Source organism: Embleya sp. NPDC025285, from assembly GCF_055558835.1.
In genome coordinates, this window is record NZ_JBVHLU010000084.1 from 1 (window position 1) to 48,055 (window position 48,055).

Below are 48,055 nucleotides of genomic sequence, written 5' to 3' on the forward strand. Positions count from 1 at the left end.
CCGCCTCGGCACCTCGGCCACATCGGGCCAACGCACCGGGTCGATCCGAGTCGGGGCAACCTCGATCACACTCAACGCAGACTCCCTCCAGTCCTCATCGAGCATTCGTAGCCGCGTCCACGACGGATGGGTGCCCAGCCGACCGACGCACAACGACCCCACCACCCGGCAACGTCCCGACCAATCCTGCGGTCCGCCGAAACAGCCCGGTGTGGTCGCGATGCCGGCCATTCCTCCGGCGGGCGAAGGCCTCGTATCCGGGACCCGAGCCTCGGACGTGAGGCCGCGTCGATCTACCCCACGACGCGCTCGGCGACACCGCCGCCCCTGCACGCCCGCCTGGAACGTGGCGGGTCACGTTGCGCGAACAGGCTTCATACGCATAGGAGTTCTGAAAAGCGGGGAGCCACGACCACTCCAGGGTCCGTGCGACGGCTCTCCGCGAGACGGCGCAGCGGGCACAGCCGGGCCCACCCGACCGGCAGCACGGCCGCGTCGCCCGCGATCGCGGACACGGTGGTGTACGTCGGCGCCACCGACGGCACCGTGCACGCGCTGGACGCCGCCACGGGCACCAAACGCTGGACGTACCCGACCGGCAGCACGTCCTTCCCGCCCGCGACAGCGGACGGGATGGTCTACCTCGGGGCCCGCGATGGCACGCCCTACGCGCTGGACGCCGCCACCGGCACCGGGCCGTGACCGGAACCGTGCTCGCGGCAAAGCTCGGCCGCCGGCGGGGATGCCTCGATACGAGCGCGGCCCGCTATCGGTCCTGTCGCGACCGCCAAAGGTACCCGCCGTCGGTGCCGTGGTCGCGGGCGGCGCCGAGCAGGGCGCTCAGGCCGACGCAGTCGCCGAAGGTCACTCCGGACAGGTCCACGCCGACTGCTGGTGGCCGGCGAGGGCGTGGGTGAGCGCGGCGCGCAGTTGCGGGGCGGTGGCCAGGTCCGGTTCGCCGGTCACGGCCACCTCGCACGCGCTGCCCTGCGCCTGCGTGTGGACGTGGAACACGGTGTCCATCGGCACCCCCGGAAGGGCTGGGGAGGTTTTCGGCTCCCCCCGGCATGACCCCGCGGCCCCTGTCGGCGGTCCCGGTCCGTCGGAACCGGCCCTGGACCGCCGGCAGGGGACTCCACGCCCCGGACGCTGCCCCGCCCTACCGGGGGGGACGACGCCGGATTCGTGCGGACGGGCACCCGGAAGAGGGCACCGCCGTGCGCCGTAACCCGAGGCCGCCGCGGTCCCATCTGCGGCCCTCGGTCGTTCGGATCCGACGGACTTCGGGGGGCCGAGGTGAGCGAGCTTCGGGTGGGAACGCCGCGCCGGAACCGCTCGTCGGTCACCGCGGCGCCGCCACCGGATCGCGGTGTGTGTCCGGCGCGGATCACGTGGATGTGGCGGCTTCCCAGATGGCGGCGGCGATTTCGGGGTGGGCGAGGTCCGAGTGGGCGCCTTGGACCGAGAACCGCCGCCCGGAGATCACGGCATCACCCACCAGGTCGTACCGATTGGCCGACCGGATGCCGTAGTGCAGGCGGCCCGGCCCTACCACCTCGGAGGTGACGCGGTCCACGCCCGCGAGACCGTATGTCCCCACGGCGCCGTAGCGCGGCAAACGACCGGCGAGCCGATTGTCGCGGCCGACGGTGGCGGCCATACGGAAGTACCACTTGAGGGCACGGTCGTGGCGTGACCGCGTGGTGACGAGAGGCCCGGTCACCAGATCGCGGGTGATGAGAGGGTTGAAGAATCCGGACCGTTCGGTGTCGGGGATCCGGGGGGCGAAGGCCCACAGGGAGAGTGCTCCCTGCAACAGGATGAGTGAGTGTACGGATGCTGCGGGTGTGTTTTCGTCACCCTGAATCGCGCCCGCGCACACGATGGCGCCGAAACTGTGACCGACGAGATGGAATCTGGCTTGTGACGGGGCGGCGGCGCGCAGCTCTTGGAGCAGTCGGTGTCCGCCGCTGCGGCCCACCTGCCAGGCCCGTCGCTTCATCGTCCAGAAACTGGTGACCCACAGGGGCGCGAGGATCGAGCGCAATCGCCCGGCCTCGGCGCCGTCGTCTCGCGTCTCGCGGAAGTCGGCGACGATCCGTCGGGGTTCGAAGGATGCGCGATCGTCGCCCGGTGCCGCTCCGACGTGCCCCAGGGCGAGACCGGATCTCGCGTCCAAGGTCCGCAACCGTTGTTCGTCGGCTTCGGACAGTTCGGCATCCGGCTTGGCGTTCGCTTCGGCAAGCAGTGGTCGCAGTTCCTCCTCGGCGGCGGGATCACCAATCAGGTCGGTGTAGAACGCGACCTCCTGCTCAAAGGAGATCGCACCCGCAGGATGCTCCCACGGCACGCTCGGCCAGCGGATTCCCACGACCACGGGACGGAAGTCGGGACGGCGTTCGCGGAGCGCGGCCTGGGGCCCGGCGAGATGGTCGCGCATCGTGCGTATCCACTCGCTGTACATCGCGGTGGCAGTGGGGGAGTCGGTCTGCCATCCATGGCTGAGTACGAAGATGTCGGTCACCGGGCGACGGGTGTCGCCGATGGTGTCGAGCAGTCGCGCGACCACGCCTTGTTCATCGCGCCGGTTGCCGTCGCGGTCCAGTGCCACCATCGTCAAACGGCCTGTGGGGTCGGCTGTCGGTCCGGTCATCGCCGTGCTCCTGTTCTCCTCGGTCATCCGAGTCCGTACAACTCGAACGCCGCCACGGTGTCGAGTCTCACCATCCGTCCCTCGACAGGGGTGTTCCCCCGCCCGAGGAAGTGCCGTCGGGCCGCGTTGACGGCCCGCGCCCGCAGGAGCGGCCCCGCGTCGTGGTCGCCGCGCAAGTCCAGGTAGCGGGCGACGACTTCATTGGCGAACGCGATGGCGTGTGGCGCGACCACCGGTCGGCGGCAGGCGAGGACGCCGCGCGCGCGATGCACGGCGAGCCGGACGCACAGCCCTTCGACGTCCTGGTCCTCGGATTGGTCCAGGACGCCGACCGAACAGCTCACGAGCACCAGGAGATCGACCCCCCGCCAGTCGACGCCGGTGCCGTTCCACAGGCCGTCGGCCAGTTCGATGGCCGCTTCCCGGGCCATCGGTCAATCTCATGGTCATGACCGAAGACGCTACCGACCACCACCGACGCCCCGAGAGCCGCTCCGATCCACCGCAACCCCACCGACACCCACCGAAAGATCGTCACCGCATCTCCCGGTCACGACTTGCCAAGTCCGTCCGGCCCGCGCGGCGTCGGCCCTGGGGGTTGGTCCGGGAAGCGCCCCGGGGTCGATGTGCCGGCTCCGGCCCCGTTGGGGAAGACAGCTCCGCCGAAGCCCCGGGTCGCAGGTCCGGCTGTGTCGGGTTTCGTTCCGATATCTGTGACTGCATCCGTGCGGCGGGCAAGAAGCCCGCCCCAAGTCCGGCCTCGCCAACACGCTGCGCCGCCGCAGCCGGTTCGATCCGCGGGCCGTCGTCGACTGCGGCAGCCAAGCCGAAACCGCGCGTGTATGCGCGACGGCTCCGGGCATCAGACGGGCCAATTCCGTACGTACCTCGGCCGCGCTCGCCGGACGGGCTCCGGCGTCGAAGGCCATGAGCCGTCCGACCAGCCGGTGAAGCCCCGCAGGCAGATCCGGGACAACCTGCTCCAGCGGCACGACCGGCGTGGCCAGGCGCTGCTCCCACGTCTGCAGCGACTTGTCCGTGAACGGGCTGCGTCCCGCGAGCATTTCGTACATGACGACGCCGAGTGAGTAGAGGTCGCTTTGCGGCGCTTCATGGTGCGCAGCCGGTTCAGTGCCGTCCGGGTCGTGATCCTCACCAGGTACGCCCGTTGGTTGCTCACTCGGCCCAAATCCACCTTGACCCACCGCAGCCAGGTCTCCTGGAGGACGTCCTCGCCGTCGGCGGCCGATCCCAGCATCTCGTAGCGACGGTGAAGAGCAGGTTGCGGTGGGTCACGAAGGCGTCGGTCGCCGGGTCGGTGACGTGGTCGGTCATAGCTCGGGCCCCTATCGGGGTCACGCTGACGTCGTCGCGCCGCGTCAGGCCCGACACCGTCGCCCGCCTCCTCGAGGACGAGCCGACAGCCTGCGTCAACACATGGACGTCGTCGACCTGTCGGCCGACGAGCCCCGTCCCGGGGGCACCTTCGAGTACGGCTGTCCCGACCTGCGGCGCATGCAGGTGGGCCGCCACCCGGTGATGCACGAGATCACCGACACCACACTGACCATCGTCGTCATCCACATCGGCCGCCTCGGCTGAACAACCCGCCGGCAACCACCGGGACCGGTGCGCGAGACCCGGGGGCCGGCGCCGTCGTCGAACCGGCGGAGCCTTCACCCCGTCCACGCCGCTCGAAACGCCACGCGGCGACGCGGAGCTGGGCCCACCCGGTTTCCCGTGATCCGCCGGCGCAAAGCCGGTTCCGGCGTGCCCAACGCGTACGACACGTCCGAGAAGTGCTGCATCAGCCTCTACGCCCACGCGTACGCCCCGGACCGCATCCGCGTTTGGCTGACGGCTCGCTACGATCCCGGGACCGGCCCGGCCCGGCCGAGCCCTGGCCCCCGCGCGAGGGGCACTTGGAGATCCGGCTCATGCCGCACGGTGGGCTGGTCCATCGAAATCTCGAGCCGGGCAACATCATCATGGCCGAGGGCGGTCCGCGTGTCCTGGACCTCGGGGTCGCCCGGGCGGTCGCGCCGACCCGGCTCACCTCCACCGGAGCGGCCTTCGGCAGGGGACGCGCGCCGTCGCCGGGCTGCGGCCGCCGAACGGCAGGCGCTTGCCGCGGTCAACCGGGCATGACGTCGTAGCCCACCAGGCCCGGTCGGCTGCGGCTGTCGATCGCGATCACGAGGGTTCCGGCGGCCACCACCCGCTCGGCCGAGCCGATGACGAATTCCTGCGGGAGTGTGCCGGTCGCGGCCACCGATCCGTCACGGAGTCGACGCTCCTGCACCCGAACGTCCGGCCGGTCGAAAGCGGTCGATGTGCGCTCGATCGTGAATACGGACCCGTCGCGGATCGCCAACACCGCAAATTCCTCTCGGGTGACCAGCGGAAGGTGCCAGCGGACCGTCCCGGAAGCGGCATCCAAGGCCACGATCTCGGTCGCCTCCATGCCGCCGCTCGTGTCGCGCTTGTCGGCCGTTGTGACATAGGTGTCCGCGTCGCCGAAACCCAGCGTGGAAATTGTGCCGAACGGCTGCTTCAAAGGCAGTTCGCGGGTTTTGCCGCCATCGGGCCGCACGAAGACGACACCGTCGGGCTCCGTCTCGTAGGCGAATGTCTCCGCCTTCAGGGTGGAATTCGCCGCGGGCAGGTCGATCCGGCCGCGGACCCTGCCGGTGGCCGGGTCGATGTCGAGTACCCGGTAGGCGAGCGTCAGACGGGGATCCTCACATCGCTCGCGAACGCGCAACGCGGATCGGGAGAGGGTGACGTCCAGCCGTTCGCAGCCCGCCTCGCGCCACGGGAGTCGCCAGCGTTCGACGCCGCCCGAACGATCGAAGCCGCGGATGCCGTCCTCTGCCGCGACGGTGGCCACATCACCGTGCATGGCCGCCAGATTGGGGCCATCCGGTCGGCCGACCGTGTGGTGCCACAACAGGCGACCTGTCGCCATCTCGTAGGCGGCCGCCTCCTCGCACGTGGTCGGGCTCTCGAACGGCTTGCCGAACACGATCACGCCAACCCCGTCGCTGGTGGCCGTATTTCCGTCCGACGCGTGGCACGGGACCAGATCGGGTGCCGGCGGTGCGGCGATCCACAACTGCCGTCCGGTCCTCGCCTCGTACCCGCGCACTCCCGCGGCATCGATCCGCACGATCACGTTGTCGTCGCTCCACACTCCCCACAAACGCGTGTCCACGCTCTTGTCGACGTTGTACGCGGTCCAGACCCGGCGCCGGTCGCCCGCCGCAATCACTCCCTCGACGCGCGCACCGGACGGCTTGCCCGCTTGGGCACCCGTGCGCGGCTGCGACCGCTCCTCGTTGTCCGGCCTGATCAGCCACATGCCGGCCAACACGCACAGGATCAACGCGACCACGCCGAAGGCGAGCACACCGGAACGCGATATCCGGGCGGCCCTCTTCTCGTCCGAACCCTCGCGTACCGCGAGTCGCCGGGTACGCGCAGGCGGGAACGGGGCCGACGTGTCGCGATCGTCCGCAACGGGTGTCACCCGCTCGTCGACCGGGGGCACCGCGTCCGCGCCGCCGTTCGATCGCGGTGGCTTCCCCAACCGCGATTGCGCGGCGCGCGCCGCGGCGATGACCTCCCTCGGCGTCGGACGCCGGCCGGGATCCTTGGCGAGACAGGACGCCACGAGATCCCGCAGGGGTAAGGGAACACCGGTCAGATCCGGTGCCTGATGTACCGTCCGGAACACCACCGCGGCCTGCGGACCGTCCCCGAACGGTTCGCGGCCGGTGGCCGCGAACAGCAACACGCCGCCCAGCGCGAACACGTCGCCGGGCGCGCCCACCGGCTCGTCCCCGGTCAACTGCTCGGGCGAGGCATACCCCAGGGTGCCCAACGCGGCGCCGGTGCGCGTGAGTTCGTCGTCGTCGGCCGCGCGCGCGATCCCGAAGTCGATCACCCGTGGACCGTCGTCGGCCATCAGTACATTCGACGGCTTGAGGTCACGGTGCACGATGCCGGCGGCGTGGATGACGATCAACGCCTCGCCGAGCGCGGCGGCCAGGGTACACAGCCTCGCGATCGGCAGCGGTCCGTCTCGGCGCACGGACGCGCCCAGGGCCGGTCCATCGACGAACTGCGTCGCCAACCAGGGTGTTTCGGCTTCGGGACCGGAGTCGACGAGTGGCACGGTGAAGTAACTGAGGACCTGCTCCGCCGCGTTCACCTCGCGCCGAAAGCGGGTGCGGAAATCAGGATCCGCCGCGAACTCGGCGTGCACCACCTTGACCGCGACCCGGTGGCCCTCGTCGTCCTCGGCGAGGAACACGCGCCCCATGCCGCCCTGTCCGAGCCGCGCCACCAGCCGATACCCGCCGATCCTTTCGGGATCGCCGGGCTCCAACGGCTGCGCACCGTCGCGCGTCATGGTCGCTCCTCACATCGCCGCACCAGGCACCTACCCCTGCGGTTTCCACATCGTGACCACTCCCGGGTCCGCTGTCCGGCCGGTGACCAACATCAGATTGTTCCCCGCCAGTCGGGCCGCGGCGTAGTTGTAGGAGGCCAGGGGACCGCCTTCGAGCAGCGTGCCCGCAGGGCGGGGCGCGCCGTCTGCCAGGGCGTATCGGGTCAGCCCGCGAGGCTCGTCCGCAGCGAGCGCCAGGACACCTTGGTCGTCGACACCCAACACGAACGTCATGCCGCCCTCGGGCCTGCTCCGATGCCAGCGCACCCGGCCGGTGTCGGCGTCGACGGCGGCGATCCCCCTCGGCATGTTCCATCCGCCCTCGGTGACCAGGACCACGACGGTGTTCTTCCAGCCGAAAACGGATGGGGCGAGTTGGAGGTTGTTGCGCTTGTCGGGCGCCAGCGCGCCGAAGTCCTGGGAGGTCTGCAGGCGCGGACCGGGCCTGCCGTTCGCGTCGAACACGACGAGCGGTCCCGGATCGCCGCCGCCGGGTCCGGGAAGGCTCACGGTCACCGGTTCCGCGATCTCGATCCGATCGATCGGTACCCCGCCAGGCAGCGAACCGGTCCAGCGCACACGGCCGTCCGCGACGTTCACCGAACGGATGGTGCGTGCCCGGGCGGTGTCCTTCTTGTCGCGGGGGTCGCACGTCACACCCTCGGCCACGGTGGACGGCCCCACGACCGCGGTCTGCAGCGAGCAGCCCTCCGCCGCGAGGTCGTGCTCCCATGCGAAAGCGCCGTCGCGCAAGCTCCAGGCCGTCAGCACGTCTCCGGAGCGCAGGACGACCCGGTCGTGGCTGACGCCGACCGGCTGTGCCGAGGCATCGTTTTCGAAGTGGTCCGTGTTGCGGCCCGGGCGGGGCTTGTCCCATAACGCTTCGCCGGTCGAGATGTCCACGGCGACCACGCGATCGCATGTGGGTATCCTGTCCACGATCGCGCCGAAGATCACGATCCCGATGTCGCCGTCGAGGTCGCGCGCCGCCTGGCAGGGGTACATGCCCGCCCTCGGCGGGCGCAGTGTCCACAACCGGCGGCCCGTGTCCGGGTCCGTGCCGCGAACATCGGTGCCACCGACACCGACCAGCACCCGATCGGTCAACCACGCGTCGATCGCGTAGGGCCCGTTCGCACTCCCCGGCGGAGTCGTCGTGGAGACTTCCTGCGGCGCGAACGTCTCGTTCCAGGCGCGCGTCCACGACGCCGGCGACGCCGCCCCGGCGAGCGCGCTCGTGGGGTCAGGGAGCTTGGGGGCCGGCGGGTACGCCGAGGCGGTGGGTTCGGCCGTCTCGATCACGGGCGGCCGAACGGCCGGCGCCGTGGACGTGGTCGACGGGCCACCCACCGCGCCGGGTGCGGCGCCGTCGTCGCCGAGCTTCACCGCAACACCCGCGCCCACCACGACGACCAACGAGGTCACGGCCGCGAGCACGGGTCGCCATCGCCGTACACGCCCGGGTGTCGGTGACGCCGAGGCCCGGTCCCCCTTCGGATCGAGGGACGCGATCACATCCTCCGGAGTCAACCGCTCGGCAGGGTCCTTCGCGAGACACCCGAACAGGATCGGAAGAATCCATTCCGCCGCGCCTTCCAGGTCCGGTTCGCACGTGGTGACGCGGTACCCGACGACATGGGCGGGTCCGGCGCCGAAGGGACGACGGCCCGTCGCGGCGAAAGCGAGTACGGCACCGAGCGCGAACACATCGGCGGGCGGGGCCGAGTCCGCGAGGACCAACTGCTCGGGAGCCATGTAGCCGGGAGTGCCGATCAACACGCCCGTGCCGGTCAGCTTCGTCGCGTCCGCGGCGCGCGCGATGCCCAGGTCGATCACCAACGGTCCCTCGTCGGCGTCCATCAACACGTTGGACGGCTTGAGATCGCGGTGCACGAGCCCTGCGGCGTGGATGTCGCGCAGCGCACCCGCGAGGGCAACCCCGAGGCCCTGCAACGCGTAGTCCCCGAACCCACCCCATGCGTCGACCACTTCGCGCAGCGAAGGGCCCTCCACATAGGCCGTGGCCAGCCACTGCTCCTCCGCCTGCGGGTCGGCTGCCACCAACGGCACGAGGTACCGGCTCCGCACCGCCCGCGCGGCAGCCACCTCGCGCGCGAAGCGCGCGCGAAACGACGGGTCGCGGGACAGATGCGGGTGGATGATCTTGACCGCGACCCGTCTGCCCGCCGCATCGTCCGCCGGACGCGCGAGATACACCCGGCCCATGCCTCCCTCACCGAGCGATCGCTCGACGAGATACGGACCTATCCGACGTCCCACACCATGGCGCCGCCCTGTGGGCGGGCTCCCCGTCCCCATCGCAGAGATGCTACAAGAGGGCGTCTGAGAAGGGCCGTTCAGGGATGCGAGGTGGCGAGGAATGCCCTCACGGTCGAGGACCTTGAGGTGGGGCACGCTTCGCCGACGATGGACCACGGCGCAGCGGCGGGTTGGTGGGGCTGCCGGTGGCGACATGGGCGGAGCATCCACCAGCACATGGTGCTTCCGCGCGGGAGCAGCGCTCTCGAACGGCGCCGCGCCACGGGTCGGAACCCTGTCCCCCGGCTCGCCACGGCGGATGTCGCCGGACCGAGGGGGTCAGCGGCTGAGGTCGAGGACCCGTACTGCTTGTCCGGCCCATCGGTCGGGGGTGGTGGTGGCCACGAACGCGCCGCCCGGACGTTCGAGGGTGGGCCGGGCCGCGTGGCGGGCGTGTGCCGCGCCCCGGGTGTCGTCGGGGGCGATCGCCAGTGCGGCGGACAGGTCCGGTGCGAGGACGCCGACGCCGGGCAGCGCGGCGATGTGCTCGGCGGCACCGGGGCGAATCCGGCCGGCCTCGACCAGGGCGCAGGCCGGAGCGTACGGAAACCAGCCCGGACACGGCTCGGACACCGCCCACACCCCGGATCGGGCGGTCGCAGCCGCGCCGCACAGCGCCGGGCACCGATACGGCCGATGCGTCGCGTGCGGTTACACGACGCGACTCCCTCGATGGATGAACTCGGCCTGCCCGCAGGGGAGATCATGCCGGGTGCGAGCACAGGAAGCGGCAGGGAATCCGAATCCGCTCCCCTGTTCAGCCGACGTCGTGAGGCTCCTCCTCGGCGTCACCGTCGCCGTCGGGGTCGGGGTCGACGCCCTTGTTCGGGGCACCCGCCAGGCCGTGTACCGCGGCGGGCTCGTCAGCCGCAGGGCGGCCCGAGGATCCTGCGACGATGACGAATCGATCCCCGTCCATCGAGCTGGCTGCGCCGGCGGGGCGGTGCCGGGGGCCGGAGGCCGGGATCAGCGACGCAAGGCCCTTGCCCGAACCGGGCGACCGACGCGCGACGGGAGGTGTGGTCGGTGGCCGGTGTCGGGGCGGAGCGGACGAGGTCTTCGGATCGGGCGCCGAGGCGGTCGGTCGCACCTCGGCCACCGAAGTCCGCGGGCCCGACGCGGTGTCGGCGAATCCGTCCCCGGTGGCCGGGGGGAACGCGAAGGGCGGCGGGGGCGACTCCGGCGGTGCGGGCGGTACGACGCCGAGCCCGGGCCAGGTCTCGCGGACCTCGTCCAGGAAGGCGCGATGGTCGCTGCCGTGGGACACCGTGGCGGCGCACAGGGCGTCGAGGGCGGCCTGCAGGGAGTCCGGCTCGGCGGCGCCGAGCAACGCCGGCAGGGCGAACGCCTGTCGGAGCGCGTTGCGGGTGGTGTCGCCCGGGAGGGTGATCGTGGTGCGCGGAACATTCGGGTCCTCGAGCAGGTGCCGCCACGCTTCGCCCGGGTCGTCGAACGGCTGGGGCAGCGGTGCGCCCGCGTCGAGCGCGGCCAACGCGGGGGCGATCCAGTCGACGTCCGCCAAGCCCGCCGCGGCACAGGCGCGGTGCGCGGCCCAGCGGGCGATCCGGCGTTGCGTCGCGTCGTCCACGCGTGCGATCGCGTGGACCAGGTGCACGTCCAGCATGCGCATCCTGTGCACGTTCCCGCCCACCCGCCGCAGCCGCTCGGTCGGCAACCGGCCCGCCCACTGGCGTAGTTCGTACTCCCGGGCACGCTCCGCCCGCGCGCGGGCCTCCTCCTCCCGGGCAGCGCGCGCTGCCGCGGCCCGCTCCCGGGGCGTCGGTGGCGGCGGCTGTTGCCGGGCGAACTTGTGCCAGTACGCCGCCAGGTCGCTCGTCTGGCGCACCACACGGTCCGGTTCCGCGGGCGCGGGCCACAACTGCAGCAGGTAGCGGTCCACCGGCTGCTCGCCGGCGGACACCACGCCGTGCGCGGAGGCCTCGTCCATCCCCACCGCGCAGTACCGCACCCGATGGTCGACCGGGTCGAGTTCGAACCCGCACGCGTCGGCGTCCCCCCACTGCGCGAGCCGCACGGCGCGGGTCAGCGGGGTGAACGGGGCCTCGACCACGTCCTCCCACCGCCCGTCCACCGCGGGCGGCCCGTCGTGGACCTCGATGGTCAGCCCGACGCGGCCGGTGTGCATACCGGTGACCAGGAACAGGAACCCCTCCACCGCGGCGCCGCACAAGCCGTTCGCCTGACCCGCCCAGTGCTCCCCCTCGATCGCCGCCCCGTCGACGCGGCTGTCGACGTACATCTGCGAGTACGCCACATGCACCGAACCCTCGAACACCGTTCGCACGAGCACTCCCCCCGAAACGTCACCGGCTCCGGCGTCCCGGCCCCGGGCCACCAGGCGTCATGCTGCCGCAGGGCACGGACAACACGAGCATCGGCGCATGTCCGGCACGGGGTTCCGCTGGGAACGTCTCCCCATGCCCGACGAGTTCGCACCACGCGGGCGGCTGCGTCGAAGGCGCGCGGCAGATGCGCGGCGAAGGTGTCGTCGACGCGGACGCCGTTGCTGAACAGTTCCAGAACGAATCTCCCTCGAACCCTGGCCCGCCGGGTCGAGGGCGAGGATGCCGCTTGACCTCAACCTTCCTTGAAGTGTGAGGGTCATGTCATCGAACGGCGAGACGAGGAGATTCCGATGACACGGCCCGAGATCCTGGTGACCGGCGCGACCGGAAAGGTCGGCGGCGCGCTGGTGTCCCGACTGCACGCGGCGGGCGTGCCCGTGCGGGCGTTGGTGAGAGCGGAGGCGGACTTCCCGGAAGGTGTGCGGGCGGTACGCGGCGATCTCGGTGATCCCGCGTCGCTGGACACGGCCCTGCGGGGCGTCGACGCGGTCTTCCTGGTGTGGCCCTTCATGAGCGCCGAGGGCGCATCGGATGTGATCGACGCGATCGGAAGGCACGCCCGACGGGTGGTGTACCTGTCGTCCGCCGGCGTCGGGGGCAAGGAGGAGAAGCCTGGCGAGGCGATCACCATGTTCCACACGGAGTTGGAGCGGCTGATCGAGGCATCGGGCCTGGAGTGGACGGCGCTGCGGCCCACCGGGTTCGCGAGCAACACGCTGGGCTGGGCGGAGGAGGTCCGCACCACCGGTGCGGTACGGGCGCCGCTGGCCCGGTTGGCCCGCCCGCTGATCCACGAGGCGGACATTGCCGCGGTCGCCGTTCGGGCGCTGACGACCGACGCCCTGCTCGGCGCCCGCCCGTTGATCACCGGCCTCGAACCGGTCACCCAGGAACGCCAGGTGGCGCTGATCGGCGAGGCGATCGGGCGGCCGGTGCGGTTCGAGGAGATCACCCTGGACGAGGCCGGCGCGCAGATGAGGGCCGCGGGCTGGCCGGCGGAGCTGGTGGAGGCCGTGTTGCCGGCCCAGTTGGAGATGCTCGAGCACCCGGAACCGGTCAACGACGAGGTGGAGCGCATCACGGGTACCCCGGCCCGATCCTTCCGGGAGTGGGCGGTGGACCACGCCGCGGACTTCCGCTGACAGGGACATCCATGCGTTGACACGGAAAAGCGGCTCGGGACCAAGGAATTCGCGGACCGCGATGCGGCACGGGCCGGACCGTTCGACGCGCAGGCGAGGCGATACCGATGATTCCTGCGGTCGTTGTTCGCAGGGGCAGGACCGCTCTGGGGAGCGACGGGCCCGCTTCGCGTTGCGCGTGCACGCGGGGCGGGCCGGTCGGGTTGTGAGAGTTGGAAGACCTCCCCGCGTGCGTAGGCTCGGAACTTGAGTACCGGGGTCGCGACTTGTGCGATCTCCTCGATGCGTCACCGGGGCGTGGATGCCGCCCGCCCGGGCTCGGCCGGCATCCACCGCCGCCATCCGACGCGGCGAACGCCGGGTGACCGGCCGGTCCGATGTCCTCGCCGAGGATTTTCGGAAAGGGACAGTATTCACTCGCGCCCACGCTGAGCCCTCCGGCCCGGTGACAACCCGGGATTCCCCGGACCGGTTCGACGTGTGGACGGCTGGACCGCCTGTAGGTTCGCCCGGTCTCGTCCCTAAGGCCCGCCACGCCGCTCCCTGCTCACGTCCGCGATCGCGCCGCGCTGCCCGGTCCGATCATGGGGGAAGAGGCCCCGGCGCGGGGCGATTCATTGGGCATCCACCATGCCTGTCGAATTGTACTGCGAATCAGTCATTTTCTATCATTTCTTCAATAATGTTCCTTTGGTAGTGTCCCGGCCGTCGGAGGATGCGGCCGGGGCACCGCCCCGGCTCGCGGGCCATCGTGGGGATCCCGACCCTCGCGACGGCCGGCGCACCCGGACGCGCGCATCGCGGTGAGCCGGCGGGGCACAACGGCCGCGCGCGTCCCCGGACGCACGCCCGGCTCGTTGAGCGTGTACGCACCGACCGCCCCCGTGGGCAGGCCGCCCGCCCGGGGTTCCATCCCCCAGGACGCCGGGCGACGCCCCTCCCCTCTCCGGCCGAACCCGGGGTTGTCCGGGCCGTCTTCGGGTGCCGGGATCGGTCTGCGGTCACCGGCTTCGGGCGTAGTGTGCTCTGGTCTTGGCGCGGTTGCCGCATTCGGCCATCGAGCACCATCGCCGTCGACCGTTCTTGGACACGTCCGCGAACCAGAGTGTGCACTCCGGGTTCGCGCAGCGTCTGATTCGCTCCGGATCCGTGGTGCGGAGCAACTCCAGGTAGGCGCGCGCCGCTTCCCAGGCCGGTCGCCATGCCGGGTCGGTGACGTCCACCTGCTCGGTGGGGCCCTGCGCGCCGAGTCCGAGGCGGATCGTCCCGCGTGCGAGGACCGCTTCGAGGTCCTGGTACGCCCCTTCCTCCAGCGCGGCGCGGATCGCCTCCCGGGTGGCGACGAGCGCGTCGCGCACCGCGTCGAGGACCGTCTCGGGCGTGGTGTCGAGGAGTTCGTCCAAGGCGTGTTCGGCCAGCCAGGCCCGCAGCAGGGCCGGGTCGTCCAGGTGGTCGTGCCGGGCCCCGTGCAGCGGCCAGTGCGTGTTCGCGAGGTCCAGCGCCAGGGGTTCGCCGGTCAGCGGTCGGATGTCCATACCGACCAATCTAACCGATGAATGAGTGTTGACAGGTTAGATTCCGGTCATCTAATGTCTGGGCATCGAGCTAGTCGTTAGAAACAGGGGGGTGGCTTTAGTGCCGCGCATCGGCAGTACCGGGGCAGGACTGGCGGCCATGACCGTGTCGTTCGGCCTCAACTTCTCCGCGGGGGTGTTCTTCGCACCGGTCGCGGAGGACTACGGCATCGGCGCCGGGACCCTCGCGGTCGCGGCGGCGCTGTCCACGGCGGTCACCGGCGCCGCCCAGCCGCTGGTCGGCGTCCTGCTCGACCGGATCGGCGCGAAGCGGGTGATCGTCGCGGCACTCCTACTGCTGTCGACGAGCTACCTGGCGCTCGGCGCGGCCCGCGGCGCCGGGCAGTTCGTGGCGGCGTACGTGGTGCTCGGCGGCCTGGGCTTCGCGGGTTCCTCCAGCCTCGCCGTCAGTACCCTGATCGCCCGGGCCGAAGGCAACCGCGCGGCACCGGCGCTGGCCCGCGCCACGATCGGCATCAACCTCGGGCAGCTGGTCGTCCCGTGGGCGGCGGCCGGGCTGTTCGGGCCGTTGGGGACGCGCGGCACGTACGCGGCGATCGGCGCGGCGGGGCTCGCCGCCACCGCGGTGCTCGCGGCGGCGGTCCCCACGGACCGTCAGACCGCAGCCGTGCCGGGTGCTTCCGAAGTTTCCAAGGCTTCCGGCGCCGCCCTCGCGACCGAGGGAGCGGGGCCGGGCCTGCCGAAGCGGCAATCGCTGCGCGGCCGCGGGCGCACCCTCGCCGCGTTCGGGCTGCATGCCGCGACCCTGTACGCGATGGTCCTGCTGCTCCCCAAGCACGCCGTCGAACTGGGCTGGTCGGCCGCGGCCGGCGGCAGCCTGGTCGCGGTGGCCGCCGCCGCTGCCGCGGTGTCGTCCGCGGTGACCGCACGCCTCGTCGGTCACACCGCGCCCGAACGCCTGCTACCCGTCATGCACACGCTGCGCGCCGCGTCCCTCGTGCTCGCGGCGGCGGCTCCCGACCCCCGGCTGCTCATCGTCGCCGCCGCGCTGTTCGGCGCCGCGTCGTTCACGGTGATCCCCCTGACCATGGCGATCGTCACCCGCGGCCTCGACCCGGCACGCCTGGGTCGAACGCTCGCCCCGGCCTGGATCGTTCACCAGGGCTCGGCCGGCCTCGGCCTCGCCCTGGCCGCCGCCGGACACGCCGCCACCGGCGGTTACCGCGCCTACTTCGCGGCCGGCGTCGGGCTCAGCCTGCTCGCCGCCGTCCTGACCTCGACCACCGCGAGAGCGACCCGTACCGCCGCACGCAACACCGTGTCGACCGCAGCTCTCGCATCCTCCGCATCCACTTCGTGACCCGGAAAGGGACGATCCCCATGAACGCCATCGCCACCCCCGCAACCGCCGCCACCCCCACCGCCGCCGACCGCGCCATCCGCCACGCCACCGTGGAGATCGACGGACTGAACGTCTTCTACCGCGAGGCCGGCGACCCGGCGAACCCCACGCTGCTCCTGCTGCACGGCTTCCCGTCCAGCTCCGCGATGTACCGCGACCTGATCGGCGAACTCGCCGACACCTACCACCTGGTGGCCCCCGACCACATCGGTTTCGGGCAGTCGGACGCACCGGCCGTGGACACCTTCCCGTACAGCTTCGACAAGCTGACCGAGGTCACCCTCAAGCTCGTCGACCACCTCGGCCTGGACCGGTTCGCGTTGTACATCCAGGACTACGGCGCCCCCATCGGCCTGCGGATCGCCGCAGCCCACCCCGAGCGCGTCACCGCGTTGATCAGCCAGAGTGGCAACGCCTACCTGGAGGGCTTCACCCCGTTCTGGGACGTCCTGTTCGCGCACGCCAAGGACCGCGAGACGCACGAGCCCGCGGTGCGCGAACTGCTGACCGCCGAGGCCACCAAGTGGCAGCACGCGCACGGCATCCCGGCGGACCGCCTGGCCCGGGTGGCCCCCGACGCGTGGGTCCTGGACCAGGCGTATCTGGACCGGCCCGGCAACAAGGAGATCCAGCTCCAGCTTTTCTGGGACTACCAGTTCAACCTGGACGGCTACCCGACCTTCCAGGAGCCCGCACCCACCGGCCGCCGACGCTGGTCGCGTGGGGCGCGGGCGACGAGATCTTCGGCCCGGACGGGGCCCGCGCATTCGCCCGCGACCTGCCCGACGCGGAGATCCACCTGCTCGACGCCGGGCACTTCGCGCTCGCCACCCACACCCCGGAGATCGCGGCGCTGATCCGCGACTTCCTCGGGCGCAACGTCTCCTGACCGGCACGCACACGCACATTTCCGCGCACGCGGTGCCGCACTCGCCCACCGGGGCCGAGCGCGGCACCGCGTCTTGCCGGGACGCGCCGGCGGGTGTGGGTGTCGACGTCACCGAGCAGAAGGAGCGGCCCGCGATGTCGGCGGTAGAGGCGGTGCGGGCGGACCGGTGGGCGCTCACCCTCGCCGCGGCGGCCGCGTTCCGGGAACGCGAGGGGCACCTCACCGTCCCGCGCAAGCACGTCGAATCCGTTGAACACGGCGGCGAGGCGCACCAGGTCAGGTTGGGGGCCGCCCTCGCGAACGCGCGACAACGACGCGCCACATACCCGCCCGAGCGGCTCGACGCGCTTTCCGCGCTCGACATGCGATGGACATCCGCCGCGGCCGTCGGCGTCGAGGTGACCTGGGACCGCACCGCCACCTGCGGCAAGCGCCACGCCCAGATGCACGTCCTCGCCGACGAGTCGTGCGACCTGCAGGCAGTGGCACACAGTCGGTACGGCGTTTCCGGTGCCACAACCCACTGGCCCCCTCCTGAGCCGTTCGGCCCAGGAGGGGCCTTGTTTCAGGCCTCGAGCAGGGACTCGAGGACGCGGGCGAACTTTGCCGGCTCGGCGCTCGCGCCGAGGTGGTTGCCGGGCGCTGCTGGCACCGGTACCACGCGGATCGTGGGTGACGACGGTGAACCGGCCTGCGAGCTCATGCGCCAGTGCTGCGAAACCGGCCCGCCCGGCCGGCGCGCCGACGAGGAACAGCAGTGGCCCCTCACCCTGGACACCGAAGGCGATCGTGCAGTCCGGTCGGTCGAGAAGTTCCACCGAACTCGTGATCCGATCGTCGAAGTCCGCGATCTTGCGAGTGATCACATCCAGCGCACGGTCCAGTTCCTCGCGCCTGTCGTAAACACGACGGCGATGAGCCTTCAGCAATCCCACTCGGAGCCCGGCCGGATCGGTCGCCATGTCGTCGGCGCCTGTGAACTGTGCGATGCCGGCAAGTGGCATCCCCGTCTCACGGAGATGAACCAGCATGCGGATCAGCTCGACGTCGGCCGTCGTGTATCGGCGACGTCCCGCGTTGTCGCGCCCTGGCGACGGTACGACTCCCTGACGTTCGAAGTATCGCAATGTGTCGGGCGCCAGACCGATCAACGCCGAGACCTCCGCGATACCGAACACCTCATCTGCCTCACTCATGCCTCAAGCCTCGCCCCTGGACCTCGGTACAGGTCAAGCGACGGCCGGCCGCGGCTTGGACACAACCAATCGCCCTTTCCGGTTCGAAACGGCCGCCGGCACGTTGCTCCGCCCAGGAAGGGGATGGGGATGCGGCTGATCGACCTCCGCTCTCCAGCCCCGGAACCCGTCGGTGGTGACGGACTTCGTGCGGCCATCGACCCCGATGAACGCGACCGGCCCCGCGGCCACCTCGCCGCTGCACGCTCGGTACGCCCCGGGGCCGTACGACGGGCGGCCACGTCGCGCCGTCGCCCGGACGCCGACGTGAACGGCCCACTCCGCCTCGACAAGCCCAAACGGTCCTCGGTGGCACGGAAAACAGTCAGCGGCCGGCCGCCGCGAGGACGAGTTCGGCCGTCTTCCGGGCCGCAAGGGCGGGGTGGGCGTCGGGACGGGTGACCGCGTGGGCGAGGACGCCGTCGACGAGGACGAGGAGTTGGGTGGCGCCGAGTTCGGGTTCGGGATGGCCGAAGTGGGTCAACTCGTGGGTGAAGAGGGCGTGTAGGCCGTCCTTGTAGCGGCGGATTTCGGCGTGGGCGGGGTGGTCCCGATTCGTGAGGGCCATATCCGCGGAGGTGTAGCGGCAGCCGTTGAAGGCCGGGTCGGTGGTGATCCGCTCCAATTCGTCGAAGACGGCGAGGATGCGCGCGCGCGGGTCGTCACCGGCGGCGTCCATCACCGCGCGGTAGCGGCCCTTGTCGGCTGCGAGACGCAGCACTTCGGCGATGAGGCCGTCCTTGCCGCCGAAGTGCTGGTAGAGGGAACGGCGTGCGACGTCGGCTTGCCTCAGGATCGCGTCGACTCCGACGTGTACGCCTTCACGGTAGGTCAGGTCGCGGGCGGCTTCCAGCAGGCGTTCGCGGGGTCCGGGGCGCGTCGTGCTCATGGGCGGAAGTATCCCATGGAGTTGACAGATAGATCAACTGGTCGATCTACTCTGCGTATACCGATCGTTCTACCTCCAGGAGCGGCCATGCCCGGGGCAATGACCCTGCCCACCGTGTTGACCGGTGTCTTCGTGACGATCCTCGACTTCTTCATCGTCAACGTCGCCATTCCCTCCGTCGAAAGCGACCTGCACTCCGGATCCACCGCGACCGAGTGGGTGGTGGCCGGGTACGGTCTCGCCTACGGTTCCGGCCTGATCCTCGGCAGTCGGCTCGGCGACATCCACGGCCGTCGCCGCGTATTCACCATCGGTCTGGCCCTGTTCACCGTGGCCTCGGTCGCCTGCGGGCTCGCTCCCGACGCGAACACGCTCGTCGCCGCCCGCATCGCGCAGGGCCTCGCTGCGGCTGTGCTCTCCCCGCAGGTCCTGGCCATCATCAGGACCGCGTACGTCGGCTCCGCGCAGGCCCGGGCCGTCGGCGCCTATGCCATGACCATGGGTTTGGCCGCGGTGTTTGGCCAACTCATCGGCGGCGCACTCATCCAGGCCGACGTGTTCGGTCTGGGCTGGCGCGCCTGCTTCCTCATCAATGTGCCCATCGGCCTGGTTGTTCTGACGGTCGCCAAGCGCGTGCTGCCGGAAAGCCGCAACGAGTCGGCCGCCCGCCTCGACCCGATCGGCGCCGGGCTGATCACCCTCGCCCTGATCGCCGCCCTGCTCCCGCTGATCGAGGGACGCGAGCAAGGCTGGCCGATGTGGACATGGTTCTCGTTCGCCGCAGCGGCCCTCCTACCCGTCGGCTACGTGCTGCGGCGTCACGAAGCGCCGGTGGTCGACACCGCCTTGTTCCGCGAACGGGCCTTCACCATCGGGATGTTCGCCACCCTGGTGTTCACCATGGGGATGGCCGCGTACTTTCTGGTCTTCGCGCTCTACATGCAACAGGCTCGCGATCTGGACGCGCTCGAGGCCGGACTGATCTTCGCCCCTGTGGGGATGGGCTACCTCACCGCCTCTCTGATCGCGCCTCGCCTCGTCGCGCGCTTCGGCCGACACGTGATCACCGCAGGAGCCGGAGTACGCGCCCTCGCCCTCACCGGCCTCCTCCTCGCGGTTCACCACGACGCCCCGCTCGCCGTCATGGCCCCCGTGCTGGCGGTCGACGGCCTCGGCATGGGCCTTGCCCTCGCCCCGCTCCTGGGTACGGTGCTCGCCGCTGTCCCCCAGCGGCACGCGGGCGCGGCGGCAGGCGTCCTCACCACCGCCCAGCAGGCAGGCGGCGCGCTCGGCGTCGGCATCGTCGGAGTCGTCTTCTACGGAGCCGCCGACAACGGCGACAACATCCCACAGGCATTCGAGCACAGCCTGGTGTACCTGATCGCAGTCGCAGTGGCGCTGGGCATCCTGGTGCGACTGCTGCCCGAACCGCGGGTGACCACCCCCTCACCTCCCCACCGATCCGTGCAGCCGACCCGCCGGCAGCCGACTCCCACGTCCTGAAGCCACTGACCCACGAAATTCCCGAGGAGAACACGAACCATGCGCATCACCGACCCCGACTCCTTCGCCCACCGCTACGTGGCCATGTGGAACGAACCGGAACAGGGGGCCCGCCGGTCGGCCATCATCGAATTGTTCGCCCCCGGCGCCGTCCACTACACGCCCACACGCGAGGTCCACGGGCGCGCGGAAATGGAATCCCGGGTGCGGGGATCGTACGAGCAATGGGTCAAGCCGGGCGTCCACTTCTTCCGAGCGGCCGGCGCCGACGCCCACCACGACGCGGTACGGCTCACCTGGGAAATGGTTTCTGCGGCCACCGGCGAAATTGCCTCCGTGGGAACGGACTTCATCGTCGTCGACGCGACCGGGCGCATACTCGCCGACTACCAGTTCATCGTGAGCTGACAGATCGGATCGGCCACGCGCGTAGCCGGCCGCATGACTGCCACCAGCGAGTTTCGTATCGCTCGCATGCATCAGGGCACCTACCGCGGCCGCTTCGGAAAGCTCCCTGTCCGTAGCAAGGCGTCCGGGACCAGCTCTGCCCCGGAACGTAGCTCGTAGCCATCGGTCCAGGCGGTTCTTCACTCCCGACAGTGTGACGGGACCGCCTGGACCCGGCCGCCTTTCGAACACGGGATCCTTCGCCGCCGGTGCCCTGACGGGCGCCTGCGGCGAAGGATCCCGGAATCGTCGATTCCGCGTCTGCCGGAGCAGCACAAGAGCCTCGCCAAAACCGTCGTCACCTCCGCCGGGGTGCCGGTCCTGCCCAGGTCGCCATCCCCATCCGGCGACCGCGACCCGCTGCGGAACCCTGGAAATGGACGGCACACCCATGGCCCTGCCGCCCCCGGAGACCCCTGCCCACCGACGCGGAGTTCCACGACAGCGACCGGGCCCGTGTCGATCCGCGTCACGTGTGGCGGGACGGCTCCGATCGTCGTGCCGGTCCGTTCCTCGATGGAAGGGCCTGTGGTGCCCCGGGGGTTCGAGTCCCCCGGGGCACGATGGGAGGGGTCAGACGCCGAAGGCGGCGGGGTACTCGATGGTTCCGGTGGGGACGGTGCGGGTGGTGTCGAGGGCCATGGCCATCATGGCCTCGTCCGGGACCTCGAAGGGTGCGCGGATACCGAAGCCGGAGGCCGGTGTGAAGCCGAACCGCGGGTAGTAGTCGGCGTGTCCCAGGACGAGGACGAGGTTTTCGCCCATGGCCCGGACCGCGTCGAGCCCGGCACGGATCGCGGCGGAGCCGGCGCCGGTGCGCTGGGCCGAGGGCACGACCGCGCAGGGTGCCAGGGCGAGGGCGGGTGCGCCGTCCACGTGGCAGCGGGTGATCAGCGCGTACCCGGTCGCGGTGCCGTCGGGGGCCGTGCTGACCATGGACAGTCCGTCGATCCACGCCTTCGGGTCGGCGCGCAGGGCGTCGACGATGTCGGCCTCCAGGGCGGTGGGGAAGGCCGCGAGGAGGATCTCGCGGATGGCTGGGAGGTCCTCGGTGGTCTCGGGGCGGGTGGTCCAGGTCGTCATGGTCTCGTCCTCGGTGGTGTGGGGGGTGTGGTCGTGGGGGCGGAGGATGTAGAGCGCGTAGTCGTAGTCGCCGCCGTGTTCGCGCCGCATGTCGATCTCCGTGCGGTGTGCGGCCAGGGCCTGCGACATGCCGGGGTGCCGCCGGTCGGCTCGGTCCATGCGCTCGGTGAGCGGCGTGTAGTACTCGTCCCACCAGTCGCTTTCGGGCAGCGGGCGGTGCGCGTGGAGGCGGTAGCCGGCGGCCCGGGCGGCGGCGGTGTTCGCGGCGTGGGTGCGCAGCGGGTAGACCGCGTCCCAGTAGGCGCGCACCGGGTCGGCGGGGTGGGGCACGGTCCATTCGATCTCGGTGAGGACGATGACGCCGCCCGGGGCGAGCAGGCGACGCCAGGCGCGCAGGGCGACGTCGAAGCCGATGGTGTAGACGGACCCTTCGGCCCAGATCACGTCGAAGCCGTGGTCGGGGACGGGCGGTCGGTCCATCGAGCGGTTGACGACCGTGATCCGGTCGCCCAGGCCCCGGCGGGCCGCTTCGGCGGCGAGGCTGTCCAGGAACGGCTGGTGCAGGTCGACCGCGGTCACGTGCGCGCCGGCTTCTTCGGCCAGGAGCAGTGCGGAGCGGCCGGGGCCGCAGCCGGCGTCCAGGATCCGCGGGTGCTCGGGCAGCGGTCCGGCCATCTTCAATGCGTGCCGTGTGGTGGCGTCCGAGCCCGGGCCCTGCCGGGGCAGGCCGTGGTGCAGGGTGAAGAACGCCTGCGTCACCGGGTCTCCGCCGTGGGTGGGGGTGTCGTTGTTGGTCATTTCCGGTTCTCCCGGAACCGGTAGGTGGCGCGCAGGTGGCGGGTGATGTCTTTTTTGGTGGCCTCGCGGTCGGCGCGCAGCCGGGCGTCGGTGCGGGAGGCGGAGTAGGCGTTCTCGCGCAGTAGTCGGTGGTAGCTGTCCAGACGGCGTCGGGGGATCTCGCCGGTCTCGACGGCGGCGAGCACCGCGCAGCCGGGTTCGTTCTCGTGTGCGCAGTCGGTGAACCGGCAGGTCTGTGCGAGGTGTTCGATCTCGGCGAAGGTCTGTTCCAGCCCGCTGTGGGCGTCGTGGAGACCGATGGCGCGCAGGCCGGGGGTGTCCATCAGGACCCCGCCGCCGGGCAGCGGGAGCAACTCCCGCCAGGAGGTGGTGTGTCGGCCCTTGCCGTCCGCCTCGCGGACTGCGCCGGTGGCCAGCCGGTCCTCGCCGAGCAGCCGGTTGCCCAGCGTGGACTTGCCCGCTCCGGAGGGGCCGAGCAACACGACGGTGCCGCTCACGACGGCGGTGAGGGTGTCCAGGCCCTGTCCGGTCACGGCGCTGGTGACGAGGACGTCCACACCGGCGGCCACCCCGGACACCTGCTCCTCCGCGGAGGCCGGGTCCGCGCATGCGTCGGCCTTGGTGAGCACCACGACCGGCCGGGCGCCGCTCTCCCATGCCAGGGCGAGCATGCGTTCGGTCCGACCGTGGTTGAGCGGTGCCGCGAGCGAGACCGTCACCACGACGGTGTCGACGTTGGCGGCCAGGACCTGGCCGTGCGAGGTACGCGAGGAGGACGAGCGCACCAGGGCGGTGCGACGTTCCAGCGTCGCGTGCAGCACCGGGGCACGGCCGTCGGCGGGGCGCAGTGCCGCCCAGTCTCCCGTGCACGGCGCCGACGACGGGTCACCGTGATCGGCGGTGCCGGGAATGTCCGCGCGGAGGATTCCGGCGTCGGTGACCGCCTGGCACGAGCCGCGTTCGGCCCGCGCGATGCGGGCGGGGATCAGTCCGGCGGCGCGGTGGGGCGCGAAGGCGTGTTCACACGCCTCGTCCCAGCCGTAGTCTGCCAAGGAATGCGGTTGAGGATGCTGCGTAAAGGATTGAGACAACGTAGGGACCCTTGAAAAGGGACCCCGATCGGCACAGTGGATCGCCTACCGCGAGCTGTCGAAGCTCGTGCGGAGGCATCGCCGTCAGGTCAGACCGGGGCCCGGGACGTGAGGATGGTCCGGCGGGCACTGCACACGGCAGCGGCCTTGGCGACAGACATCAACTCACCCCCCTTTTCGGTCCCGCAGCGACCTGGTTGTTGCTGCGCCAGTGAGGTTAGCGCCATTCCCGGTTTCGGACAACACCCGGAACGGAGGTGCGTCGGCGCACGGTTCGGCTCGGGCGGCGCGGTCGCGTGCGGCGACAGGTCGAGCCCAGTGCGTTGGGGCTGGCCGGGCAGGAGCAGGCAGGCGGCCGTCGCCGCGCGGAACGGCTCCGGGTGGCGTCCTTCGCGGGGCTGTAGCCGAATCCCCCAGTCCGGCCACAGGAGTTGGGGGACGAACCTGCTGCGATCTCGCGAGGCTTCGTCGCGTGGCAGACGGGCGGTGGGCAGCGGGGTGCGATGTCGGATGCGGTCGACGAGGTCGAGTCGACGTCGGCGGCACGCAGGAGCGGGCCCCGTGCTTGTTCGGACAACCGGCGCCGGCTCCCAAGGGGCATGCCGTCGGGGACGACCCGGGTGGTGATCCGGCCTCGCCGGCGGATCGCCCGCAACTCCGCGATCGTGGCCGCCTACTCGCCGGCGTCGAGCAGGCGCCGCGCCCAGCGGCTTCCGTCTCGTCCAGGGCCAGTGTCCAACCCCGGACCCGCCCACTCGTGGTCAGGACCATGCCGGCCGCCGGCTCGCCCACGCTCATCCTCGACCGGCCCGGATGCCCGAAGAACTCCAGCATCGCCCGGTTGAAATCCCGCATCCCCGTGCTCCCGGTCAATCCGATTCGGGATACCGGCCAAAGGCTCGTGCCCGGACGCCGTGTACTCGCCCTCCTCCGCAACCGTCCGCCGGTGGAACGCCCGGCCCATCGCCAGCACCGACGTGCTCTTGCCCAGCCGGGGAACACGTCGACCGCCGCCGCGCCCTTGGCCTTGTCACCGTCCTGCAGATTGCTGTCCAGGATGTCCCACAAGTCCTCGTGCGGCGCCTCCAGTTGCGGCGTCCTCAAAGACCCGAGGTTGGCGTGCCAGACGCGGCGGGCCCGGTCGAAGGCGATCCTGGCCGCATCCGGCAGAGCACGCAGCTCGACCGTCGTCAGGGACTCGGGTTGCACCCGGGCAGGCGCGTTGAATGGGGAATCTGGACGGTACCGCCGCGCGGCTGGCGGAGTTGTCGCGGTACGGGGTGGACGGCAAGGCGACGCTGCTGCGGCGGCACGGCGATTCCCAGGACGGTTGGCGACGTTGCCGGCCACTGCCGTGTATCCGACGACACGGGCCGTGGACGACGCGCTGGATCTGTTGGAGGTGCTGATCGCCACGAAGCTGCCGGCGAAAGCTGAGCGGGAGACGGTGAAGGGCAAGATCAAGACGCTGCCGAAGGTGGAACGGGCGTCGGCGAAGCCGGCGACCGCCTTTCGAGGTCGTGTTCGACACGACCTCGAAACGGGTCGACACCGACACCGGCGAGATCCACAGGCCCGCCGTGGGGTCGTTCGAGGCGATGTGGCAGCGCATCGAGGCGGTGGTGCCGCGCCGGGAACCGGCCGCCGCGATCGCGGCGCTGTTCGAGTTGACGCCCCCGCCGGACTCGGACGGGACGAGGCGTGCCTGCCCACCGGAACAGTTCAACGACTGTGCAGGTAGCGCCGGGGCGTGGTGCCGACCGTGCGGCGGAAGGCTGCCAGGAACGCGCTCGCCGTGGCGTATCCCACGGCGTGCGCCACTCGTGAAACCGGCTGCCCCTCGGCCAACAGCGGCAGCGCGGCCTGCAGCCGCACCTGGGTTCGCCAATGCTCGAAGCTCATGCCGGTGTCCTGCACGAACAGCCGCGTCAACGTCCGTCGGCTCACCCCGGCGGCGCGTGCGTGCGCCTCCAAGCTGCGGGGGTCGGCCGGATCCGCCAGTAGCGCGGCCGCCACTGCCCGGACGCGTTCATCGGTAGGTCGCGGTACGTCGATGGGTCGGGTGGGCAGCGGGTGCAGCAGGTCGGGCAGCAGAGCCTCGGCACGCCGCCGCGCTTCGTCGGCGAGGTCGGTGCGGGCGAGGTACCCGATCAGCTCGGCCAGCAGGCCGTCGACGCCGACCGCGGTGGGTTCGGGCCAGTCCAGGGGGCAGCGTTCCGGCGGCAGGTACAGGCTGCACAGCACCGCGCCGCGGGTCGCGCCGGTCGTGTGGGTGACGCCCGCGGGCAGCCACAGCGCCCTGGTGGGCGGCAGGACCCAGTACACCTCGCCCACACCGACGCTCAGTACTCCGCTCCGGGTCCACGCGAGCTGGTGGTGGGTGTGACGATGCGCGGGGATCCACTCTCCCGAGGCCAAGGGGAACCGGCCGACGAGAATCGCGCCCACGTCCTGCATGCGGTTGTCCTCCATGCGACACAGTCTGGCCTCATCGCGGATTGTGGCCAAAATACGGCGGATCCTAGTGTGACCGCATGCCCATGATCATGCTGTGCCTGGTCCAGTTCATGCTCGTGCTCGACGACACCGTCGTCAGTGTGGCCCTGCCCAGCATCCGCGACGAACTCGGCTTCAGTGCCTCGGAGTTGCCCTGGGTGGTCAACGCCTACTTCCTTGCCTTCGGTGGACTGCTGCTCCTGTGCGGCCGGATGGCGGACCTGCTGGGCCGACGCCGGGTGTTCCTCACCGGCGTGGCGCTGTTCGGGGCGGCCAGCCTGGCGTGCGGGCTCGCCCAGGAACCCTGGCAACTCGTCCTCGGGCGGTTCGTGCAGGGCGCGGGCGCCGCGATGGCCGGCCCGGCGGCAATGTCGATGATCATGCTCATGTACCCGGAACCGAAGGAGCGGGCCAAAGTCCTGGGCATTTGGGGCGGCGTCGCGGCCCTGGGCGGGACCTCGGGCCTGGTCCTGTCCGGAGCGCTCACCGACCTGGTGTCCTGGCGCGGGATCTTTCTGATCAACCTGCCCGTCGTCGCCGTGGCCCTGGCGCTGCTGCCCCGTCTGGTCCCCGAGTCCCGCGCCCCCGGCCCGCGCCATCTCGACGTTCCCGGCGCCGTCCTGCTCACCGGCGCCGCGGTGTCGCTGGTGTATGGCCTGCTGCGGTCAGGCGAAACCGTCTGGAACGATCCGATCGTCATCGCCGCCCTCACCCTGGCGGCCGTCCTCGCAGTTGCGTTCCAGCTGGCGGAGTCGCGGGCGGCGGCGCCGCTGGTGCCGAGGTCGTTCCTGCTCTCGCGGACGCGCGCAGTCGCCAACGGCGCGACCTTGTTGTTCTCCATGGCGATGTACGCGATGGCGTTCCTCCTGATGATCCAGGTGCAGACCGCCCTGGGGTACAGCCCGCTCCTGGCCGGCATCGCCTACCTGCCCTACGGCGCCGGCATCCTGGCGGGCATGTGGATGTCCTCGCGCATCTGGCTCCGGATCGGGACGCGCTGGGCACTGCTGCTCGCGTTCGCGATCAACGTCGCCGGCCTGCTCCTGCTCTCCGGCGTGGCAGCCGGCGACTCCTACGCGGCCCACGTCCTGCCCGGCATGCTCATCCTGAGCGTCGGCAACGGCCTGAGCCTGCCCGTCCTCGCCGCGGCCGCGGTCGCCGACACCACCGAGGACGACGCCGGCCTCGGCTCGGCCCTGTTCACCTCAGTCCAACAGATCGGCGGCGCCGTCGGGGTGGCCACGCTGGCCGTCATGGGCTACCCACGCGGCCTCACGGTGGGCGCGATCTGCGTGGCGCTCGGCGCCCTGCTCATCGTCGCCCTGCTGCCGCGCTCCGGCGGCCGGCGGCAGCACACCGGACATGAGGGCGACGACCGAAGCGTCCCGGCAGCCGCTCCACGGTGAGGATCCGGGCCGCGGTGCCGGCCCGCACCGCGATACATCGTCGCGCCGGCGCGGTCGACGATCGTGCCGTTCGGACTCACGAAATCGCGCACCACCCGGCCGGTCCGTAGGTCCGCAGGCGAGGCAGTCATCCCACGGTTCCGACAGTTGATCCAACCGACGGCCCCACGCCTGATCGAATTACCGGAGCTCAGCGGGGTCGGGAGCTTGGACCGTGCTTGCCGGAGACCGGGATGCAGATCGGGTGGCCGTGGCGTCGGGTCGCGGGGTGGAAGCCGTTGGACACGGCGTACGGAGAGGTGTCGCCTGCCGGGGCATCCCGGCGCCGGGTCGTCGAGTCGGTGGCGAGCAGTTCCCCGGCGATCCCGTACGTCACGGCCCGGGCGGGGGCGTTTGACGTCACCGGGGTACATTCCACGAACACCCGGGTGTCCCCCGCTATCGACGCACCGCCGAAGTACGCACTTCCTGGGCTCGCGAGTGCTGGTCGGTCTTGGATGCTTCGCCTCTACCAAGCATCCCGGAGCACACCATGACGGTGGCGGGCCGGGGTCCACTCCTCGGACCGGGGGTGGCCCGCGAGCACGCGTCCTTGCCATGATCGCCCGGTGACCGACGACCGGCGCATACACCCCTCGAAGGTGGCCGACGACCGTGCGTCGCTCATCTCGTTCCTCGACTACGAGCGGGCGACACTGGCCATGAAGTGCGCGGGCCTGACCGGCGACCGGTTGAAGCGCAAGGTGCTCCCGACCTCGGGGCTCACGCTCCTGGGCCTGGTGCGGCACGCGGCCTCCGTCGAGCGGACCTGGTTTCGCTCCATCGTTTCGGCTACTCGCGCGCGATTGAGCGATTCAAGCAGGGTGTTGAGGGTGCTCGGAGTCCGACTCGCGTGTGAGCCGGGCAAGGTGGGCATCCAGGCGTTGGACACGCTCCGGGAGGGCGTCCCGCAGGTTCCACCAACGGATCGCCGCGATCTCCTCGTTGGCCCGGAACTCCCGAACATCCGCGATGCGGCCAGCGAACAACGCCGCGTACTCGGCTCGCCCGTCGGGCGCCAGGACGAAGCCCGCGTAGCCGACGAACCGCAAGGGACCGTCGGACTCCTGACCGCTCTCCTCCCACAACTCGCGCACCGCCGCCCCGCGCGGAGACTCGCCCACCTCCACCCGGCCACCGGGAAGTTCCCACCCCCGCCGGAACCGATCGAAGACCATCAGGACACGATCGCCGTGCCACAGAGCCACCAACGCCGCCGGCAACGGCGCGTCCGACGGCGGCGCGCCCTCAACGCCGCCCACAAAGCAGACCGGGACGTTGCCCCGATCATCGACCGCGAGCGGCGGGATTCCGAAGACAGGCACCTCGCCATGATTCCCGGCACGTCGTCGGGCAAGCCCGATCCAGCACGATCGCAACGCCACCACGCGTCGAGGGGGTACCGCAACACTGTTTTCCGCAGGGATCCCACCACCGGCGTGAGGAAACCCCGTGCGCGATCGACCGAGCCCGCGAGCAGAGCCACCGGCCCACCGACCCCTCTGCGGTGCCCGGGGCCGGGGTCCGGTCGGGTGTGGGTCGATCCGGCCGGCCCGGCGAGAGGCTCGAAGGCCCGGATCAGCGCGGCCAACGCGGCCGTGACCGCGCCGAGTTCCCGGGCCGGGCGCCGTTCGACCGACACGCCCCCGGTGAGCCGTTCGCTCCTGGAGGCACTGCCGAACCTGTTGGTGATCCGCGCGGACGAGTGGGATTGCCCGCTGATCCCGTTGCTCACTGCCGAGATCGCCAAGGAGATCCGGCCGGGAGGAGTTGCTCGACCGGCTGTTGGACCTCTTGCCGATCGCGACCCTGCGGGCGTGGTTCGGACGTTCTGCGGCGGACGCCCCGGGTTGGTACCGGGGGCGTCGCGACCCGATCGTCGGTCGGGAGGCCCCGTGCTTGATCCACAACTGCCCTGAACTTCCGTGAAGCGTCGCCTCATTGGCGAGTGCGACGGGGTGTCGCGGGCCTCGTTCACGCGGCGGTTCACCGAGCTGATCGGTGAACCGCCGATGGCGTTCCCGAGCCCGTGGCGCCTCGCCGCCGGCCGCCGACCTTTTGTGTGATCCGCAGGCGACCGTCGGCGCGGTGGCCGAGAAGGTGGGCTACCGAAGCGCGTTCGCGCTCAGCACGGCGTTCAAGCGGGTCCGGCGGGTGCGCCCGCGCGAGCACCGCATTCGGACCCTGCGGCGCGAGGGGGCCGGCCTGGACGGCTGCGAGGGAGAGCCACCGGCCTGGCACGCACCGAGTTCCACCCGGCCGCCGGTGCTTGCATCACGTCGACCGGTGGCCGATCCCCTCGCACTCCCCGCCCTGGCCGGTGGTCTACCCGGCGGGACCCGACTCGGGCCGGGCATTGACCCTGACCGGCTCGACACCCTCGGCGCTGTGGCGGGCGGCCCAGTTCTCCAGGGATGTCCGGCACGCGTGGTCGAGGTGGCGCAGGCCGGACATGTGTACTTCGATGGGCCGGTTCTGCGGCAGGGCTTCCAGCGCGTCGAGGATTTTCGGCAGTCTCAGGAACGTGGCGTTTCCGCTCAGGTGGGCCTGGATGGGACCGGCGCCCTTGTCTATCACGTCCACGCGCACGTGGGAGGTGTCCCAGGCCGTCTTGGCCACGGCCAGGGCGAGCCCGATGAGAACACCCTCGAACATGCTCACCGCGACGATCGCGACGGCGGTGACGACCAGGATCAGGGCCTCGCCGCGGTGGCCAGGCCACAGTTGCCGCAACGCCGCGACGGGGATGAGCTTGCAGCCCGCGTGCACCAGGACACCGGCGAGCGCCGCGAGCGGGATGACACCGAGGGCCGCGGGCAGCAGTGCCGCGAACAGGAGCAGCCACACGCCGTGCAGTACGCGCGACGCCTTGGTCCGTGCGCCGGCCTGGACATTGGCGGCGCTGCGGACGATGACCGCGGTCATCGGCAGCGCGCCGAGTGCGCCGCACAGGGTGTTGCCCGCGCCCTGTGCCATCAACTCCTTGTCGTAGTCGGTGCGTTGTCCGTCGTGCAGTCGGTCCACCGCGGCCGCGCTGAAAAGGCTTTCCGCCGAGGCGATGAGGGTGAACGCGAGGACCGTGCCGATGAGGCCGACGCCCGCGAGCTGCCCGAAGTCGCCGACGTCCGGCGGCTGGATGGCCCCCTGCAGGCCCTGCACCTCGATTTTCGCGACGGGCAGTCGGAAGAGCATCGAGGCGGAGGTCGCCAGAGCGACAGCGGCGAGCGGAGCCGGGACGACCCGTGCGCGCGTGGGAAGCTTCTTCCACAGTACGAGCACCGCGATCGTGCCCGCCCCCAGCGCGAAGGCTGCCTGCGCGCTGCCGGAACGCGCCGTGTCGAAGAGCATGTCGGGCAATCCGGCGATCTTCGCCAGTCCTCCGGAGGGGGCTTTCGCGTCGGCCATGGAGTAGAGCTGGCCGGCGATCAGGACCAGCCCGATCCCGGCCAGCATGCCTTCGACGACCGCAACGGAAATGGCCCTGAACCATCGGCCCAGGCGCAGGGCACCCATGAGCAGTTGGAGCAGCCCGGCTGCGAGGACGATGACGCCGAGGAGAGGCAGACCGTACTTCTGTACGGCCTCGTAGACGAGGACGGTGAGCCCGGCGGCCGGGCCGGAGACTTGGAGGCTGCTGCCCGGCAGCAGACCGGTGAGCAGGCCGCCGACGATGCCGGTGACCAGCCCGAGTTCGGCCGGGACGCCGGATGCGACGGCGACGCCCACGCACAGGGGCAGCGCGACGAGGAAGACGACGAGGGAGGCGGTGAAGTCGCGCCGCAGATCGAAGGAATCCACGTTCCTGGGGCCGCGGAGCAGGGTCGGCCACCGCCTTTCGGGCGCGCTCACAGGGGGAGAAAGCTGTCGGCGTGTGCGCGGTGGGCGAGCACGGAACCGGTGTGAACCTCGTAGAACCAGCCGTGCAGGCGCAGTCGCCCGTCCGCCAGCCGGCGGGCGACGCACGGGTAGGCGCGCAGCCGCTCGAGCTGGTCCAGGACGTGGGACTGCACCGCCTCGGCGATATCCGGGGGTCCGGAGTCGATGCCGTGGGGCAGTGGTGCCGCCTGCCGGAGCCAGTCCCGGACGGCGGGCAGCGCCGTCAGGTCCTCACTCCGCGCCATCGCGCCGACCGCGCCGCAATGCGAGTGGCCGCACACGATGATGTCGGCGACGTCGAGCACCTCGACCGCGTACTCGATGGTGGCCGTCTCGCCCGCCGGATGCGACTGGTCGTGGCGGGGGACGATGTTACCGGCGGTGCGCAGCTCGAAGAGCTCCCCGGGGCGAGCCCCCGTGATCATGGAGGGAATGATCCGGGAGTCCGAGCAGGTGACGAACAGGGCGTGCGGCGACTGCCCTTCGGCAAGCCGACTTAATTCCTCGTGCCGCTGGGCTGCCCGTCGCGGGAATGCGCGGGCGTGGTCGACGAGATGCTTCATGTGAGGGTGCCTCCTGAGCGCCCTGTGGGCGCGTCGGTGTGACGGATGCGTCGGGGAGCGACGCAGATCGTGACGGGCGTGAGGGAGTGCCGCTGCCGGCGAGTGTCCGGTAGTGGACGTGCAGCGGCACACGGTGGGCGAAAGCGTGTTCGGGGCGAGCGGAAGCCCAGGCGGGCAGGAATCCCGGAGGTGGGCAACCGCGCTTCGATTCAGCGGCCGAACACCCGGAGAACGCCGGACGTTCTCTCCCGCGGGGATCTGGGCCCGGCGAGCCGCCGGGCTGCGGAAGCTGCCGGGGCCGGCGTGGCGGGTCCCGAGACCGTCGACACGACGGGCTCCGCCGTTGGACAGGACAGGTCCCGAACACTCGGGTGTCTGCGGTTTCGGCCGTACCCGGCCGTCGCTTCGCGTGGGAAGTGGCCGCACGACGAAACGGTTTGGGGTCGTGCGGCGACGGGTGCGGCCACGCGCGCGCCCGATCCACCGGCTCCGTGGGCGCGCACCCGCCGCTCCGGCTCCATCTTGGCGGGCACGGCCCCGGACATCTGGACCATTCTGGCTCGGGTCACTCCTCGGCTCCTCGTGCAGCAGAGTCGGGCCGGACTCGGGTCGGAAGGTGGGAATGCTGTGGACGATTCGCCCCTGCGATCTCCACAGCTACGAGCATATTAGTGACTCATAGCAAACAGCTCGTAAACGCTGGGCAACCTGTCGGAATCAGGCGGTCACGTAAGGTGGTCGTCAGCGTCGCGTCCGCTGCAGAGTCGCCTCGGTTTGCGCTCGGGACGCCCGAATGGTTGTGCGCATGGACGAGTTCGGCCGGACTGAGCTTGCTCCGCTTTGACGGACACCGTCGTTGTGGTGGTCAGGCCGCGAGTACGGCTTCGTATTCGACGGGTGTGCGGTAGCCGAGGCTGCTGTGCAGCCTGCGGATGTTGTACCAACCTTCGATGACCCTGTTCCTCAATTGAGTGAACCTGGGTGATCTTGCAGTTACGCGGGATCTGCGGGATGGAGCCTGAAGTCGCGGCCTGTCAGGGGTGTTCGTCGTGCGGCCGCGGGACGGGGTGGTGTGGTGTCGATGGGTCGGGGTTCGGGTCGGGGGGTTCCCGAGGCAACGCGGATGGTCGCGCGCGCGGCGTTCCCGAAGGGATGCCTGGCGATGCGAGTGCGGGATCCGCTCGGCCCGCTGTTCGACGACGAGGACTTCCGATCCGCGTTCGGGGTCCGGGGCCGTCCGGGGGGGTATCGCCCGGGCAACTGGCGCTGGTCTGCATGCTGCAGTTCGCCGAGAACCTGACCGATCGCCAGGCCGCTCATGCGGTGCGGACGAGGATCGACTGGAAGTACCTGCTGGGCCTCGAACTGGCGGATCCCGGCTTCGACTTCACCGTGCTGACCGGGTTCCGGGATCGGCTTGTGGCTCACGGCCTGGAGGAGAAGGTCCTTGATCTCCTGCTGGAACGGCTGGCGGACCTGAAACTGGTCGCGTCCGGAGGCCGGCAGCGCACGGACTCCACGCATGTGATTGCCGCGGTACGGGATCTGAACCGCCTGGAGTTCGTGGGCGAGGCACTGCGTGCGGCGCTGGAGGCGATCGCGGTCTCGGCACCCGGCCGGCTCGTCGCGTGGATGGATCCGTCTGGGCAGGGACGGTACGGAGCCCGGGTGGACTCCTATTGCCTGCCGAGCGAGGAGGACAAACGGGTCCGGCTCACGGAGCGCATCGCCGCCGACGGGTACCTCCTGCTCGAAGCGGTCGTCTCTCCTGCGGCCCCCGGTTGGCTGCGGGAGGTCCCCGCGGTTGGAATCCTGCGGACGGTGTGGATGCAGCAGTTCAAGCGGACGGTAACCGACGGGGTGCAGGAGGCGGCCTGGCGGGGGCAAGGACGATCTCCCGCCCAGCAGAGACAGGATCACCTCGCCGTATGACCCGGACTCCCGCTGCGCGGTGAAGCGCGGCTCGGCCTGGGACGGCTACAAAGTCCACTTCAGTGAGACCTGCGACAGCCCCGAGTCCGGCCGCCCGCACGTGATCACCCACGTGGTCACCACAGATGCCACGGTCGGCGATGCGGTGGTTGTCGATGCGATCCACGACCGGCTCGATGACAAGGGACTGCTGCCGGCCGAGCGCCTGATGGACGCCGGCTACGTTTCCGCGGAGCTCCTGCTGACCGCGCCGACCGAGCGCGGCGTCCGCCTCACCGGCCCCGTCAGGCCGAACACCACGCGTCAGCCAGTTCGGGCCGCCGGCTTCGGAAAGACGACCTTCGCCATCAACTGGGTCTCACAACCAGCCACTTGCCCCAACGGTTCCACCAGCCGCTACTGGACCGAGGCCACGACCACAATCACCGGCCGACGATCCGCATCCGCTTCGCCACCGAGACGTGCGCCCCGTGTCCGGTGCGCGACCAATGCACCAGCTCCACACGCTACGGGCGCCAACTCACCGTCCGTCCGCAGGAACGGGACGCCGTCCTCGAACGCGTCCGAGCCGAACAGGCCACAGATGAGCGGAAGGCCCGCTACGCGGTTCGCTCGGGCGTGGAAGCCACGATCCACCAGGCCGTCGCAGCCACCGGCGCCCGCCGGACACGCTATATCGGACTGCCGAAGACGCGCCTCGCCCACATCTTCACGGCCACAGCCATCAACCTCATCCGCCTCGACGCCTGGTGGAACGAAAAGCCACTCGCGCTCACCCGGACATCACACCTCGCAGCCCTCGACCTCGCCGCGTAGAGCTACTGGGCAACAGGGTCATCGAGGGCCACTACAACCGCCGACGCCTGCTCTCCGGACTCGGCTATCGCACGTCCCACGAAGTCCTGTTCCCAGAACGGGAATTGAACCTCGTGGCATAGAACAACAGCAATCAACCCGTTCGGAAAACGCGGGGCTACTCAGGCGGTTGATCAGGATCCTGTCCTCCGCACCCCGGACGGCGTAGCCGGGGGCCACGTAGGAAGCCATCCGACAGCCCACTGCCGCGGAGACCACCGTGAATCACTCGATCACCTGCCCAATGGCCCGGTCCGCTTACCCGAGCACCCGCCGGGCGGATCCTCCTCCCACCGAGCTCGCCCGAGGCGCCGCGCGCCAAGAACGCGGACGGCGACGTGACGGCGGATCTGACCGTCCCGTCCGATTTCCCCGCACACGCGTCCGTCCCGTAACGCTCGCCCGAACAACTCGGCTCTCACCCCGAAATCGCCGGCGCGGGGAATGGCCACCGTCGAACACGATGCACGGACCCGGAACGCGCGGTGAACACAGCTGATCAGAGCTCGTCACCCAAGCGCAGTGATCGCAGGGCCGCGCCCCAGGCAACCACCTGATCGAGCATCGAGCCCGCCGCCGCGTACTGGTGTTCGCGCGGTCGCAACTCGGTCTCGTCGACATAGTCCCCGTGGATCGTGAGCGCCACCTGGGCCGCCACGTCCGCAACCTGGAGTCCGCCCAGAACGAGTCTGAGGTGTTCCACGGCACGCGTGCCTCCGTCGTAGCCGTAGCTCACGAATCCGGCGGCCTTGTTGACCCACTCCGCGTAGAGAAAGTCGATTGCGTTCTTCAGCGCTCCGGAGGTGGAGTGGTTGTATTCCGGTGTCACGAACACGTAGGCGTCGAACGTCGCCATCTTCGCGGCCCATCGCTTCGTGTGTTCGTGCCTGTAGTCGTCGACAGCCGCCGGAATCGGCTCGTCCAGGAGAGGGAGTTCGAAGTCGCCGAGGTCGACGATCTCCCAGGTCGCGTCAGCGCGTCGGGACGCTGTCTCGTGAATCCAGCGGGCCACCGCACCGGCCCGGTTCCCGGGTCGGGTGCTTCCCACCACGATTGCCACGTTCAACATGGAGACTCCAGCTCTCTGTTCGTACACATGATCAATGGATCCGGGCGGCCGTAACCGCATGACCACAGGTCGGCCGCCGTACCTGCCCGCCCGTGTTTGGGAGGTGGCTGTCACCGCCGGGAGAGCGGTTCCAGGAGGTGGCGGAAGGCGTTGGTAAGGCCGAACTGACCTGACCGGCCCGCCCGAGGCCTGACCTACAACACGGAAACGTCCGTGATCCGACGCCGGATCACAAAGTGGTCGACGAGCGTGACGCTGCCGTGGGGCACCGGCCAGACCGTCATCCGCAGCCGTCTCGACGAGTCTGAGACCGGCGACGAGCCGACGTGCCGAGCGCTCGGTCGATCGGCGAGAGGTCGCTTCACGCCGCGCCTCACTGCCGTCCATGAGAATCCGCATCAGCCCTACATACTTTGTAGGACTTAAACATCCTCTGCTGCGGCGGATCCTCTCGTCAAGTGTTCGCGTGATGCGATCGGGTCCCGGCTGAGACGCCGCGGTCGTCGAACGCGCGGACAGAACCCCGAACCGGCCGCATGACCCCGATCACCCGGGATTCGAGCTTGCTTGCTCTTGCGGCTCGAGGGCCCCGGCCTCGAGGTCTCGACCTCGCCGTTCGGCAGTGACGGCGAACACTGTCGACTCGAAAAGAGCTGGTGCTTTGTCCTACGTATGATGTTAAGGTCTGCGACTGCGACATCCACACAGCCCGCGCGCCCTTCGCGTCAGCGTCCTGGCGCACCATCGGTGAGGAGATCAATCGCATGAGCATCGTCGGAGTCCGGCACCCGAACGGCGCGGTCGACGTCGGCCGACTCGGCGAGGACGGCGCCACGGTCACCGTCCTCGCAAGCCTCGAAGAATTCTGGCGGGCGCCCGGGAGGTATCTGGCGAGCCCGACCCCCGACGACGCGGTGGCGTCGACCGATCTGGAACTGGTCCCCCCGGTACTTCCCGGTGCCCGGGTTTTCTGCGTCGGCCTCAACTATCGAGAACACGTCGAGGAGGGGTCCTACCGCGACGCCGAATCGCCGCGACACCCCACTCTCTTCGGCCGGTGGCCGGACACTCTCTCGGTGTCGGGCAAGGATGTGCCGGTGCCCACGGGAGAAGACGGTCTCGACTGGGAGGGCGAGGTCGTGGCCTGGATCGGATCGACGCTCACGGACAGCACGCCGGACGCTGCGCTGGCGGCCGTCGTCGGCTATTCCACGTTCAACGACATCACCGCCCGGCGCGCCCAAAAACTCACATCCCAATGGACCCTGGGCAAGAACGCCGACGCCTCGGGCCCCCTCGGCCCCCTGGTGCCGGCCGCCGACGTCGGGGACCTGCGCGACGGCTTGCGGGTGCGGACCCGGGTAAACGGCGAAGTCGTCCAGGACGGCAGCACCGACCAAATGATCTTCACCGTCGGAGACACGCTCGCTCACATCTCCAGGACGACGACGCTGCGCCCCGGAGACCTTCTCGCGACCGGCACCCCCTCGGGAGTCGGCTACGCACGAACGCCTGTGTGGCTGCTGCGGCCGGGCGACATCGTGGAGGTCGAAGTCGAGAAGCTGGGCCGCATACGCAACCGGATCGTCGGCAGCGAGGCGCGCCGACACCCGACCGGCCCGTCCGGGACGGTGTGACGCGATGATGCATCGCAGTGGCCCACTCGACGATCTCCTGGTTCTCGACCTGTCACGCGCGCTCGCAGGTCCGCACGCCACGATGATGCTCGGCGACCTGGGCGCTCGCATCATCAAGGTGGAGGCACCCGGGCGTGGTGACGACACCCGCGGCTGGGGTCCTCCCTTTCGGTGGCCCTCCGCGGACGGCCACGCGGGCACGGATACGGACGCCGGACCCGCCGACGAGCAACGGCGCGAATCCACCTACTTCCTGTCCGCCAATCGCAACAAGGAGTCGATCGCCCTGGACCTTCGCGACGAGGAGGACCGGGAGACCTTCCTGGCCCTGGTCGACCGCGCGGACGTCCTCGTCGAGAACTTCCGCACCGGCGTGCTCGAACGGCTCGGCCTGGGCATAGCGTCCCTGCACGACCGCAATCCCCGCCTGATCGCACTGTCGATCACCGGCTTCGGGCACGATGGACCCGAAGGCGGTCGAGCCGGCTACGACCAAATCGCCCAAGGCGAGGCGGGGCTGATGTCGATCACCGGATCCGGCCCGCAGGACCCCCAGAGGGTCGGCACACCGATCAGTGACATCCTCGCCGGCATGTACGGCGCCTACGGCGTGTTGGCGGCGCTCCATGACCGTCGACGAACCGGGATCGGCACCCTCGTGCGCACATCCCTGCTCGCCGCGACCGTCGGGGTCCACGGCTTCCAGGGCACACGCTGGACCGTGGCCGGCGAGGTGGGACGCGCGCAGGGCAACCATCATCCCTCGATCTCGCCCTACGGACTATTTCGATGCGCCGACGGGACCGTGCAGATCGCGGTCGGCAGCGAGGGCCTGTGGCACGACTTCTGCCATGCTTTCGGCCTCGCTCCGAACGAATCCGGTGTCGCGACGAACGCTGAGCGCGCGCGGGACCGGGAGCGAGTCGTCGCCCTCGTGGAGGAGGTGTTCGCGGACAGGAAGGCCGCCGAGCTGTTGGCGAGACTGGCCGAGGTCGGCATTCCCGCAGGCCGGGTCCGAACGCTCGACGAGGTCTACACATGGGAGCAGACCGCGAGCCAAGGGCTGCTGATCGATGTCCAACACGCCACCCTCGGCAGATTGACCCTGCCGGGTCCGCCGCTGCGGTTCTTCGACATCGACGGCGGCGAGACGACCGGGACCACCCACGATTCGCCACCCGTGCTCGATGAGCACGGCGACGAGATCCGCGCATGGTTGGGGGGATCCGCGTGAGCGATCGTATGACGGCCGGGGATCTGCTCGATCTCCTCTTGGATCAGGGTTCGTTCGAGTCGTGGGACGAGCCGGTGGATCACTTCGGCCCGGATTCTGCGTATCGCCGGCAATTGGAGTCCGCAGCGGAACGCTCGGGGACGGACGAGTCGGTGGTCACCGGTCGCGGATTCGTTGGCGGTCGGCCCACGGCGGTGGTGGTGAACGAATTCCGCTTCCTGGCAGGATCGATCGGACGCGGCGCGGCCTTGCGCATCGTGTCGGCCGTTCGCCGGGCCACTGCCGAGGGCATTCCGATCATCGCGGCCACGGCCTCGGGCGGTACCCGAATGCAGGAGGGCACGCCCGCGTTCGTCCACATGGTCGACATCAGCCGCGCGCTCATGGAGCACCGCGCGGCCGGACTCCCGTACCTGGCCTACCTCCGCCATCCCACGACAGGCGGCGTGTTCGCGTCATGGGGCTCTCTTGCGCACTTCACCATGGCCGAGCCAGGGGCCCTGATCGGATTCCTCGGGCCCAAGGTCTACGAGTTGTTGGAAGGCAAACCCTTCCCACCCGGCATCCAGACCACCGAAGCCCTCGCCGACCGCGGCATCGTCGATGCCGTCGTCCCACCCGAGGAACTGCCGCAATTCGTGGACCGTGTACTGGGGTTGCTCCTCGACCCACCGACGCCGGCGACCCGAGACCGCCGGACCGGCGGAGTCCGCCGAACGCGGTCGACGTGGGAGTCGATCCGGATCACGCGCGGCCCACATCGTCCCGGCGTACACGAGGTCTTGCGCTATGGCAGCGATACCCTGGTCCGCTTGCGAGCCACCGAAGGATGCGAGCATGACAGCGCCATCACCCTCGCGCTCGCCCGTATCGACGGACAGCCCTGCGTCGTGATCGGCCAGGACCGCGTCGCCCAATCGGGCCTCGCCCCCTTGGGTCCTACCGCACTGCGCGAGGCCCGGCGCGGGATGCGACTGGCCGACGAACTCGGTCTCCCTCTTGTCTCGTTCATCGACACCCCCGGCGCCGAACTGTCGCCCGAGGCCGAACAGGGCGCCCTGTCCGGCGAGATCGCCCGATGCATCGGGCGCATGTCCACGATGCGCGTTCCAACGGTGTCGGTACTACTCGGGCAGGGCTGCGGCGGCGGAGCACTGGCCCTTCTGCCCGCCCATTTCGTGATCGCGGTGGAAAACGCATGGCTGTCACCGCTTCCGCCCGAGGGCGCCAGTGCGATCGTGCACGGCGACCTCGACCACGCGGCTGAGATGGCCCAAGCGCAGCGGGTCGGCGCCATCGACCTGCTGCGGGACGGCACGGTTCACCACATCGTGCCCGAATACGCCGACGACACCCCCGAAGCGCTCGCCTGCGCGATCGGCGCAGAGATCGGGGCAAGGCTCACCGCGCTGCGTTCGAGTACGGCGGGGACCATGTCTCCGCCACGGTTTCGGCGCCCTGACGAGGCACGTTAGCGATCGGGTCGGAGCACGGTGCCCCGAGCGGGTGACACCACCCCAGGTCAACTGTTCTACAGGTATGAAAGCCATGCCGGATCCGGAGGCCGAGAGCCCCGGCCACGTTGGGATGTTCCTCGCGCTCCGAGCCCCGGGGGCGCATGTGACGTCGTTCCCGGACAGGGTTCGTGGCGACCTGCGGGCCTTGATCTACGACGGCCGCCCGCACGCCGTGTCGGCTGGTGTACGACGCAAAAGATCTCCGAGCCACCTATTGAACTTTGTAATACAAATGCCTAGTATCCTACATACGCGCCTCCTCGCCGCCGCGCAGGAGAAGAGCGGGGCCACTCGGGGGCTGCTTCCGGATGATCCGCCGGGAGTTCCGCGATGCGACTCGAGCCCCGGAAATCGCCAATGCCCTCGAACCTACGCGAAGCGATCCGGTAGGTGCGCAATGATCCGAGGGGCGACTTCCGAGAATTCCGCACCCGCAAGGTTCCATGCGTGGAACTGCCGAGTCGACCGACTTGGATACCGAGCACGATCACATAGTGAGGAGAAAATGATGAAGGCAGTCGAGTTCGCCGCCGGCGGTTACCGATTCATCCAGGTGGACGGAGTCTTTCAATTCTCGAGCGGTGTCCGTGCGGAATCGGGCCACACCATGGTGCGGGCGCAGTTCGTGAATCCATTGCCACTGGCGGACGGTTTCGCCGCGGTCGAGGCCCATCTGGCCTCGATCGGGCGACCCACCACCGCATTCAGCGCTTGCGAATTGCGCTCGCCCGCCCCGTTCACCGAAAAGGGCTTCATCGAATTCAACCGCCTCTACGTGCAGACCCTCGAACGCTGGGGACTGTACAGCGACGGCGTCAACCCCGTCGCACGGACCAACGTCTGCCCACAGCACAATCCACCCCCGGTTGCCTCGCTGCATGCCTTCTCGTACACCATCCCGTCCGACACGGCTTCCCCGACCTTCGTGCTGGCCGGCAACGCCGAATGCGCCCAAGGCCCCGGCGAGTACCGCGACAGCATCGTCCGCCGTGGCGAGACGGGCCTCGACGCCATGCGGGAAAAGCTCAGGTTCGTACGGGCCGAGCAGGAACTCCGGTTGCGGGTCCTGGGCCTCGGCTGGTCGGACGTGCTGCACACCGGGGCCTACACCGTCCACGACATCGGTCCGCTGATTCGCGAAGAACTCCTCGACTACGGAACCGGATCGATCACCTGGCACCCGGCTCGTCCGCCGGTCGAGGACTGCGAGTACGAGATGGACGCGCGCACCACATCGCACCAGATACTGCTGTGACCGTCCCGGCGCAGCAGGTCCCTGAAAACTGTCGACTCAAAATCCCCTCCCTTTGAAGTGGAGATTCGTCATGGCAAAGCAGAAAGTGAGCTCCGCCCAGCTCAGCAGGCCCAGCGGGCATTTTTCGCAAGGAATTTCCGTCGATGTACGCGGGCGGTTGGTTTTTCTCTCCGGGATGACCGCACGTGACCTCGACGGAACCGTTATCGGCAAGGGTGACATCGAGGCACAGACGCAAAAGGTCTGCGAGAACCTGCAAGCGGCCATGGCGGCCGCCGGAGGCTCGATGACCGACATCGTCAGCGTCACCGTATTCGTCAGGAACACCGAGCACTTCGCTGCGATCCACCGGATTCGCCGCCAGTTCTTCGCGGACCCCCCGCCGGCCTCCACCCTTGTAGAGGTATCGAAATTGGTCGATCCCGAGATGCTCATCGAGATCAACGCCATCGCTGCCATCGAGGATGGAGCGCAGGTGTGAGGCGCGCTGCATCCAAGACACTTCCGGTGCCGAACTTTGCTCGGATCTCTCGCGTCGGGTTCCATCACGAGGAACACCGCCTCGAGGCGAGCAACGACGTTCGGGACCACCCCGTGATGTTCCTGCGCACGCCCGCATCGCGAGCCACGAACGAATCGCCGAGGCCACAACCCCTTGCCGTCGTCATCGGCCGACCCGGGCGCCGCATTCTTCGGCAACTGACCTGGAGCCACGTCTCGGCGTACAGTCGCTATGACGACGGGGGCTCCCGCCGAGGTGCCGGTGCGCGTAAGGCGCCGCAAGTGGGTTCGCGCCCCGGGTACACCGTCGAGGTGCGGATCGACCAGGCCGGAATCCCGAGGAACACGATCGCTGATGACTGAAGGACTCGACGGCGCGGCCCGAAATCATCTCGAAGACACAGGAATCGCCGCACTCGGATCGATGCTCGCCGACGGCCTGCTTTCGTCCGAGGAGCTCTGCCGGACGCTGCTCCATCGGGCGCGCCGACTGGATCCGCAGCTCAACGCCTTCATCTCCCTGGCTCCGGCCGCGATCCTGTCCCAAGCCAGGGCAGCAGACGAGGAACTGCGTAGCGGAACCAGACGCGGTCCCCTGCACGGGGTACCGATCGCGGTAAAGGACAATATCGCCGTTCGGGGGGAGGTCACGACTGCGGGCTCCAAAGTCTTGGCCACGAATCGACCCGCCGAGGACGCAGTCGTCGTGGAGCGGCTTCGGGCCGCCGGAGCCATCATTTTCGGGAAGACCAATCTGCCGGAATTGGCCTACGGGCCCCTGGAAACTTATCCCTTCGGCTCCACCAAGAATCCGTGGGATCGCGGGCGATACGCAGGCGGGTCAAGCGTGGGATCGGGTGCCGCGTTGGCAGCCCACCTGGTGCCCGGAGCCCTCGGGACCGACACCACCGGATCGATCCGAAACCCCGCGGCCTGGTGCGGAGTCGTCGGGCTCAAGCCGACGTACGGCAGTGTTCCCCTGGCCGGGGTGTGGCCGCTGGCGCGCTCGCTGGACCACGTCGGGCCGATGGCGCGATCCGCGCGCGACTGTGCCCTGCTTCTCGACGTCATCGCGGATCCCCCGCCTGCGGTCGGGCCGACGGCCCGCAGCGGAGGAGTACCGCCGAGCTACACCGCGGCTTTGAAGCAGCCGGTGCGGAACCTGAGGGTCGGGATCCTCCGCGGCACGCCGTGGGAGCACTGCGACGCCGATGTTGCCGGCGTCCTGGAAGACGCGTTCACCCTCCTCGGCGACCTGGGCATGGAACTGATCGAGGTCGAACTTCCGAGCTGGGAGGCGGCAGCGGCTGCGGTCAGCGTGATCTTGACCTGCGAAGCCTCCGTGGAGTACGCGCCTATGCTCGTCGACAGAGCGGCCGACCTGACCCCGCAGGTACGTGAACGTCTGGAAGCGGGTCTCCTCTTGCGGATGGCCGATTATGCCGCCGCCCGTGAGGCGACTACTCGGTTGGCGAGTGAGCTGAAAGAGGCGTTCTCCGCCATCGATGTCCTCGCGTTGCCCACTCGGGCGCAAACCCCGCCCAGGGTCCACCCCAGTGGCCGCCTCCTCGACCCCCTCGGCTCTCCATTCCACGTCTCGCCGTTCAACGCCGTAGGACTGCCTGCCCTGACCATCCCGTGCGGTTTCGACTCCCAAGGCATCCCGGTAGGTCTTCAGCTCGCGGGTCCGCACTGGAGCGATGGCACCCTTCTCGCCGTGGCTGACACCTACCAAAAGCACACCGACTGGCACACACGAGCGCCGAATATCGTTGCAGCCGACCCCGTGAGCGCGAATCGACGTTGCGACGGAATCGAAGCCTGAGCATCCGACGGGGTCTTTCACCATGATCGCGCGGGTCCCCCAGCCCAGTGAACAGGAAGCTCCGGCGTCGAGCGGTCGACCCCGGTCGACTCCGCGCCGAAAACCCGAACATGATCTCGACCCCGGCAGGATCGCCTCTTGCCGGGGTTTCCGTGTTCGCCGGACAGCGGCGCCGAAAGCTTCGAATCATCGGGTAACGCGGGAGACAGAAATAGCGGCGGTGACGAGCGTCTTCGCTGGATCACGCCGACGTCGAGTCCCCGAACATGTCGTCCCGTCTCAGCGCCTCAGTAGAGGACTTGCGTCGCCGACCGGCCACTCGGACCGACGCGTCGGTCGAACCGACTCGACGGTGCCGCGACGAATCCGGTCCACCTCAGGCTCGCCCACACCGCAACACCACCTGCGGGCCACGGCGCCTTCTACGACGCATTGAGCAGCGGCCGGATCGACGAGGAATACCCGCGGGCCGTCCCGACGGGCCCGTCGCTGCCCCGATGCGCGGACGACCGGATCGTCCTCCCCGTGGCTGCGCTCGGACACTCCACCGGCGCGGAGCGGCTGCGCCGCCATCGCCCGGGGCCGGGCGAAAGGCGATCCGAGCCGATACCCGTTCGGCGTCGACTCGGCGCATGATTGCGTTGTGTACATCCTGCGCGGCTCGTCGGTGACGACGGCGACGCTGTGACACTCGGCGCCGCGCGGCGGCGCAGGTTAAGCGATGTCGGGCCGCGGCCACCCGGCCGGGCGACGGCCCCGTGACGAGGAGGTTGCCGAGTACGGCAGCGATTGCCGGCATGTGCGACCGCGAGGCCGGAGACGGGAGGGCACGTCGCTTTCACGAGTCTCGCGCGGTGCACCACATCACATGCGGCGAATGATCTCGAAGACGACGAAGTCGTTGTTGACGTCAATGAGGGATACCGCCGCGATCGCACCTTCCCGCGTGTAATGCCGCTCGAGCAGGCGCGTGAACGCTTGGCCGTCGCGCGTCTCCAGGTACGTGCTGTTGGCAGGGCTGACACCCGCTCGAACTTCCACGACCGCGTGATCGATGGGACTGACCAGATAGGGGCGGGTGAAGTCGAAGTGGGTGGCAGGAGCCATCTCCGGCAACCGTGACTGGTCGGTGAGCTTCGACCACGGCACACTGTCGCGGATGAAGATCGCCAGATTTCCGTCAGCGTAGAACCGCGTGTCGGTCAGGAACGCGGGCTCATCTGCCGGGACATCGTCGCCAAACGCGGCAAGAAGGTCGGAGGGTGGTTGCTCCACCCGCGATCGGTCCGCATCGACATGCACCTCGTAGCCCTTTTCCTTCAGCATGTCCGTGAAGCCCACGAGCCGCTGCAGGGCGAGCGACGAAGGCCGGACATGCTGGTTGATCGTGGTGCCGATGGCCCGGCGTCGCGTGATGATTCCTTCGCGTTCGAGACCGGCCAACGCACCACGAATCGTGGTTCGGCTCACGTTGAGCGTGGTGGCGAGCGTGCCTTCGCTCGGGAGCTTGTCGACCAGCTCTTTGTTGAGGATGGCCTTGAGAATGGCGCCTCGGACCTGTTCTACCAGCAGAGTGCTGTCGAATGGCTGCATGCTCGACCCCCGTTTGGATCCACGCGGCAAGCGTAGGTCATACGTAACTCCAAGCATACCTTCCGAGTGCTGTCGGTGCGTACGCCCGAGTAGGGGACGCGGGCGGTCTCAACTGCCGAGGGGGCGGGAATCCGTCGAGCTCTCCGCTGCGCCCTCTTCGAGATGGATCGTTCGCCGGCGCACCAGGCAGTAGTAGACCGAAGCGCTGACACTCAGCCCTACCGCCCAGGACAAGTCCACCTGTCCGGTCAGCCTGGCGATGGGACCTTGAAACGCGGCGATGGGGCCGTATTGGCAGGACCAGGCCGCGGCCAACCCGAGCGCGAAGGCACCGAGTGCTCGGACGTTCACATCCCCATACCGAGACGTCGTCGGAGGGGCGTAGAGAGATGCGACATCGACCTGCTGCCTGTGGATGACGAACCAGTCCACCAGCGTGACACCCGCCCACGGGCTCATCCAGACCACCAGCGAGGACATGAAGTTGCCGAAGCTGCTGGAGAAGCTGCTGGACTCGAGGAACATCACCAATGGAATGAAGCCGACGATTCCGGCGAGCACGCTGGCCGCCGCGCGCTTGATCTTGATGTCGAGAGCCAGCAGGCCCAAGGAGGCCGTGTAGATGTTCACGACGTTTGCGGCCACAGGACCGTGCAGGATCACGCAGAGTACCGGTATGGTCGCGGCACCGAACAGCGTGGTGACGATGCCCACCGGGTCCGTGGCGTCCGAAGTCGCACCGGCGAGGGCGCCGAGAACCGACAGCCAGGCGAGAGGGGCGAATATGCCGAGTACCGACGACGCGTACAGGCGTCGAGGCGAGACGTCGAGGCTCGTGAACCGGCTGTAGTCGGAGGCCCACGTCATCCACCCCATCGCCCATCCCACGCCCACGGCGGTAAGCAGTTGGGTCATCGCGGTGAACTTGTCCGCTCCGGTCAGGGAGGACTGGGTCCAGGAGACCTCGTCGATCCGGGCCAGCACCAGGACGGTCATCACGACCATTACGGCAGCGACCAGAGGGACCGCGTACTTCTCGATCGTGCGAATGGCGTAGAACCCCCACACCGCGATCAGTATCTGACCGATCATGATCGCTCCGGCCAACAGGTACGTGCTCCCCGTTCCAGGGTTCACGCCCAGCTCACGCAGAATCCCGAGCACGAGATCGACGACGACGTAGGTGTTGACGCCTATCCAGCCCGTAACGACGATCGTTTGCAGGGCTGCGGGCAAATAGGCTCCACGTCGTCCGAACGCGACCCGCGCCAGCACCATCTGGCACACACCTGTCCGATGCCCCATGAGCGCGGACAGTCCGAATATCGCGGCGCCCACCGCCTGCCCGATGACGGTCACCAGGATCGTCTCCAGAAGGCTCAGTCCGAGGGTCATGCCGATCGTGCCGACGATCCAGCTGATGGGCGCCAGGTTCGCGCCCGACCAGATCCAGAACATCTGCAGCGCGGTACCGTCGCGATTACCGTCCGCTACGGGCGTGATGCCAGTGGCATCGACATGCAGCACTTCTTCGAGCTGGTGTCTCTCTGCGGGGTCGATGGTCACGACGCCACCCTTCCGACTTCATCATTTGTCATACATAGTTTGTTTGGCTATCGTGAGGATGGGAGCAGAAGCTCAGTGAGAATGTCAAGAGTCGTCTCGGCCCCGGTGTGGCTCACCAGAGGCCGGCAGACGATCGCTAGGACCAGGTCGTCGCGGCTTGGCGCCTTTTACCATCGACGTTTCGAAGACCCGGGAGGACGCTGTGAAGGGGCTAGTCGTAAGGAAGGGCCAAGGGCAGTCCTACGAGACCGGTCCTGCCTTGTTCAAGGCCGGCGGCGGTCAGACGGGAGGCCGCTACGACTTCATGATCATGGACCTCGAATATCACACCGGTCCGCAGCTTCATGTCCATGAGCAGCAAGAGGACACCTTCTTCGTGCTCGCCGGAGTACTGACGGTTCAGCTGGGAGACGAAGTCCACGAACTGCACCCCGGCGACTTCGCCAGCGCTCCCCCCGGCCTCCCCCACACCTTCGACAACCTGGTCAAGGACCAAGGGGCCGTGAGGGTCATCAATTTGATGACGCCAGGCGGTTACGAAGGCTTGTTCGCAGAGTTCGACAAACTGCAGTCGGACCCGGAATCACAGGAGGCGCTCGCGCTCTACGCCAAGTACAGCGCCGCTTTGGTTGGTCCAACGCTACGGGAGCACCTCGAAAACCGGTGACCCATGCCTGCTCGCTGAATGCGGGCCGGGCGTTGGACCCGCGATGCAGGCCGTGCGGCGGAGGGCGGCGTCGACGGTAGTGCCGGCGGCGTGGGCACTGAGGCCGGTGTCGAGGCGCGAGGTAGTGAGGTGCCCTTGATCTTCCGGACAGCGACCCGCGTAGGGTTGCAGGTAACCGGAAAGAGAAAGCACGTGCCGCCAAGATATACACAGCAGTTC

Annotated in this window: 35 protein-coding genes and 6 pseudogenes; 20 read left to right on the plus strand and 21 right to left on the minus strand. The window is 69.6% G+C overall.

All coding sequences use genetic code 11. The features are described from left to right. The first annotated feature begins 426 nt into the window (after positions 1 to 426). Positions 427 to 702: an outer membrane protein assembly factor BamB family protein gene (locus ACZ4FV_RS38675; RefSeq protein ID WP_465325272.1), complete on the plus strand. Its 276-nt coding sequence runs from the start codon at positions 427 to 429 to the stop codon at positions 700 to 702. A 162-nt stretch (positions 703 to 864) separates the two neighbouring features. On the opposite strand, the gene ACZ4FV_RS38680 is transcribed toward ACZ4FV_RS38675, so the two are convergent. The 4 genes and pseudogenes from ACZ4FV_RS38680 to ACZ4FV_RS38695 form a co-directional block, all read right to left on the minus strand. After that, the gene (locus ACZ4FV_RS38680; RefSeq protein ID WP_465325274.1) at positions 865 to 1,023 is read right to left on the minus strand and encodes an STAS domain-containing protein; all 159 of its coding nucleotides are present in this window, start codon (positions 1,021 to 1,023) and stop codon (positions 865 to 867) included. Positions 1,024 to 1,387: 364 nt separating this feature from the next. Then, positions 1,388 to 2,653: a hypothetical protein gene (locus ACZ4FV_RS38685; RefSeq protein WP_465325276.1), complete on the minus strand. Its 1,266-nt coding sequence runs from the start codon at positions 2,651 to 2,653 to the stop codon at positions 1,388 to 1,390. A gap of 23 nt (positions 2,654 to 2,676) precedes the next feature. Then, a complete protein-coding gene (locus ACZ4FV_RS38690; RefSeq protein WP_465325278.1) occupies positions 2,677 to 3,084 on the minus strand; it encodes a hypothetical protein in 408 nt (135 codons plus the stop codon). A gap of 668 nt (positions 3,085 to 3,752) precedes the next feature. Further along, positions 3,753 to 3,988 (minus strand): annotated as a pseudogene (locus tag ACZ4FV_RS38695) (sigma factor); the annotation flags it as partial. A gap of 102 nt (positions 3,989 to 4,090) precedes the next feature. Here ACZ4FV_RS38695 and ACZ4FV_RS38700 point away from each other — a divergent pair. Beyond that, positions 4,091 to 4,255 (plus strand): hypothetical protein, encoded by a 165-nt coding sequence (locus ACZ4FV_RS38700; protein WP_465325281.1) that lies wholly within the window; start codon positions 4,091 to 4,093, stop codon positions 4,253 to 4,255. A gap of 532 nt (positions 4,256 to 4,787) precedes the next feature. On the opposite strand, the gene ACZ4FV_RS38705 is transcribed toward ACZ4FV_RS38700, so the two are convergent. The 4 genes from ACZ4FV_RS38705 to ACZ4FV_RS38720 form a co-directional block, all read right to left on the minus strand. Continuing rightward, positions 4,788 to 7,067 (minus strand): protein kinase domain-containing protein, encoded by a 2,280-nt coding sequence (locus ACZ4FV_RS38705; protein WP_465325283.1) that lies wholly within the window; start codon positions 7,065 to 7,067, stop codon positions 4,788 to 4,790. A 30-nt stretch (positions 7,068 to 7,097) separates the two neighbouring features. Further along, the gene (locus ACZ4FV_RS38710; RefSeq protein ID WP_465325285.1) at positions 7,098 to 9,581 is read right to left on the minus strand and encodes a protein kinase domain-containing protein; all 2,484 of its coding nucleotides are present in this window, start codon (positions 9,579 to 9,581) and stop codon (positions 7,098 to 7,100) included. A gap of 123 nt (positions 9,582 to 9,704) precedes the next feature. Then, positions 9,705 to 9,998 carry a hypothetical protein gene (locus ACZ4FV_RS38715; protein WP_465325287.1) on the minus strand — a complete coding sequence of 98 codons (294 nt, stop codon included), beginning with the start codon at positions 9,996 to 9,998 and terminating at the stop codon, positions 9,705 to 9,707. 184 nt (positions 9,999 to 10,182) lie between these two features. Next, positions 10,183 to 11,730 (minus strand): hypothetical protein, encoded by a 1,548-nt coding sequence (locus ACZ4FV_RS38720; protein WP_465325288.1) that lies wholly within the window; start codon positions 11,728 to 11,730, stop codon positions 10,183 to 10,185. Between the two features lie 351 nt (positions 11,731 to 12,081). Here ACZ4FV_RS38720 and ACZ4FV_RS38725 point away from each other — a divergent pair, with 351 nt between their 5' ends. Beyond that, the gene (locus ACZ4FV_RS38725) at positions 12,082 to 12,933 is read left to right on the plus strand and encodes an NAD(P)H-binding protein (RefSeq protein WP_402239066.1); all 852 of its coding nucleotides are present in this window, start codon (positions 12,082 to 12,084) and stop codon (positions 12,931 to 12,933) included. Between the two features lie 1,001 nt (positions 12,934 to 13,934). On the opposite strand, the gene ACZ4FV_RS38730 is transcribed toward ACZ4FV_RS38725, so the two are convergent. Further along, positions 13,935 to 14,468, minus strand: a complete 534-nt coding sequence (locus tag ACZ4FV_RS38730; RefSeq protein ID WP_465325291.1) for a CGNR zinc finger domain-containing protein — start codon at positions 14,466 to 14,468, stop codon at positions 13,935 to 13,937. A 139-nt stretch (positions 14,469 to 14,607) separates the two neighbouring features. Between ACZ4FV_RS38730 and ACZ4FV_RS38735 the strand changes: the two genes are divergently transcribed. From ACZ4FV_RS38735 to ACZ4FV_RS38745, 3 genes and pseudogenes are all read left to right on the plus strand, one after another. Next, on the plus strand, positions 14,608 to 15,828 hold the full coding sequence (locus tag ACZ4FV_RS38735) for an MFS transporter (RefSeq protein WP_465325293.1): 1,221 nt from the start codon (positions 14,608 to 14,610) through the stop codon (positions 15,826 to 15,828). Between the two features lie 188 nt (positions 15,829 to 16,016). Then, positions 16,017 to 16,759, plus strand: a pseudogene (locus ACZ4FV_RS38740) (alpha/beta fold hydrolase). A 134-nt stretch (positions 16,760 to 16,893) separates the two neighbouring features. Next, a pseudogene (locus ACZ4FV_RS38745) lies at positions 16,894 to 17,112 on the plus strand (Helicase associated domain protein); the annotation flags it as partial. Positions 17,113 to 17,799: 687 nt separating this feature from the next. On the opposite strand, the pseudogene ACZ4FV_RS38750 reads toward ACZ4FV_RS38745, so the two are convergent. Both ACZ4FV_RS38750 and ACZ4FV_RS38755 read right to left on the minus strand, forming a co-directional pair. Beyond that, positions 17,800 to 17,955 (minus strand): annotated as a pseudogene (locus ACZ4FV_RS38750) (MerR family DNA-binding transcriptional regulator); the annotation flags it as partial. 364 nt (positions 17,956 to 18,319) lie between these two features. Continuing rightward, on the minus strand, positions 18,320 to 18,883 hold the full coding sequence (locus ACZ4FV_RS38755; protein WP_465325295.1) for a TetR/AcrR family transcriptional regulator: 564 nt from the start codon (positions 18,881 to 18,883) through the stop codon (positions 18,320 to 18,322). Positions 18,884 to 18,970: 87 nt separating this feature from the next. Between ACZ4FV_RS38755 and ACZ4FV_RS38760 the strand changes: the two genes are divergently transcribed. After that, on the plus strand, positions 18,971 to 20,386 hold the full coding sequence (locus ACZ4FV_RS38760; RefSeq protein ID WP_465325297.1) for an MFS transporter: 1,416 nt from the start codon (positions 18,971 to 18,973) through the stop codon (positions 20,384 to 20,386). Between the two features lie 39 nt (positions 20,387 to 20,425). After that, positions 20,426 to 20,794 carry a nuclear transport factor 2 family protein gene (locus ACZ4FV_RS38765; RefSeq protein ID WP_465325299.1) on the plus strand — a complete coding sequence of 123 codons (369 nt, stop codon included), beginning with the start codon at positions 20,426 to 20,428 and terminating at the stop codon, positions 20,792 to 20,794. Between the two features lie 612 nt (positions 20,795 to 21,406). On the opposite strand, the gene ACZ4FV_RS38770 is transcribed toward ACZ4FV_RS38765, so the two are convergent. Together ACZ4FV_RS38770 and rsgA are read right to left on the minus strand one after the other, a co-directional pair. Then, a complete protein-coding gene (locus ACZ4FV_RS38770; protein WP_465325301.1) occupies positions 21,407 to 22,714 on the minus strand; it encodes a GNAT family N-acetyltransferase in 1,308 nt (435 codons plus the stop codon). Then, a complete protein-coding gene (gene rsgA / locus ACZ4FV_RS38775; protein WP_395872847.1) occupies positions 22,711 to 23,766 on the minus strand; it encodes a ribosome small subunit-dependent GTPase A in 1,056 nt (351 codons plus the stop codon). Before rsgA ends, ACZ4FV_RS38770 begins: the two co-directional genes overlap by 4 nt. 1,292 nt (positions 23,767 to 25,058) lie before the next feature. Here rsgA and ACZ4FV_RS38780 point away from each other — a divergent pair. Further along, positions 25,059 to 25,496: pseudogene (locus tag ACZ4FV_RS38780) on the plus strand (Tn3 family transposase); the annotation flags it as partial. A gap of 31 nt (positions 25,497 to 25,527) precedes the next feature. On the opposite strand, the gene ACZ4FV_RS38785 reads toward ACZ4FV_RS38780, so the two are convergent. Continuing rightward, positions 25,528 to 26,277, minus strand: a complete 750-nt coding sequence (locus tag ACZ4FV_RS38785) for a helix-turn-helix transcriptional regulator (RefSeq protein ID WP_465325303.1) — start codon at positions 26,275 to 26,277, stop codon at positions 25,528 to 25,530. A gap of 62 nt (positions 26,278 to 26,339) precedes the next feature. Here ACZ4FV_RS38785 and ACZ4FV_RS38790 point away from each other — a divergent pair, with 62 nt between their 5' ends. After that, positions 26,340 to 27,707 (plus strand): MFS transporter, encoded by a 1,368-nt coding sequence (locus ACZ4FV_RS38790; RefSeq protein WP_395872845.1) that lies wholly within the window; start codon positions 26,340 to 26,342, stop codon positions 27,705 to 27,707. 190 nt (positions 27,708 to 27,897) lie between these two features. Here ACZ4FV_RS38790 and ACZ4FV_RS38795 read toward each other — a convergent pair whose 3' ends face one another. Then, positions 27,898 to 28,110, minus strand: a complete 213-nt coding sequence (locus ACZ4FV_RS38795; RefSeq protein ID WP_465325305.1) for a hypothetical protein — start codon at positions 28,108 to 28,110, stop codon at positions 27,898 to 27,900. 238 nt (positions 28,111 to 28,348) lie between these two features. On the opposite strand from ACZ4FV_RS38795, the pseudogene ACZ4FV_RS38800 reads away from it, so the two are divergent. After that, positions 28,349 to 28,537: pseudogene (locus ACZ4FV_RS38800) on the plus strand (mycothiol transferase); the annotation flags it as partial. 24 nt (positions 28,538 to 28,561) lie between these two features. Here ACZ4FV_RS38800 and ACZ4FV_RS38805 read toward each other — a convergent pair. From ACZ4FV_RS38805 to ACZ4FV_RS38815, 3 genes are all read right to left on the minus strand, one after another. Then, entirely contained in the window at positions 28,562 to 29,071 is a 510-nt protein-coding gene (locus tag ACZ4FV_RS38805) for an NUDIX domain-containing protein (RefSeq protein ID WP_465325307.1), read from the minus strand. A 1,000-nt stretch (positions 29,072 to 30,071) separates the two neighbouring features. Then, positions 30,072 to 31,544: a SulP family inorganic anion transporter gene (locus ACZ4FV_RS38810; protein ID WP_402239091.1), complete on the minus strand. Its 1,473-nt coding sequence runs from the start codon at positions 31,542 to 31,544 to the stop codon at positions 30,072 to 30,074. A gap of 47 nt (positions 31,545 to 31,591) precedes the next feature. Further along, a complete protein-coding gene (locus ACZ4FV_RS38815) occupies positions 31,592 to 32,185 on the minus strand; it encodes a carbonic anhydrase (RefSeq protein WP_465325310.1) in 594 nt (197 codons plus the stop codon). Positions 32,186 to 33,460: 1,275 nt separating this feature from the next. Between ACZ4FV_RS38815 and ACZ4FV_RS38820 the strand changes: the two genes are divergently transcribed. Then, positions 33,461 to 34,117 (plus strand): transposase, encoded by a 657-nt coding sequence (locus ACZ4FV_RS38820; protein WP_465325312.1) that lies wholly within the window; start codon positions 33,461 to 33,463, stop codon positions 34,115 to 34,117. A 372-nt stretch (positions 34,118 to 34,489) separates the two neighbouring features. Then, a complete protein-coding gene (locus ACZ4FV_RS38825) occupies positions 34,490 to 34,933 on the plus strand; it encodes a transposase (RefSeq protein ID WP_465325314.1) in 444 nt (147 codons plus the stop codon). A gap of 538 nt (positions 34,934 to 35,471) precedes the next feature. Here ACZ4FV_RS38825 and ACZ4FV_RS38830 read toward each other — a convergent pair. Further along, on the minus strand, positions 35,472 to 36,041 hold the full coding sequence (locus ACZ4FV_RS38830) for an NADPH-dependent FMN reductase (RefSeq protein ID WP_395872840.1): 570 nt from the start codon (positions 36,039 to 36,041) through the stop codon (positions 35,472 to 35,474). A gap of 764 nt (positions 36,042 to 36,805) precedes the next feature. Between ACZ4FV_RS38830 and ACZ4FV_RS38835 the strand changes: the two genes are divergently transcribed. From ACZ4FV_RS38835 to ACZ4FV_RS38860, 6 genes are all read left to right on the plus strand, one after another. Continuing rightward, a complete protein-coding gene (locus tag ACZ4FV_RS38835; RefSeq protein ID WP_395872839.1) occupies positions 36,806 to 37,678 on the plus strand; it encodes a fumarylacetoacetate hydrolase family protein in 873 nt (290 codons plus the stop codon). Positions 37,679 to 37,682: 4 nt separating this feature from the next. Beyond that, the gene (locus tag ACZ4FV_RS38840) at positions 37,683 to 38,912 is read left to right on the plus strand and encodes a CaiB/BaiF CoA transferase family protein (RefSeq protein ID WP_465325317.1); all 1,230 of its coding nucleotides are present in this window, start codon (positions 37,683 to 37,685) and stop codon (positions 38,910 to 38,912) included. Continuing rightward, the gene (locus ACZ4FV_RS38845; protein ID WP_465325319.1) at positions 38,909 to 40,387 is read left to right on the plus strand and encodes a carboxyl transferase domain-containing protein; all 1,479 of its coding nucleotides are present in this window, start codon (positions 38,909 to 38,911) and stop codon (positions 40,385 to 40,387) included. The genes ACZ4FV_RS38840 and ACZ4FV_RS38845 overlap by 4 nt, the downstream gene beginning before the upstream one ends. Positions 40,388 to 40,937: 550 nt before the next feature. Continuing rightward, positions 40,938 to 41,684: a 2-amino-5-chloromuconate deaminase CnbZ gene (cnbZ, locus tag ACZ4FV_RS38850; protein ID WP_465325321.1), complete on the plus strand. Its 747-nt coding sequence runs from the start codon at positions 40,938 to 40,940 to the stop codon at positions 41,682 to 41,684. Positions 41,685 to 41,754: 70 nt separating this feature from the next. After that, positions 41,755 to 42,165, plus strand: coding sequence for a RidA family protein (locus ACZ4FV_RS38855; RefSeq protein ID WP_402239106.1), 411 nt, complete (start codon positions 41,755 to 41,757; stop codon positions 42,163 to 42,165). Between the two features lie 375 nt (positions 42,166 to 42,540). Beyond that, positions 42,541 to 44,010, plus strand: a complete 1,470-nt coding sequence (locus ACZ4FV_RS38860; protein WP_465325325.1) for an amidase — start codon at positions 42,541 to 42,543, stop codon at positions 44,008 to 44,010. A gap of 864 nt (positions 44,011 to 44,874) precedes the next feature. On the opposite strand, the gene ACZ4FV_RS38865 is transcribed toward ACZ4FV_RS38860, so the two are convergent. Both ACZ4FV_RS38865 and ACZ4FV_RS38870 read right to left on the minus strand, forming a co-directional pair. Beyond that, positions 44,875 to 45,603 (minus strand): GntR family transcriptional regulator, encoded by a 729-nt coding sequence (locus ACZ4FV_RS38865; RefSeq protein ID WP_395874015.1) that lies wholly within the window; start codon positions 45,601 to 45,603, stop codon positions 44,875 to 44,877. 108 nt (positions 45,604 to 45,711) lie between these two features. Then, positions 45,712 to 47,169 (minus strand): purine-cytosine permease family protein, encoded by a 1,458-nt coding sequence (locus tag ACZ4FV_RS38870; RefSeq protein ID WP_465325328.1) that lies wholly within the window; start codon positions 47,167 to 47,169, stop codon positions 45,712 to 45,714. Positions 47,170 to 47,428: 259 nt separating this feature from the next. Between ACZ4FV_RS38870 and ACZ4FV_RS38875 the strand changes: the two genes are divergently transcribed. Beyond that, positions 47,429 to 47,836, plus strand: a complete 408-nt coding sequence (locus ACZ4FV_RS38875; protein WP_465325330.1) for a cupin domain-containing protein — start codon at positions 47,429 to 47,431, stop codon at positions 47,834 to 47,836. Positions 47,837 to 48,055: the final 219 nt, after the last annotated feature.

Coding starts and splice junctions, on each gene's coding strand:
- ACZ4FV_RS38680 (WP_465325274.1), bottom strand. CDS start 1,023: ATGGACACCGTGTTCCACGTCCACACGCAGGCGCAGGGCAGCGCGTGC.
- ACZ4FV_RS38685 (WP_465325276.1), bottom strand. CDS start 2,653: ATGACCGGACCGACAGCCGACCCCACAGGCCGTTTGACGATGGTGGCA.
- ACZ4FV_RS38690 (WP_465325278.1), bottom strand. CDS start 3,084: ATGGCCCGGGAAGCGGCCATCGAACTGGCCGACGGCCTGTGGAACGGC.
- ACZ4FV_RS38700 (WP_465325281.1), top strand. CDS start 4,091: ATGGACGTCGTCGACCTGTCGGCCGACGAGCCCCGTCCCGGGGGCACC.
- ACZ4FV_RS38705 (WP_465325283.1), bottom strand. CDS start 7,067: ATGACGCGCGACGGTGCGCAGCCGTTGGAGCCCGGCGATCCCGAAAGG.
- ACZ4FV_RS38710 (WP_465325285.1), bottom strand. CDS start 9,581: ATGTCGCCACCGGCAGCCCCACCAACCCGCCGCTGCGCCGTGGTCCAT.
- ACZ4FV_RS38725 (WP_402239066.1), top strand. CDS start 12,082: ATGACACGGCCCGAGATCCTGGTGACCGGCGCGACCGGAAAGGTCGGC.
- ACZ4FV_RS38730 (WP_465325291.1), bottom strand. CDS start 14,468: ATGGACATCCGACCGCTGACCGGCGAACCCCTGGCGCTGGACCTCGCG.
- ACZ4FV_RS38735 (WP_465325293.1), top strand. CDS start 14,608: ATGACCGTGTCGTTCGGCCTCAACTTCTCCGCGGGGGTGTTCTTCGCA.
- ACZ4FV_RS38755 (WP_465325295.1), bottom strand. CDS start 18,883: ATGAGCACGACGCGCCCCGGACCCCGCGAACGCCTGCTGGAAGCCGCC.
- ACZ4FV_RS38760 (WP_465325297.1), top strand. CDS start 18,971: ATGCCCGGGGCAATGACCCTGCCCACCGTGTTGACCGGTGTCTTCGTG.
- ACZ4FV_RS38765 (WP_465325299.1), top strand. CDS start 20,426: ATGCGCATCACCGACCCCGACTCCTTCGCCCACCGCTACGTGGCCATG.
- ACZ4FV_RS38770 (WP_465325301.1), bottom strand. CDS start 22,714: ATGACCAACAACGACACCCCCACCCACGGCGGAGACCCGGTGACGCAG.
- ACZ4FV_RS38785 (WP_465325303.1), bottom strand. CDS start 26,277: ATGGAGGACAACCGCATGCAGGACGTGGGCGCGATTCTCGTCGGCCGG.
- ACZ4FV_RS38790 (WP_395872845.1), top strand. CDS start 26,340: ATGCCCATGATCATGCTGTGCCTGGTCCAGTTCATGCTCGTGCTCGAC.
- ACZ4FV_RS38815 (WP_465325310.1), bottom strand. CDS start 32,185: ATGAAGCATCTCGTCGACCACGCCCGCGCATTCCCGCGACGGGCAGCC.
- ACZ4FV_RS38820 (WP_465325312.1), top strand. CDS start 33,461: ATGCTGCAGTTCGCCGAGAACCTGACCGATCGCCAGGCCGCTCATGCG.
- ACZ4FV_RS38830 (WP_395872840.1), bottom strand. CDS start 36,041: ATGTTGAACGTGGCAATCGTGGTGGGAAGCACCCGACCCGGGAACCGG.
- ACZ4FV_RS38835 (WP_395872839.1), top strand. CDS start 36,806: ATGAGCATCGTCGGAGTCCGGCACCCGAACGGCGCGGTCGACGTCGGC.
- ACZ4FV_RS38840 (WP_465325317.1), top strand. CDS start 37,683: ATGATGCATCGCAGTGGCCCACTCGACGATCTCCTGGTTCTCGACCTG.
- cnbZ (WP_465325321.1), top strand. CDS start 40,938: ATGAAGGCAGTCGAGTTCGCCGCCGGCGGTTACCGATTCATCCAGGTG.
- ACZ4FV_RS38855 (WP_402239106.1), top strand. CDS start 41,755: ATGGCAAAGCAGAAAGTGAGCTCCGCCCAGCTCAGCAGGCCCAGCGGG.
- ACZ4FV_RS38860 (WP_465325325.1), top strand. CDS start 42,541: ATGACTGAAGGACTCGACGGCGCGGCCCGAAATCATCTCGAAGACACA.
- ACZ4FV_RS38865 (WP_395874015.1), bottom strand. CDS start 45,603: ATGCAGCCATTCGACAGCACTCTGCTGGTAGAACAGGTCCGAGGCGCC.